Source organism: Dyella sp. 01N448, from assembly GCF_056399225.1.
Genome location: NZ_JBFTQX010000004.1, coordinates 230,687 through 285,670 on the forward strand (window position 1 = coordinate 230,687; position 54,984 = coordinate 285,670).

Below are 54,984 nucleotides of genomic sequence, written 5' to 3' on the forward strand. Positions count from 1 at the left end.
GACAAGTCGTGGCCGGTGGAACGATGGGCTGCCTTGTGTCGCGCCATCGTCGAAGCCATGCCCGATGCGTGTGTGCTGTTGTGTGGTTCGGCGGCCGAGGCGGCTTATCTCGCCACGATTGGCGACGCGGCAGAGCATGCGCAGGTGATTGTCCCGCGCGAAGGACTGCCGCTCGGTCATTTGCGCGCGTTGCTGCATATCGCGCACAGCATGGTGTCGGTGGATACAGGGCCTGCGCATCTGGCAGCCGCGGTGGGTTGTCCGCTGGTCGTCCTGTTCGGCAACCGCTGGCCCTCCATGTGGACGCCGCGCAGCGCAACGGGCAGCGCGGTGCACGCCATTGGCGGATTGCCGGATGTGCCCAGCGTGGATCGCATCGGACTGGATGAAGTCGTGAGCGCGTGGCGGCAGTTGCCGCCACGCCCCGAGACGATGGCTCGTCGTCTGGTCGAAGAGGCGCTTCAGTCGGCCGGCTGGGCCGGCTGCCTCAACATCTGCCGCACGCTGGGAATGGCCGAGCCGCTGCGCGCCGCCAGTTCGTGAGCGATGTCGACATAGCCGATCGCACGCGCCACATCGGCCGGCGTGCGGCCGAAGGCATCCGCCGCCTGGCGATCGGCGCCACGCGCCAGCAGCACGCGTGCCGGCGCGAGCAGCGCATGCATGGCGCAGGAGTGCAGTGCGGTGACGCCACGCTGATCGGCGTGTTCGAGCGTGGCGCCGGCATCGAGCAGCACCGGCACCAGCGCGCCGATGTGCGTGGGATCGCAATCGCTGCCCGGACGCAGATGCGCGCCAAGCAACAGCAGCAAGGGCGTCTTGCCTTCCTTGTCGGCCAGGCTCACGTCGGCGCCGCGCTTGAGCAGTGCGTCGAACAGGCGGCGCGCGCGCAGGCTGTCGTTGTGATCGAAGCCGTACTGTGCCGCCGCATGCAGCGGCGAGTGACCGCGCTCGTCCACGGCATTCACCTCGGCGCCGCCGTCGAGCAGTTGCTCGGCAAGATCGGGATAACCCATCGCGGCGGCAATCATCAGTGCGGTCGCTTCGCCCGGCAGGCGCTGGTCGACGGCCACGCCGTTCTGCAGCAGCAAGGCCACCAGTGCTTCGCGTCGCGCGCTGACGGCAGCGGCAAGCGGCGTCATGCCGTTGGTGGCGGCGAGCGTGGTGTCGGCACCCTTGTCGAGCAGCAGGGCGGCGACGTCGCGCTGGCCGGCGCCGCAGGCATGCAGCAACGCGGTGGCGCCCTGGTGATCGCGGGTGTCGACGGCAAAGCCCAGTTCGAGCAGGCGCTCGACCGCCGTGACCGCGCCGGCCTTGGCGGCGGCAGGCAGATCGTCCGCGCGCAGGGGACGCAGCGGGCGCGTCCAGTCGCCCCAATTCATCCAGCGCTCGATCGCCTCGTGCTCCAGCGCCAGGCCCAGCGGCGTTTCGCCATTGGCATCGATGGCTTCCGGATCGGCGCCATGCGCCACCAGCGAACGCACCAGCGGCAACGCGCGCTCGCCATGTTCCAGCGCGGCGAACAACGGCGTGCGGCCGCTGATATCGCGTGTATTCGGATCGCAGCCGCGTGCCAGCAAGGCTTGTAGCAAGGCCGCGTGGCCGTACGTGGCGGCAAGATGCACCGGCGTGCGTTCGCGTGCATCGGCACCGAAGGGATCGGCGCCGCGCTCGAGCATGGCCAGCGGCAAGGCCGCGCCCTGCGCGCTGTCTTCCAGGCGCAGCAAAGCCTGCGCGAGCAAGCCGGCGCCAGCGGGCGTAGCGCCGGCACTCAGCAGATCGTCGATGGCCTCGGTGGCGGCGGGCAGTTGCGGCAGCAAGGCGTCGAACAGGCGGCGTCCGAGCGGCGGCAGCGACGATTCGATGTTTTCCACGGTTTCAGCGTCGTCGACCAACTGGGGCTGCAAGCGTGCTTCGGGATCGAGCGCATGATCGAGCAGCCAACGGCGCGCGGCGCTCTGGCCGGCGCCGGCCAGATCCAGATAGAGCTGGGCGAGCTGCGACTGCGGCCACTCGCGCACGCGCTGGGTAAAGGTGGACACCACCGCCCAGTGGCCGAAACGCAGCGCGTCCAGCAGGTGCGCCGGCGTGTCCGCGCCTTCGGGCAACGCATCCATGCTCAGGCTGGCGGGCAGCGGCGTTTCCGGATCGAGCAGGGCGACCAGATCCCAGCGGCCCGCGGCAGCGGCGTAATCGAGCGCGCTGCGGCCATTGCTGCCGGCGGTCTTGGCTTCGGCGCCCAGGGCGAGCAGGGCGCGCACCACATCGGCGTGCGCCTGCGGCGACTGGCAGGCCAGGGTGAGCGCATCGCGACCATGACTGTCACGCAGGCGGGCGTCGGGCTGCGCTTCGGCAAGCAGCTTGACGATGCCTACGGCGCCGGCGCGTGCCGCTTCCATCAAGGCGGTGCTGCCGTGGCGATCCGTCAGGTTCACATCGGCGCCGGCGGCACGCAGCGTACGGGCAATCTGTTCGTGGCCTTCGGCCGAGGCAGCCATCAGGGCGCTGCGGTGGCGCGCATCCACGGCGTTGATGGCGGCGCGATGCTTGAGCAGCAGCTTCACGCCTTCGACGTCGTCGTCGGGCACGCCAGCGGCCGTCACCAGGGCGGGTTCGCCATCGGCGGGCGTGGGCTTGGCGCCGTGCTCCAGCAGGAACTTGGCCACCGGCCAGTTGGCGGCGCGGCAGGCCACGGCCAGCGGGCTGAGGCCGGCCTTGTTGAGCGCATTGATGACGGCGCCGGCGTCGAGCAGCATCGCGGCAACGATCGCCTCGCCGCTGAGCACCGCGCCATGCAGCGGCGTGTTGCCTTCCGCGTCGGTGGCCAGTGCGCTGCCGCCGTTGGCCAGCAGCGTCATCACCGCTTCGGCACGGCCATGCCAGCTGTCGCGGGTGGCGGCGAGCAGCGGCGTCAGGCCGCCGCTGGCGCGATTGACGTCGGCGCCCTTGGCGATCAGCGCGCGCAACAGGCGCATATCCGGCAGCAGGGCGGCGAGCATCAGCACCGGGCGCTGGTCGCGATCGCCCGGCGCAGGCGCCGTGTTCGGATCGGCGCCGGCTTCCACCAGGGCCAGGGCGCGCTCGATGTCGCCCTCGCGCGTGGCCATCAGCAAGGCATAAGCCTGCTCAGGCGTACCGGCGGTGCGTTCCTGCTCGGTGAGCGTCGGCGCAGGCTTGGGCGGCGGTGTCGGCGCCGGCGCATCGATCACGCCAGCGGCGGGCTGACGAGGGCGACGGCGTTCGCACAGCATGGCTCGCAGCGTACGGTTGGCGACGATCAGGCAGCCCAGCGGCATCAGAACCACGCCGTAGATCACCAGCGCCGCGGTGCGCAGCTCGGAAGGCAGCACGCCATACAGACCGGTGAGCGCGATGGCGATGAAGGCCAGCGCCAGCAGCGCAATCGCCGAAGGCAGGAAATGGGTAAAGAAGCGCTCTTCGCGTGACAAGTGGCGACCAAACGCCAGGCTGCGTGCCGTGGCGGTGAAGATCCACGAGCCGTCACTCTGGGCGGGATAAGCGTCGTCCCACACATAGACCAGGCCAAACGCCGGCCACAACCGCCACAGCGCCGCCAGCGCCACCACCAGCGCACCGGCCAGCAGCAAGGCCGCGCCGAGGCTGGGCGACTGGTTGAGCTTGAGCATCGGCCACGCCACCAGCAGGAACACCAGCACCACATAGCCGGTGAACATCACTAGGTAAGCCGCGCCACGGCGCAGCACGGTGCGGCCAAAACGCGGTTCCGGGTCGAAGCCGATCGCATGGCATACCGCCGCCATGGTCAGCGCATTGGCGACCAGCAGCGGAATCAGCGCGAGTGGATGGGCCCCGAAGGCGGCTATCGCTGCGGCGACCAGACCTGGAACGAACCAGGCGAGGGCTTGCAGAAACGGAGGCGGGCGACGCGTTTTTGAGTAGGCCATATGCGCGGAGTATAGGAATCGTGACGAGGCCAGAAGGTAATCCGGTGTTAACGGATACGGCGGCGTGCGCTTTAGTGATCGCGATCGTCGTGAGGATCGAGCGGCGCGCTGTTGTAGACAAGATGGTTGGCGGTGGCCAGCGTCTCGTTCGGCGGCAATTGCAGATGCCAACCCTGCGCGTCCAGATGCTTGATCACCTGAGCGGCGTCTTCATACGGCAGCTTGCGCTCGCCGGACAGTTCCACCTCGAGCACAAAGCGCAGGTCGCCAAGCATGAGGGCGAGCGACTCGGGCAGCCTCTCGAAATCGTCGCGGCGGCCCACCCACAGATAGGTATCGGGCTTGCGCTGGCTGGCGTAGACAAAACAGTGCATGGCGGCACCCGTCGGCAATCATGGGAGGGGCGCACCCGCGGGCGCGGTCTGAGAGATTAGCACCGCTTGTCACGCCACCGCGATTTTCCGCGTAGTCCCCTGTGCCAGACGCGTTACACCCCCTATCTTCGCCTATCGACGACGAACAGAGCGGATGAGCGGGTAATTCACGGGGAATTTTGCTGCAAGCGCACTTGTAAAGCTTGCGTTGTGTCGGCACAGTGCCGGCCAGGGGTGTCAAACGCGCGTATGAAAATCAAGCGTGGACGTCAAGCCCCTGCTACCACCCCGATGCCAGATCAACGATAAGCAGGAGCATTGCTGATGCAGATGTCATACCGTCAATTTTCACGTGCGGGTCGTCCGCTCACGCTCGCTGCGCTGAGCCTGGCGATCCTTGGGACGCTTGCTGCACCGCAGCGCGCCCATGCCAGTGCGTTCCAGCTGCATGAAGACAGCGCCGCCGCGATGGGTCGCGCCTATGCCGGTTCCGCCACTGCCGGTGGCGACGTGTCGGTGGTGGCCAACAACCCGGCCGCCATGAGCGACCTGAAGGGCACCTATTTCCAGGCTGACGTCACCGCCATCAATTTCGGCACCACCTTCAGTGGTTCCGCGCACGACGCGCTGGGTCGCCCGATCAGCGGCGGCAACGGCGGCGACGCCGGCACCACCATGCCGGTCCCGGCTTTCTTCTTTGCCACCCAGCTGGGTGACAAGTGGCACGTGGGCGCGGGCTTCACCGTGCCGTTCGGCTTCCAGACCGAGTACGACCACAATTGGATCGGCCGCTACAACGCGCTCAAGTCCAAGTTCGAATCGCTCGACGGCACGCTGTCGCTGTCCTACGACGTGACCGACAACTTCGCCCTGGGCGTGAGCGGCATCGCGCAGAAGACCTCGGCCGAGCTGACCTCCGCCATCAACTACAACGCCGTGGGCCTGGGCCTGGTGAATCAGGCCGTGCAGGCGGGTGCGATTCCGCCGGCCACCGGCGCAGCACTGGCCCAGCAGGTCGGCGCCATCGTGCCGCCGGGTTCGGACGGCGTCGCCCGCATCAAGGGTGACGACTGGGCCTATGGCTGGCAGGTCGGCATGCTGTGGCGGATCACCTCGAACGACAAGTTCGCGCTGGACTACCGCTCCAAGATTTCGCACACCATCGAAGGCACGGCCAACTTCACCGTACCGTCCAACGTGCAGGCATTGCTGAGCAACCCGACCGTCGCCGCGCTGCTGGCCGGTGCGGGTGGCGTGCCGTTCACGCATACCGAAGGCACCGCGCCGTTCACCACGCCCGCCGTGGCGACCGCCAGCTACTGGCACCAGGAAGAGAAGTTCGGCCTGGGCGCCGACGTGGCCTGGACCAAGTGGGACGTGTTCAAGAACTTGAACGTGTACTACGCCAACCCGGCGCAGCCGACCACCACCGAGCCGTTCAACTGGCGCAACAGCTGGTACGTGTCCGTGGGCGGCGAGTACTACGTCAACGACAAGTTCACCGTGCGTGCGGGTCTCGCACTCGACACCACGCCGACCGTCACCGCCACCCGCGATCCGCGCGTGCCCGATGGCACCCGCCAGCTGGCCTCGTTCGGCGTCGGCTACAAGGTCAACGACCACTTCGTGCTGAACGCTTCGTACGCGCACATCTTCGTCAACAGCGCGCGCGTGAACGCCACCAGCGCCACCGGCGACGTGATCACCGGCGAGTCGGACGACTACGGCAACCTGCTGAGCCTGTCGGCGCAGTACAAGTTCTAATCGCGGTTCATCGCGAGCAACGGTTGCAAAAAAACTCCCCGCGAAAGCGGGGAGTTTTTTTATGGCGTCACGGGTGAAAACAAAACGCCACCTTGTGGGAGCGCACCCTGTGCGCGACTGGCCACATCGAAGCGCCAACGTACGGTGTGGCCGTCGCGCACAGGGTGCGCTCCCACAAAGGGGTTTTCGCCCATTGAGGTTTCGCGCGCTTCAGCCCACCCGCATCAACAACTTCAACATCCGCTTGAACTGCGCCCCGTACGGCGGATTGAGCATGCCGGTGCCGTTGAAGCGCGCCTGCCGGAAAATCGGCTTCATATGCGAAAACGTGCGGAAGCCTGCCTCGCCGTGATAGCCGCCGATGCCCGACGGGCCCACGCCGCCGAACGGCAGGCCATGCTGCGCGATGTGGTACAGCGTGTCGTTCACGGTGACGCCGCCGGCCTGCGTGCGCGTCAGCACCTCGTCGATGGTCGCGCTGTTCTGCTCGAACAGATACAACGCGAGCGGTTGCGCATGGCTGGCGACATAGCCGATCGCTTCGTCCAGCGAGTCGTATGGCATGACCGGAAGCAAGGGACCGAAGATCTCGTCCTGCATCACTGCCATGCCGTCGTTGACGTTGGTCAGCATCACCGGCGCCAGCAGGCGCTTGGCAGGGATGTCATGCGCGTCGCTCATCGGCTCCAGTGTCGCGCCCGCGGCCACGGCCTCGTCGCGCAACCTGCCCAGGCGTTCGTACTGGCGATCGGAGACGATCGAGGAGTACTGCTGCTGCAGGCGCAGATTGGGATACAGCTTGCCGACCATGTCGCGCGCGGCGCTCACGAACGCAGCCATCTGCGCACGCGGCACCAGCACATAGTCCGGCGCAATACAGGTCTGCCCCGCATTGACCAGCTTGCCGAACACGATGCGTTCGACGGCATGATCCAGCCGCGCACCGGGACCGACGATGGCAGGCGATTTGCCGCCCAGTTCCAGCGTCACCGGCGTGAGGTTGGCTGCCGCCGCGCGCATCACGTGATGGCCCACGGCAGTGGAGCCCGTGAACAGCAGATGGTCGAACGGTAGTGCCGAGAATGCCTGCGCCACTTCGGCGTCGCCGGTGACCACGGACACTTCGTCCGCGGAGAAATAGCGCGCCACCTGATCGGCAAACAACTGCGAGAAGCGCGGAGTGAATTCGCTCATCTTCAGCATCACGCGGTTGCCCGCGGTGAGTGCATCGATCAGCGGGCCCACGGCCAGGAACAGCGGATAGTTCCACGGCACGATGATGCCGACCACGCCACGCGGCTGCGGCAGCAGCGTGGTGCGCGCGGGCAGGAACACCAGATTGGCCAGCTTGCCGCGTGGCCGCATCCAGCGGCGGCCACGGCGTAGCGAGTGCTTCAGATTGGAGAGGCTGGGATACAGCTCCAGCAACTCGGTCTCTTCCGCCGGGCGATGGCCGAAATCGGCATCGATCGCTTCGGCAAACGCGCCGCGCTGCTCGTCGAGCATCTTCTCCAGGGTGCGCAATCGCGTGGCGCGAACGTCCCAGGGCGGCAACGGATCGCGCGACTGCGCTTCACGCATGCGCAGGAGGATGGAATGCAGTGACGAGCTGGGTTCTTTCATGGTCATCGGCTCACGGTCAGAACTTCGCGCGCAATTCCAAGCCCCACATGCGGGGCGGCGTGATGGAGGCGAACGGCGTGCCGAACACGGAGGTGCTGATATTGTTCACGCCGGTCACGTATCGCTTGTTGAACACATTGTTGCCGTACAGCGCCACGCCCCAACGGTCGCCCGGAGAGTGCCAGTCGATGCGTGCATCCGTGCGCTGCTCGCTGCTGCCGATCTTGAAGTTCGGGCTGATGTTGCAGGAGCCCTGATACTGCGAGTCGTCATTGCAGCGCGTTGCTCCACGATAACCCTGCGACAGATCGAACTCCAGGTCGCCGTTGGCCACGTTGCGCCAAGTGTAGGCCAGTGACAGCGCGCCGGAGAAGTACGGCGCGCCGGTGGGCTGGCCGCTGAGATCCACGCCGTCGGGCGCGGTGGCGCTGCGATACTTCGAATCGATATAAGCGCCCGCGAAATTGATGCGGAAACCTTCGATAGGCTGCCATTGCGCTTCCAGTTCCAGGCCCTTCGCTTCCTGGTTGCTGCTGTTGACCACATAGATCGGCAGGCCGGTCGCGGGGCTGTTCGGATCGAGCGCCAGCGACTGCATATTGTCGTAGCGGTAGTAGTAGACCGAGCCGTTGAGCAGCAGGTTCTGATCCGGGAACAGGCTCTTGATGCCGCCCTCGTAGTTGGTCACTTTTTCCGGCTGGAAAGTCGAGCCGGGCTGCACGCTGTTGTAGCCGCCAGCCTTGTAGCCGCGGGTGACGGAGACATAGCCCATCACGTCCGGCGTGAACTTGTAACTGGCCACCACGCGGGGGCTCCAGTTGTTCCAGGTGTTGCTGGCGTAGACCGGCGTGCCCACGGCGCTGGTGAAGATCACGTTCTGCTGGAACGCGTCCAGGGTGCCGGGCGGGAGGATGCCCAGGCCATACAGGCCGGCGATGGTGGCGTCGAAGGCGGGTGCACTGCGCGGCATGTTGTACCAGCTGAACTCCTTTTCATCGCGCGTGTAGCGCAGACCCGTGGTCACGTCGAACTTGTCGCTCACGTGCCAGATCACGTCGCCAAAGGCGGCGTAGGCCTTGAAGTTGCCGTCGTTGCTGATCGCCTCGTGCCACGGGTCGCCCAGCAGCGAGAACGGCAGCCCGAACGATGCAAGCATATTGCTGATATCGGTGAGCGGCGTGCCCACGCCCAGTACATTGTTGGCCAGCGTGTCGATGCTGTTGGTGTTGACGTTGGTCTCGCTGGTCTGGCGCGCCTGCTCCTGGTAGTAGCTGACGCCACCCACCCAATCCATCAGGTCGTTGTTGCCCGACAGCTTGAACTCCTGATACCAGCTGTTGTTGTGCTCGATGTTCGCCGTGTCCAGATAGGTCACGACATGGTTGGTGCCGTCGTAGTCGCCCAGGTTGAACGTGTCGAAACCGCGCCAGGCGGTGGTGGAAACGAAGTCGCCCCAGCCGAACGAATGATCGATCCGCAAGGTGGCGCCGTCGAAGCGCCGCGATTCGCGCCCACCGATGGCGTCGTTGTAGAGCGGCGCATGCAAGGGGTTGAGATAGTTGGCCGGATCGGCCGGGAACGGCGCGCGTTCATTGGTGTCGTTGGACAGCGGAATCAGGCCGATCGCAGGCTCGGGTGTCTGGTTGAGTTTCTCGTGATCCCACGACAGCAGCACGCGCGTATTGTCGGTGACGTTCCAGCGGAACACCGCGCGCGTGCCCCAATCGTTGTCGCCGCCGTACTGCTTGCCGGTGGCCGCGTCCCGGATCCAGCCGTCGCTCTGGTTGTCGAGCACGCTCAGGCGCAGCGCCATATCCTGGTTGATCGGGATGTTCACCAGCGCATCGGCGTATTTGCGGCCATCGTTGCCGACGCGCACGCGCGCATCGCCCTCGAATTTGTCGGTGGGTTCGTTGGTGACGATGGAGATGGCGCCAGCCGCCGCATTGCGGCCGAACAGCGTGCCCTGCGGGCCCTTCAGCACTTCGACGCGCGCAATATCGTTGAACGCGAGCAGCGCGCCGCCCGAGCGGGCAGCGTAGACGCCGTCGACGTAGACGCCCACCGACGGTTCCGTGCCGATGCCGAAGTTGCTGGTGGAGATGCCGCGCAACTCATACGTCGGCTGCGTCGGCTGGCTGGCGCTGATCACCAGGCCCGGTACGAAGATATCCATCTTGCTCAGATCGGTTGCTGCCAGCGTGTCGATCTGCTTGGCGGTGACGATCTCCATCGAAATCGGTACCGATTGCACTTCTTGCGTGCGGCTCTGCGCGGTCACGGTGACGTTACCCAATAGCTTGGCTTTCTCCGGATCGGCCTTGGTGCCGGCAGCGGGTTGGGCGCTGCTGCTGTCCTGCGGCGCGGGCGATACGTCGTCGCTCGCCCAGCTTTCGGTGGGCAATACACCTAGCACCAGGCTGCTCCCCAGCAGCAGGCGATGCAGGCACACGGACAACGGACGCGGACGCATGTTCATCAGCAGTTTCTCCCCTCGATATGAAAAAACCGCGGCCCGGAGGCCGCGGCACTGCTTGGTTTTAATGAATCGCGACGCAGCCCCCCGACTGCGCCGCAATCCATGCCTTGATCAATGCCACGCCTTCGCGGTGCACTGTGCTACGGCCCAGTTCCGGCATCATCACGCCCGGGTCGGCCGAATCCATCCGGTAGGGCAGGATGGATTCATCGGGCGAGCCGGGCACGACGTCGAACAGATGATCGCCCGTGCCACGTCCCGCCGCGACCGGCGGCTTGCAGATGCCGAGATGGCGGTCTTCGGGCGCGCTCACATCCAGCGTAAGGGCGGTGGTGTTGGCCGCGCCTTTGGGGTTGTGGCAGTGCCCGCAGTTGATATCCAGATAAGCGCGTGCCCGTGCGTCGAGCGATGCGCGCTCGTCCATCCAGTTCGCGTTGCGCGGCGTTTCTGTCGCTGCCGGCGCGCCGCTGAGGTAGCCGACCCTGGCGAGGTGCGCCAACTGGTTCTCGTCGCTGGCCGCGTAGTGATAGTCGCGATTGAGGTGACGTGCCTTCGGGCCGATCGGATGGATCTTGCGCGTCACCCAGTCCTGCGCGTGGCAGCTGGCGCACTGGCTTTCGTCGGGCACCACGTAGTTGAAGTCTTCGCGCGCATCGCTGTCGGCCACCAGGGTCAACGGAATCACGGCGCCGGTGCGCGCGAGCAGCGCGTCGCTCTGGTCGTCTTTCCAAACATAGGGAATGGCCGCCCAACCTGATTCGCGACGCACCAGGATGCGCGTCTCGATCAGATGGACGCGGGCCAGGTCCAGGCCTTCGCCGGAGAAATCGTGCGAGCTGTCGTACGTGCGCGCGACGTCGCCGAGCTTCCCGTCCGCGGCGCGCGGATAGTAGAAGGTCTTGCTGATGATGGTGCCGACCGGGAAATCGAAGGTATCGGTCGGGTCGTACTTGGCCGAGACCCCCTTGGGCATCCAGATCGTGCGCAGCTTGTGCGCGTAATCGGTGAACAGCGGCGTATTGAGGTCGTACGGCACGACGCCCTGGTTGAGCACCAGTGCGCCATCGCGCGCTTCCACCACATGCCAGTCGCTCAACTTGGGCGGGCGACCATCCGCCTGGAACGCCACCGGGTCCATACCCCGGTGGCAGGCAGTCAACAGCACCAATGCCAGCAACAGGCCGACATGCACGAACCACTTCATCATCTGCTGCAACCTCAGGCTTTCGGTTCCGGGTCAAGTACGACCGGCGGCAGCTTGGGCAGCGTGCACTGGTAGGGCTTGGTGTCGGTGCTGGGATTCTTGTAATCGTGCGGACCATCGGCGTTGATCACGCCCACGTCGCCGTTCTGGATGCAGAAGCGGTCGCTGTCGGGCGGCAAGCCGTTCACCAGTTTCGTCTGATCCACATAGCCGTCCCACAGGATGTCCGGGAACTTGCCGCTGAGGCCGAACACCGCGGTCTTCAAGGTCTTGAGCTTCAGTCCATCCGGCGAATCGCCGCCGCCCTTGAAGCGGTTGTCGTAGATGAAGATGCCCTTCGGGTAGGGGTTGTAATCGGCCGCCACACCCTTGGTGTTGTAGTAATTGGTGGAGAAATAGCTGGAGATGATGACGTTCGCCGTCTTGTTGTCGGCAATGTCGTTGTCGAAAATCTCCACCTTGTCGTTGGAGTTCACCACCACGCCCGAGCCGCGCGGCACGCTGGCCACCGCGGCGCCCTTGGCGGCGAAGTTGTCGGTGTTGTTGCCTATCGTCTTGTTCTTGAAGATGCGCGTGCTGTGGCCGGCCTGCGACAGGTTGGGCATGTTGAACACCAGGATGCCGCCGGTGTTGTTGGTGGCGGTGTTCTCATACACGTCGGCGTTCACCGAGTTTTCGATCTCGATGCCGGCCACGTTGAATTCGGCGCGATTGCGGCGAACCACGATGTTGTTGGACTGGCCCACGTAGATGCCGGCGTCGGAGGCGCCGATCACCACCGAGTCTTCCACCAGCACGTTCTGCGTCTTCACCGGATACAGGCCGTAGGCGCCGTTGGTGGTCTTGGGACCGCCAGTCCATTCCACGCGCACGCCGCGGATGGTGATGTTCTTGCCCTGGTTGATCTTGAGCGCGTCACCCTTGGTGTCTTCCAGGGCGAGATTCTCGATGGTGAAGTCGTTGGCGTTGACCAGCAGGCCCTCGGGCCCAACCACCTGGCCCTTGAACGACAGCACGGTCTTGTCCATGCCGGCGCCCTTGATGGTGACGCCGTCGGTGCGCAGGCTCAGGCCACGCTGCAGGTGGTAGTGACCGGCCGGGATATCGATGACGCTGCCAGGCTTGGCATCCAGCAACTGCTGCTGCAACTTGGCCTCGAACGAGACGTCGCCGCTGCTCTGCGCGGTGGGTTCATCATGGTTGCAGGCCGCCAGGGCCAACGGTAGGGCGAGAATCAGGTAGATCTTGCGCATGGTCGCTTTCCTCCCCAGGAGCGCTGGCTGCGTGACAAGCCACTGTCCCGGAAACCGCCGCCCGGCAGGGAGGGGAGAACGGCCGTCGAAGGGGGGCAAATCGGCCAGTGTGACGATCGTTTGAAAATCGTCGCTGTTGGGGGAGCGCTCCGTGCAGCGGGTTGATGGTCAGAACGCCATAGTTTGTATGTGTCTACACAGACTATCCACCCCAGCCGCCCCGAAGCGGAGCGCACGCGGCCTCTCTTGGCCTAAGAAGAAGCTCTTTCACTGATATTCCCTGCAGAGCGCAAGCGTTGATCAGCGTATGAAGCACTATTTTGCCGCCGACGCTTGGATTATTCAGCCGAGTCAGCCGATTGATGGAAGTGGATACGTTTGGTTCTCGCCGACACTCATCGGGTAAGCGTCGAACGCGACGGCTTTAATGTGTTGTCGCTTCACGCGTACCCCTTCCATCCATCGCTTGTGGATCGAACCTGCGTGTTCATTGAGGTGTAGTGAATGCGCCAGCGCAGCCGTTCGTCAATGCCTGATCGGCGCGGCGGATACATGGCTATGTGGACCACAGCCTATGCAGTACTACACGCGGACCGAGCAGCCGGCGCGGTTTCATAAGTATTTGATTACGCAAATCTCCGACGGCCTATGGCCGCAGTCGGTGAGCAAAGTTTGTGCCTCAGCGGGTCAGTTTCTACAAACTTTGATGCTCGTTGCTAAACAAGCTATGGCATTCCGACCATGGTTGTGGTCAGAACGCCATAGTTTGTATGTGCCAACACCAACTATGGCGAACGGAGCATTTACACACTATGGCGAATTTCTGAACGGCTTTTGCCGAGTTGGCGGCGTAGCCTCATAAGGTCCGTTATGGGTCGAAAGCGGACCTTGGCCTCCCAGCAACGCGGCGGTCGACACGACATCCATGCCCTCCACGCTTTGGAGATCACCGAGGTCGGCTTAGGTAGTCATCCGGCATGAACGCTCTTCGCATTCGCTGGGTGGCGAAATCTACAAAGGCACGAAGTTTCGGCAATGACTGACTTCGGCTTGGGTAGTAAAGGGAAAGGCCTGGAACCTCTTCGCAATAAGGTTCGAGCACGGTCTGCAGATCTCCCCTTTCTAGATGTGACATCACTACCGAATGCGGCAATTGGAAGAGCCCTGCGCCTCTCATTGCCGAGTGAATGCAGGCTTCCACATCGTTGATCACGAGAGGCCCCGCCACGCCCACCGTTATGCGCTGGCCATCGACGACGAATTGCCAATGATCGAGGGCTCGCACGGATTGGCGAAGCAGGATGCAACGGAAGTTCTGCAGATCATACGGAGACGCCGGACGGCCATGTTTGCGAAACAGAGCCGGGGAGCCGACGACAACGAAGCGTTCGGGTGGCGTCAGCCATACCGCGACCATATCGATCTGGACGAAGTTTCCGAAACGGATTCCCGCATCGAAACCTTCTGCCACGATATCGATCGGGCGATCCTCGCCCACCAGTTCGAGTTCGACGTTTGGATGAGCGTCGAGAAAGTCGGGCAGCAAGCGATTCACCAGCAGCGGCAAGGTTGGCCTGGGCACATTGATGCGCAGTCGGCCGGTGATCTCGCCACCCAAGTCACTCGCGGCGTCCAGTCCCGCCGTGAGCATATCGACTGCCGGACGCGCGTGGGCCAACAGACGTTCGCCCGCTTCGGTGAGCCTGACGCTTCGCGTCGTACGGGAAAATAGGGGCGCGCCTACCCGCTCCTCCAGGCTGCGTATGCCCTGACTGACCGCGGACGGCGTGATGCCGAGGTGTCGTGCCGCAGCGCGGAAGCCTTGGCACTCCGCCACGGTCAGAAACATGACAAGCCCATCCAGATGCGTGCGAGCAATTGTTAAGTTCATCTACACAGCCCGTTCCGAATGTACCCAGTATTCGAATAATAGCGCAGGGAATACCGTGGGCCATCCAACTCATAAAGGCGAAGGCTCATGTTTCTGGTGATGGGAATTACGGGAAAAGTTGGCGGCGCGGCGGCAGCTCATCTGCTGGCGCAAGGCATGAAGGTGCGGGCACTCGTCCGTGACCGCTCGAAGGCGGCAACCTGGGCTGACCAAGGCGTCGAACTGGTGGACGGCGACTGGAATGACTCGGCGTCCATCGAGCGGGCGCTCAAGGGCGTCGATGGTGCGTTTGTCATGATGCCTCCGATCTGGGCCCCCTCGCCGGATTTCAGGGAAGCCAGGAGCGTCGTCGCAAACTATGTCGAGGCCCTCACGAAAGCGCGACCGCCGCGGGTGGTAGCACTCTCATCGATGGGCGCGAACAGACCCAACGGAATGGGACTGATCACGGCACTGTCGCTTCTGGAGCAGGCTTTTCGCGACCTGACATTGCCGATCGCCTATGTGCGAGCGGGCGGTTTTTTCGAAAACTTTCTCTACTGCTTCCACGTTGCACAGGGCGGCACGCTGCCCGTCTTTTACAACCCGACCAACCGGAAGTCGGCCATGGTTGCGACTGACGACATCGGTGCCGAGATCGCAAGGCTCCTGAGCGGACCGGCTTGGCTGGGCCACCGGGCTATCGAACTCGGCTCCATGGTGAGCGCAGATGAAGTTGCAGCGCAATTGGGTGAAGTGATGAAGCTCGACGTTAAGGCCGTGGCCGTTCCGCGCGCCGGTTGGCCGGGCGCCTTCGAGCAGTTCGGCATTCCGATGGGCCGGTCCGGGCCTGCCGAAGTCATGTATGAAGCCGTCAATGCCGGAGGGATGGACATTGGGGTGCAGGGTACGGAGCACGTTCCGGGTACGACGTCCGCTCGCGATGTCTTCGCATCGGCTCAAAGGGCCATCGCAGCCTAGGTTCGCCGGCCCGTCACCGACACGCCGTCGACAAACTCATCGTCTGAGGTTGGACCCATGCCTAAAATCTCGTGGCGCGAAGTCTTGCCCTTCGTGCTTGCCACCTTCTTCGTCGTCGGTTCCCTGAGCAACATCGTCGCTCCGCGATCGATCTACGAGGAATACCTGAAATGGGGATATCCGCCCTGGTTCCATTTCTTCACCGGAACGATGGAACTCACCGCCGCCATTCTGCTTTTTCGGAAACCGACTCGCCTGTCAGGTGCGTTGCTTGGTGGCACCGTCATGTTTGCCGCACTGGCGACCGTCGTCATCCGCGGCGAATACGCGCACGCCGTGCCGCCACTCGTCGCGGCGGCGTTGTCACTTGTCGTTGGCTGGATAAGTCGCGGGCGGGAGGAGTAACGCATGTCAACGATACCCTGGCGTGAAGGTTGGGCAATGGTGCTCTACGGGCCACGAAGTGCGTTACTCCTTGCTGCCATCATCGGGTTCCCACAGCCCGTGCTTGCTCTCGAATTGAACCCTATCGCCTTGACGCCGGAGCAATGGCAAGCGAACGGAGATGTGTCGTTTCAGCACGATCCGGCCAAGCAGGATGTGCTCGTCGTCAATAAGGGCTATGCAGAGCTGAAGAACACTGACTTTAGCAACGGCACGATTGAATTCGACACAAAATTTGTCGGTGAGCGAATAACCGGCATCACGTTTCGCCAGCATGAAGACCAGGCTGACGCGTTGTATTTTCGACCGAGCGCGGACTGTGCTGTCTCGGACGAATGCATCCAGTACATGCCGACGGCGCATCACGTGTTCGAATGGGACTTGTATGGGCAGTACCAAACGCACGCGCCCATCCATCTCGATGGCTGGAACCATATAAAGCTGGTTCTTTCCGGCGCACGCATGAATGTTTTCGTGAACGGTGCGCACGCGCCGTCTCTGGCCGTCGGGACACTGGTGGGCGGCTTTTCCGACGGCGCGATCCGATTGCACGGACCTGCATCCTATGCGCACCTCAAGATCGCCCCCGACGTCGTCGATGGCCTTCCTTTAGAGGCAGCCACCGACTCGGCGAAGGATGATCTGCGATATGTGGACCATTGGCTTGCTTCGAAGCCATTCCCTATGCCAAGTCGCATGGATGCCGCGCTTCAGGAAAACACCGGCATCGATCCCGTTTATTCATCCATGCCGAAACCATTGGCTTTGTGGACTCCCATCGCGCTCGACCCAGGCGGCCTTCTCAATTTAACGCGATGGTATGGCGATGCGCAGACTGGACCGGTAATCGCAGGTATCTGGTTAAAGACCGAGATCAGCGCTGACCATGACCAGGTAAAGCACGTCGACGTGGGATGGACCCGAGAAATCTGGGTCTTCGTGAATGGCAAGCTGGCGTTCCAAAGCAAGAATCTTTATGGCATCAAGGGCGCAAGCAAGGAGCCCGGCGGACGCCTGTCTCTTACCAATGGATCATTCGATTTGCCGCTGAGAAAGGGCGCCAATCAAATTGCCGTAGCGATCGACGACAATTTCGCAGGCGGCCAGCAACACTGGGGATGGGGTCTGGAGATGCGATTGGCAAACACTGATGGCATTCGTCAGGTGGGCGGTATCGTCGCGAATGCACGCGCGCCGAATGCGTTTTGAAAGCATCAAGGGCTGACATCTTCATGATGCTTGCGCAATTCGCTTCCGTACGGAACAGCAGCGGAAGTTGGTATCTGGGATGTCCCCCTGGGTAAAGCGGAAGCGCAACTCGTGGCAAGGAGTGCTCAACCGCCGAGCCACCTTGTCACTGTTTTGCGACTTGTGGGGCAAACGTTCTTGCGACGATGTATGCGCCAGGCTCAAAGGTAGCGATCACCAAAGCTTCAGTTAAATAGGGGATCGCGACAGGATCTCCGCGCATGGCCTGATACGCTTCCATGCTCTGCCATTGGGCATACATCGTGACTTTGGTGCCATCCAGACTGCGGTGCAAAGCGGCAGAAACGAATCCGCTTGCATGACGCACGGATAGATCAGTTGCTTGAGTCAGAAGATCAATAAGCCTTTGCTGGTTGTCTGGACTCACCGTAAACACATTGATGAAAGTCAGAAAGCCGGTCTCTTCCGAGATGATTGTCATAGCAATGGTCACCGTCAAGCGCGCGTGGTGAGGTTAGCCAAGGATTCTGGATGGATTGATGGGTGCTACGTGCTTCTTCGTAGAGCACGGCACGATCCATCTAACGGGCCGTCCCTCCAATTTCCAGATGTTGCTTCGGCAGTTTTTTCAGAACATCAAGCGAACTGAGTGTTAGCAAGTAGCAGTGCGGCTTCAACGCCGCCCGCTAAGATTTTCTCCGCACTCGCCGTATCTGCCACCGCGCGCGCAAACTCGAGTGTCCCCACCATGAGTGCGAAGATGGCTGTCGCACGGCGATGAGCGGCGGCAGAATCAGGGTTTTCAAGCTGGCCCGCCAACAGCGAAACATAGCGGCTCAACCCCTGCTCATAGGCCTCCCGAGTTGGCTGAGGCTGCCGTGCGATTTCCGGCAGAAGTGCCGCCGAAGGACAGCCAATTTGCGGTGCTTTAAGGTGATCCGGGCTCAAATAGCCACGGATGATGGCCTCAAGATTGAGTCCCGCGCGCAGGTCCTCTTCAAGGCGAAGTTGCTGGCCCCCGAGCGCGTCGACCAATGCGTCGCGAACCAGTTCTTCCTTCGATTCGAAGTGGGTGTAAAACGCTCCATTCGTGAGGCCAGCCTCGCTCATAATTCCGGCGATTCCTGCGGCCGATACCCCATCGCGGCGGAAACATCTCGAGGCTGTCTCGAGTATCTGGCGCCGTGTCGTTGCTTTTTGACCTTTCTCGTAACGCATCGCTCTTTTCGCTCTTGAGATGTGCCTTCGATTTCAGCCCGCAGCTTCTTCTAGTAAAGCCCTGAGATCGCGATCAAGCTGTAGTGCCACCTCGTCGACTTCGTCACTGCCGAACTGCCCAAAAACGAAGGCAGGCCGGTCGTATTCGAAAGCGACTTGGCCACTCGTATCCTCTCGCAGCAGAACGCGGACCGGTGCGTATAGGCCAGCTGACAATTGGTGGCGGGTCATCTTGGAGGCTGTAAGTGGATTTCCAATATCGTACTGAATGGAACGGCGTTGGAGTCCTGCCACAGCTAGCAGCGCGCCGTGATCACGCTGAGAGAAAATAGACAGCGCGGGACATGCTTCCAGTTCCTGAAGTGCTCGCTTGCCTTCACCGTAGCGGAGCAGGACGAAGATCCCATCGTCCATGCGGGGGGCCAAGGATGAGAGCTTCGCTCGAACATTCTCGAAGGGGTTTGCAGAACTGATGGTGACGTGCTCGACTGAAATCGTGCGCACAGAATACGTTGCGTTTGACATGTGGTGATCCTTCCTATTGCTAGCGCGAGATGGAGTCGGCCCCTCCCGCAATGGAAAGGGGCCCGAGGTTCAGAACGTACCCGCCTGGGCACCCAAAATGGCCTCAATGCGACGAGCTAGGCTCAGCAGGGCGCGGTCGCTTCGCAAAGGGGCATCGAGCTCAAGGCCGATGGGAAGCCTGTCACTCGACAAGCCCATCGGCAGGCTGATGCCCGGCAAGCCCACACTGCTTGCGGATACCGTGTTGGCTGCTAGGGCGAGATAAGTGACGTCTTTGCCCGCGATGGTGAAATTTGTCTGCTGGTCGATCAGTGGTGCCGTGCTAGGCGTGGTCGGCTGCAGAATTGCCGCGGCTCCTTGCGCCACGAATACCTCGTCCAGCCGACGCTGGATTTCCGGACGACTGACCGTTAGCGCTGTTTGATAGGCCTCTTGGGAGATCGCGCCCCCGCCACCGGGCAACACCATGTGTCCCCAAACGTCGCGTAGCTCGGGCTTGAGGGCCTGATAGATCTCATCGAACGTCGTCGGGATTTGATGGCGGCGAACAAACTCCGAGACCGCGCCCATCGTTTCGTGGAAGAAGATGCCCCACGTTGCGGAATGGATGAGGGCGCCGTAGTCGTCGCCAAGATCCACCTCAATCAGTTCAGCACCCGCGTGCCGAAGCTGTCGAAGTGACTCATGGAAGCGAGCTTCGACTTCCGGATCGACCAGATCGAGGAATTGCCTCGGTGCATAAGCCAGCCGGACGCCCGTCAGGTCGTGTCCGCCCTTGAATGACTCCCTGTCCCGTTCGCCGGTCACGACCTGATCAACCAGCGCGATATCTTCGACGCTGCGTGCAAACACACCGGTCGTATCGAGAGTATGGGAAATGGGGGCCACACCGGTGCGCGGCCATCGACCCGTCGTCGGCTTGAAGCCCACTACGCCAACAAGGGAAGCCGGCACGCGGATCGAGCCAACGGTGTCACCACCCAAAGAGGCCGGGACAATGCCGGCGCCCACAGAGGCGGCGGAGCCACTCGAAGAGCCTCCGGTCACCCGATCATGCGCGTGTGGATTCTTTACTTGCCCGAAGTCTCCGTTGCTGCCTGTCAAACCGAAGGACATCTCCACGAGGTTGTTCTTGCCGAGTACCAATGCGCCGGCATTCTTAATCGCGCGGACAGCATCTGCATCCTCTTCTGGTACGAAGTGGCGGAGGCCGCCGATCCCCAGGCTCGTTGCCAACCCCTTCGTCAAGTAACTGTCCTTCACGCCGATCGGAACGCCCAAGAGCGGGGCGGCCGAGCCGGCAGCGCGCGCTTTATCGGCGTCTCTTGCTGCGGCTAGGACGCCGGCTTCATCAACGCTGATGAATGAGTTGAGTTCGGTCTGCGTTCGCGCCTGCTGCAATAGGGCAGACGTGTAGGCCTCGGAGGTAACTTCGCCGCGGCTTATGGCAGCGGCGGCCTGGGCGAGCCCGAGCATAGTCAGGTCACTCGCCCCTGCCTGCGCGGGGCGGCTGGAGATATCGGTGGCGGCGGTTGTGTCGTTCATAAAAGCCTCGCATGAGCGGAATGATGTGCCGTTGTCATGGCCGCGCAGGGCGCCACCGCGATACCATTACGATCATCATATAACATGATGATCGTAATTCAATAGGCCAAATTCAGCCCGCAAGCAGAGCGCCCAACACGAGCGCGCCTTTCAGACGGTGCTAGAACCCTCTCCCGCAGTTATCGCGAACTGCGCATTTCTCGCCCAGTTGGTAGCCGTCACGCCTGCTTTTCAGTCGCGGCGAAAGCTCGTGTAGCAGGGGTCGCCGACGCCTCGTCCAAGTTACGATTTATTAATATACTGGTAGGTATAGTTATTCCATGTCGAGAGACATCAGTCCCACTGCTTAGCCTGGCTTCCCCTCCTACCTAAGCAAACTAAAGATGGATGACCCAAAGCCCGCAGGCTCCCCTTGCGGGCTTTTTATTTGCCGATACCAAGGAGGGCGCAGTACAGACTATTGAATCCTGTACGCCCCAAATGCTGCGATTTGATATGTGATAACCGACAGATTTCAAATGACATGTACAAACTAAGCGAACTGTTTGTGCGCATAGTCGGTGCCGGTGGCTCACCAAATCCACAAACCATGAAGCCCTGAAAGGTACGAACTATGAGGTTCTGTCCATTGATGGTCAGGCCGCCGCGGTTTGCATGTGCCTGCACCAACGATGGCGAATGGGGTGTCACCCGAGGAACGAGCTGGTGGCCATCCTGGTTACCATCTATTTTTTGCCTGTTGGCACCTGACAAGGGGCAGTACCGTGGCAACGAAAGACGCCAACGCGAAGAAAAAATGGGAGGCCGCGCGCGCCGAGCAGATGGCCCGGTCGTTTCTGGAGTCGGCGTGTTATCTGGATGACCTGGGCGAACTCAGGCAGTCGATATCGCTTTTGAAACGGGCGGCGTCGATGGGCAACATCGAGGCTCAGGTGAATCTCGGCGTTGCTTTGGCATTCGGCACTGGCATCAAAGCCGACCTGGAAGCATCGCGCCGGTGGCTCAAGCGGGCTGCCAGCCAGGGCAGCCCTCAAGCGGCCTATAACCTTGGCGTCGTTTATCGAAAGCATCGCGATCTGAGATCGGCCAAATATTGGTTTCAGCGCTCTCTTGAGCTCGGGGACGAGGACGCGCAAGAGGCCTTGGATCAAATCAGGATGACCCAAACAGGGGCGCAAGGTCCCCGGAAACGGTGATCGCTCTTCACTGAGGGCGCGCGTCTGTTTTTCTGGATTTGCACGTGGCGCCAACAGGGCTGGCGAGCTTTGTCACACTACGGCGAGGTTCTGCGGGCACCCTGGTAAACCGGCAGGGTGACGACATCGGCGAGGGCGTGAATCGGCTCGTTCGCGGCTGTCGCCGGTGGCGAAATGCCTGCCACGTATTGAAGGTCGAGTGCGCGGATCGCCTCGGTGACATAATCGATGAATACGCGGATCCGCGCCGGCAGATGCTGCCTGCTCAGGTAGCACAGGTAATGGCCGCGATCATCGGGGGCGTAGGACTCAAGGCAGGGGACCAGCCGCCCCTCGCGCAAATGGTCGGCGACTTGATAGCCGGCGAGTTGCGCCATGCCGACGCCGTCGAGCACGCTCTGCAGCACCAGCCCGACGTCGTTGAACGTACAGATCGATGGCGGCGCCAGCTTGCGCCGCTGACCGTCCACGTTGAACTCCCAATCGGCGATACGCCCTGACGCGGTGCGGAAGTTGATGCAGGTGTGGTTGGCCAGATCGTCCACACCCTGCGGCGCACCATGTCGCCGCAGATAGGCAGGCGAGGCGCAGACCAGCATCTGCATGGGAACCAGCCGCTTGGCGACGATCTGGCTGTCCTCGAGTTGGCCATCGCGGATGGCGACGTCGACGCGGTCGGTGGTGAAGTCGGTCGGACGGTCGTCGAGCAGCAGATCCAGCGTTATCTCGGGATAGCGGGCGCGAAAATCCGCCAGCAAGGGCGCCACGATCTGGCGTCCAAAGCCCATCGAGGCGCTGATGCGCAGATGTCCGCGCGGAGGCCCTGAACGCAGTTCGCGCATATCCTCAAGCGCCTGCACGATGCGCTGCACGCCCGGGTGGCAGTTTTCGTAAAACAGCTCGCCCTCGCGGGTCAGCGAGGTGCTGCGCGTGGTGCGAAGAAACAGCCTCGCGTTGAGCTGGGCCTCGAGCTTGCGGACACTGCGGCTGACCGCCGAGCGCCCGATGCCCAGGCGATCGGCCGCACGCGCGAAGCTCCCTTCGGCTGCCACGGCAATAAAGGCAACGACACCGGCATAACTCGCCGTGAAGCTGCACGCCAGCGTATCGGTGACATCGCCCTGCGGCTTGCCATCATGGTTGAGTGTCATAGGCGCGATACCTGCTGGTTTTCAAGCTGATGAGCGGACGGTGGCTCGCAGAGAGCCGCCATCGGCTCTCCCCGTACGGTCTAGTCGTATGGGGCGGCGCTGTTGTGACAGGAGCGGCGGGGCGGGGCCCTTCGCTTCACGGCGCACGCCACCCAAGGGACATAACATTGGTGCGTGACCGGCCATTAGATGTGTACCCCCATGCACCTACTGACGCCGACTCGCGTCACCTAGCATCGGCGAACAAGCGGCCGCGGTATCGCCTGCCGTTCCTGCGCATACCGCACCCGACCACGTTTAGACGGACGACAGTCGAGGTTCCTCATGAAAATCGTTGTGATCGGCGGCAATGGCCTGGTGGGACGAAACGTCGTTCGACGGCTCCGGGCTGGCGGACACGACGTCACGGCGGCTTCGCGCTCGACCGGCGTGGATATCGTCACCGGGGTGGGCGTTGACGAGGTGCTGGTCGGCGCCGACGTGGTGGTCGATGTCAGCAATTCGCCGAAGCTCGAGGGCGATGCTCCGCTGGCGTTTTTCCAGACCGCGGGAGTCAATCTGCTGCGTGCGGAAGCCGCGGCGGGCGTGAAGCACCATGTGTCGCTGTCGGTAGTGGGCACCGATCGCCTCGTCGATAGTCCGTATTTCGTGGGCAAGGCGATTCAGGAGGCGATGATCCAGCGCTCTGGCATCCCCTACACCATCTTGCACGCGACGCAGTTCTACGAGTTTCTTCTGCGCATCGTCGAGCTGAGCGTGTATGAGCAGGAGCTCAGTTTGTCGCCCGCTTATATCCAGCCGGTTGCCTCAGCCGACGTCGCCGTCGCGATGGCCGAACTTGCCGTACAGCCTGCGCGCAACCGCATGATCGAAATGGCGGGTCCCGATCGCGTGCGGCTTTCCGAAATCATCCAGCGCTTTCTCACCGAGATCGAAGCGCCGTATGACGTGGTCACCGATCCGCTTGCGCCGTACTTCGGTGCAACGCTGAAAGAGGACTCGCTGCTTCCACACGACGGCGCCCACCTGTGCACCACGAGTTTCCCTGCCTGGATCCATCAGTCCGAATACTGCGGCGCCGACTGGTAGTGAAAGACGGCACGCGTCGCGACCAATACGTCGCGATTGATGCCAGGCAAGCAACACCGCAGCGCTCTTGGCGTATCTACCGATGCTTGATCCCGTTGCCTAATCTGCAGGCTGACGAAGCACGGGAATACGCGCGATGAGCACCATCACCACGAAAGACGGTACGCAGATCTATTACAAGGATTGGGGCAGCGGCCCCGTCGTCACCTTCTCGCACGGATGGCCATTGAATGCCGATGCATGGGATGGGCAGATGCTCTTCCTGGCGCAGAACGGCTATCGCGTGATCGCACATGATCGCCGGGGCCACGGGCGTTCCAGCCAGTCGTCGCAGGGCAACGACATGAATGGCTATGCGGACGATCTCGCGGAACTGTTCGAAGCTCTCGATCTGCGCGACGTGACCATGGTCGGTCACTCCACCGGCGGCGGCGAAGTGGCGCGCTATATCGGCCGACACGGCACAGGGCGTGTAGCCAAGGCTGTTTTGATCGGCGCAGTTCCACCGGTCATGCTGCAGAGCCCGACGAATCCGGAAGGCCTGCCCTTGAATGTATTCGATGGCCTGCGCAGCGCCCTGCAGCGCGACCGTTCGCAGTTCTTCAAGGATTTCGCGCTGCCGTTCTACGGCGCCAACCGCCCCGGCGCGCAGGTCTCGCACGGTGTGCTGCTGCAGTTCTGGCAGTGGAGCATGCAGTCGGGGTTGAAGAATGCCTACGAGTGCATCAAGGCCTTTTCCGAAACCGACTTCACCGAGGATCTGGCCAGGATCGACGTGCCCACGCTGATCATGCACGGTGAGGACGACCAGATCGTGCCCATCGCGGCCTCGGCGCTGAAATCGGTGCACATGATCGAGGGCGCGCGCGGCATCTACTATCCGGGCGCACCGCATGGCATGACCACCACCCATCAGGATCAGGTCAACGCGGATCTGCTGGCTTTCCTCAAGCTCTGATCGTTGCCGTGGGCCAGGCCGGCGGTAGGTCGTCGACGATCATGCCGCCGGTCAGGCTCGTGCTGAGGAAAACAGCGGGACGCCAAGTTCGGACGCGATGCGCGCCAGCTTGTCCGGATTGCGCTGAACGAGTACGCGGACAATGCGGTCGCCGTCGGTTTCCACGGTTTGTACCGACTCCAGTGCGTCATGGATGTAGCGCAGCACGCTGAGCTCGCCATTGATCGAGGCCAGGTCGATGCGAAGTGCGCTCTTGTAGCGCAGATTGGATGCATAGAAGAGCTGCGCGATGCGCTGACCGCCAAGCAGCGGCCTGGGGAAACTGGTTTCCCTGCCGCCACCGTCGCCGATCAGTTCGGCCTGGTCGGCCAGCATCGCCTTCAGCAGCTTGAACTGTCCCAGTGAGAGTGCCTGCGCGAATCGTTCCACGATGCGACCGTGTGCCTCGGGCGATACGGCGTACTTGGGCTCTCCCTCGCGCAGCTGGGTCTTGGCCCGATGCACGATCTGGCGCGCGGCCGCTTCGTTCTTGTCGATCGTTTCGGCGATGTCGGCGTAGCCCACGTCGAAGATCTCGTGCAACAGAAACGCTGCGCGCGCTTCTGGCGAGAGGCGCTCGAGCATCGACAGCAGCGCCACGGAAACCTCGCCGTGACGTTCGTGGATCTGTTCGGGGGTGGCCGGGCCATCGCTCAGGATCGGCTCGGGCAGCCAAAGGCCGACATAGTGCTCACGCCGGGCCTTCAAGGAGCGCAACCTGTCGATCGCCACGCGCGTGGTGGCAGTCACCAGCCATGCTTCAACGTTGTTGACGGCCGCCTGATCGGTGCCGTGCCAGCGCAGCCACACATCCTGGACGACATCTTCGGCGTCGGCTACGGAGCCGAGCATGCTGTATGCAATCGCCTGCAAGCGGGGACGAAGACGATAGAAAGTGGCGTTGGCGTCGTTCACAGCAATGAGTGCCGAGCTGGCCCTTTTGACGTGGTAAACCCGAGTCACTGCGCGGCGCAAAGGGCGGCATATCGCGCAACGTCATGCCGGCCACGGGGATCGGAGGCCAGTATGCCGTATTTCGCTGGCTCCCAGCATCGGACTTCAGTCATAGCTCAACGCATGCCCGTGGCAAACACGAAGCATTGATGAGGGCGTCGATATCATGTGACGGGTGTCGCTGGCCATCGACGGCCAAGACGGATCTCTGCGCTGGATCAGCAGCAGTCCCCATGCACTGGTTCCGGCAGGGAAACACGGTAAGCCCCTCCAGCTACCTGCGATGCATCGGCCGCGTGAGGCATGATGCACGCGCCGGTGGCGCATACGAAAACGTTCGGGATAAGCCATGTCACAAATCAAACGAATTCTGCTGCAGACGACGATCCCTTACGCCGCCGACGATTGGCATATCGGTCGCTTCAGCCTGTTGCACGCGTATCTGGCCGGTCTGCGCAGCGACGACGGATCGCCGCTGTTCGAGGTCAGTGCGCGCGATCGGGATGCGCTCGGCAAGCCCGATAGCGTGCTGTCGCAACTGGACACTTCGGACATCGATGAGTTGTGGCTGTTCGCGGTCGACACCGGCGACGGGCTGACCACCGAGGACTGTGCGGCGATCGGACGCTTCCGCCAGCGTGGAGGCGGCATGCTGGTGGCACGCGATCATATGGACCTGGGCAGCTCGGTATGCACCCTGGGCGGCGTCGGTGCGGCGCACTTCTTCCATTCCAAGAATCAGGATCCCGATGCGTCGCGGCATCAGATCGACGACACCGTCACCACCAATATTTCCTGGCCCAATTATCACTCCGGCTCGAACGGCGACTTCCAGACCATCGAACCGAGTGAACCCATCCATCCCGTGCTGGCCGATCCGGCATCGCCGACGGGCGCGATCCGCTACTTGCCTTCGCATCCTCACGAAGGCGCGGTGGGCAAGCCTGAGCACGACGACACGGCGCGTGTCATTGCGACGGGGCGCAGCGCCGTCAGCGGACGATCGTTCAATCTGGCTGTGGCGTTTGAGCCATCGCAGTCCGGTGGCCCCGCCATGGCGCAATCGACCTTCCATCATTTTGCCGACTACAACTGGGATCCCTCCAAAGGCTCGCCGAGCTTTGTCAGCGAGCCACCCGGCAGTGGGCTTGCTCATTCGACCGATGCGCAGCAATCGATCAGACAATACATGAAGAACCTGGCCCAGTGGCTGGCTGGACGGATGCCTTAGCAGTTCATCGTTCGCGGTGCCCTTGCTGCTACTGCGTTGCGCGCCAGGTGCAACGGCGCCTTCATGCTGTCGTGTCCAGCCGATGACAACATGAAGGCGCACCACTCATTCGAGCAAGACATCGGCAGCAAGCCGATACTCAGCCTGCCGCTCCCTGCTTGGCGTAGATCGAGCGCGCAAACCACGTCTTGAAGTCCTGTTTGCCCAGCCGTGCGCCGTCGCCCGGCAGCAAGGTGCCCGGCTCCAGCACGGCACCGAAGTAGGGCGCCTTGGGATCGGCGATGACCTTGCGCGTATCGCCGATCGCCGTGAGGAAGCGCTGCACCCACTCCGCCATCGGCGCCTTGTCGGGGCCGCCAATTTCCACGATGCCGTTGGCCGGCGCGGCGAGCACGACGTCGGTGACGGCATCGGCCACGTCATCGGAGGCAATCGGCTGCATCAGCCCGCTGGAAATATGCAGCTCCTGTCCCTTGGTGCCGTCGCCGGCGATGCCGTTGAGGAATTCGAAGAACTGGGTGGAGTGGATGATGGTGTAGGGAACACCAGCAGCGCGTATCCCTTCCTCCTGGGCCACCTTGGCGCGGATATAGCCGCTGGCCGCAAAGGCGGGACGCCCGGTGCCCACTACCGACAAGGCTACGTGATACTTCACGCCTGCCTTTTTCTCGGCGGCGGCAAGGTTGCGTTGGGAGGTCTGGAAGAAATCCATCACCGCCTTGTCTTCGAACGAGGGCGAGTTGGACAGATCCACCACCACGTCCGTGCCCGCCATGGCCGCATCCAGGCCTTCGCCGGTAAGCGCATTGACACCCGTGGACGGCGCCGCGGGTACCGCCTCGTGACCGTGTTTGCGCAAGCGCTCGACGACCTTGCTGCCGATCAGTCCGGTACCACCGAGTACGACGATTTTCATGGGAATCCTCCAGTTTGCGTTGACGCCAATGGCGCCTCTTGGGTTGAGCTCAGGCGTGGCTGTCGGGTGTCGATAAACCGCTCGCGGATTCACCATGTTGAAGCGGCGCATGGATCGGTACGGTCATCAAGCCGCAGGTCGATAGCCATACTCGGGTAGGCGCGAAGCTGCCGTCTTCGTCCCCGGCACAAGGCGTGCGACACAGCCAGCCTCTCTCGATAGACGTTTCAGCGACGTCGCCTGTGACAGCATCGGAAGACTGATGCGCACAAGGCAACACGGCGAGCCTGCCAAGGTATCTAGTGGCAGCGCTGCATCGTACTTAGGCTGGGCTCCGGAGTGGCCCTACGCCGGCCACTTGCGCCATTCAAGAGGAAACCTCCATGCGCATGTTCAACACCTTAGGCCTGCTGTGCCTGCTCGCTTGCCCCGCCGTCATTACCCAACAAGCCTTCGCCCAGAGCTCTCCCGCCGCACCGCAGGCGCAGGTCTCGGACCTGATGACCAAGGCGCTCAAGGACTACCCGGGCAAGGAAGGCAAGATGATCCTTGTCACCTATCCGCCGGGTTCGGTGGATCCCGTCCATCGCCACTTTGCGCATGCCTTCGTCTATGTGCTTGAAGGCTCCATCGTGATGAGCCTGAATGGCGGCAAGGAAGTGACGCTGGGGCCGGGCCAGACCTTTTACGAAGGGCCGGAGGACAAACACACGGTGGGCCGCAACGCCAGCACGACGCAGCCGGCGAAGTTCGTGGTGTTTCTGCTGAAGGACCAGAACAAGCCAATACTCACGCCGGTGCAGTGAGTTCCCGCCGAGCTGAAGGGCTGATCGCGTCGCTCAGTGCGTCTCGCCCAGCCCCAGCCGGCCCGCCTGCGCCACCGCCTCGCCCCGCGAACGCGCGTCGAGCTTGCGCAGCACGGCGGACACATGGTGTTCGACGGTTTTCTCCGAGCGTGCGATGCGTCCGGCGATTTCGGTGTTGGACAGGCCCTGGGTGAGCAGGTCGAGGATCTGCAGTTCGCGCAGGGTGAGTCCGGCAGGGTTCGCCGAGGTGCTGGCACGCGGGCCGCGCGTGACGCCGCGCATGCCGGCGCGGCACAGCCAGTCGCGGCAACGCCGAAGGCTGGCCGTGGCTTTGAGTGACTCGAGTGTGGCCAGGCCTTCGGCGATGCCATGCTCGTCGCCCTCGAGCAAAGCCAGCGCGCGCTCGTAAGGGCAGCCCATGCCCTGCCAGGCCATGGCCGCTTGCTGCCACTGGCCATCGCGCTGCCACGCATAGTTGGCTTCGATCTCGCCCGGGCTCGAGCCGCCCAGCCCCATCCATCGACGCCAGAACAGCAGTTCGCCCAGCGCGCGCGGATCGCCCAACTCTTCGGCCAGTCGGATGGTCTCGCGCACGAAGGGGTCGTCGCCGGTCTCGTCGCCCGCCAGCCACGCGGCTTCAGCACGCGCTGAGGCTACCGGCGCGAGACGCTGCAGTTCGCCGGTGGCCCACGCCAGTTCGGTGACTTCTTCCAGCGCGGCGGCAGCACCGGGATCGCCCCGGCGCAAGCGGATCCGTGCCAGCACGGTGAGTGCGGGGATGCGCGTCACCGGCGTCACGTCGCTGCGCGTCAGCAATTGACTGGCGAGCTGGCCGGCGGCATCCCAGCGGCCCAATTCAAAATCGACGCGGGTCTGCAAGGCCACCACGTATTGCGACCATGAATCGAGATCGCGGTCGGAGAAATACACGGCGGCCTGACTGATATACCACTGGGCATCGGGATAATTGCGCGTGGTGACCGAGCTGCTGGTGAGGTTGGCGTAGGCGCGCGCCACGTGTTCGCCATAGCCGTGTTCGGTGGCGATGGCCAGACTGCGCTTGAGCATCTCCCGGCCATCGGGATGACCGTGCACGGCGCGCGCGGTGCCGACATTGTTCAAGGCATGCGCCAGCACTTCCGTGTTGCCTTGCTGCTCGGCCATCTCGATCGCGCGCTTGCCCCAGGCCACCGCTTCGGCGGTGCGATGCGACAGCATGCGCATCTGCGATCGATTGCTGAACGCCCATGCCAGCTCTTCGTCGGCATGGATGGACTCCAGCAACTGCGCGGCGCGATTGCCGTAGACCTCCGCTTCGGCATTGCGCCCGGCAAACCAATACATGCGCGATAGCCAGCGCAGCAAATGGCCTTCCTGGCGGTCGTCGCCCAGCTTCTGCCAGATCGCCAGCGCGGCCTCGTTGGAGTCGATGGCGCAGTCGATCTGGCTGGTGAGATAACACTGATAGGCGTGCCGCTCGAGCAGGTCGGCCCGCTCCTCGTCGGCCAGCCCGCCTGCATGCGGCAGCGCCTTGCCGTAGAGCCAGGCGGCATCGCAGTGCGCGCCATGCGCGGCGGCGTCGTCCGCGGCCTTGGGTGCGTACTTCATCACCGCCGCGCAGTCGCCTGCGCCGGCGGCGTGATGCACCAGGCGCGCGACGGCGACGCCATCCCCCAGCGTCTCCAGATGATGCAGCAGGCGTGCGTGCAACGCGGTCGCCACCGGCGCGGGCAGCGCCTGCTCCATCGAGATGCGCGCCAGTTCATGGCGCCACGCATAACTGCCGCCTTCGGCCACCAGCAATCCGGACGCGAGCGCGCCAGCCACGACTTCGTCGCTGGGTGCGAGCAGCGCCTCCACCAGCGAGACTTCGATGCGCGCCGGCACGATGGCGGCCAGATCCAGCAACTCGCGCACGGCCGGTGACTGCCGTCCTGCGCGAGCCAGCACGGCGTCGCGCACGGAGGCGGGCAAACCTTCCGCCGACAACGCTTCGGTGACAAAGAATGGATTGCCGGCGGTGGCTGCGAACAAACCTTCGGACGGATGGCCGGTGCGCCGCGCCATGTCCACTACGGCCGCCTCCGTCAGCGGCAACAAGGGCACGCGCACGGCGACTTCGCTCGGCAGGTCGCCGCACAGCATGCGCAGCGGATGCCGTGCGTCGAGTTCATCATCGCGATAGGTGAGCACCAACAGCGCACGCACACGTTCGATGCGCCGCGCCAGGTATTTCACCAGATCCAGCGTGGCGGCATCGGCCCAGTGCAGGTCTTCGAGCACCACCAGGGTGGTGCCATCGAGCTCCTGCAGATCGGTGAGCACCGAGGCAAATAGTTCCGCGCGACGGCCTTCGCGTCCGAGCAGATTGCGCGTCTTGCTGGTGAAGGCGTCGGCGATGTCGTAGAACGGCCCGAGCGGGCGGGGCGAAAACAACGCTTCGCACCCGCCGATCAGGACACGCCCATCGCTGTGAGTCGAAGCCAGGCATCGCGCCAGAGACGTCTTGCCGATGCCTGCTTCGCCATACACCAGTGCGGTGCGGCCTGAGCCTTGTCGCGCGAGCTCGAGAGCATCCCGAAGCCGCCGCAGGGCGTAGTCACGCTCGACCAGTTCCAACCTGCCATCCTCAACGCTGGATCAACGTTCGCACCGACCGGGGGGAGGGTGGGCGAAACCTGCATGGCGTCGTTCCGTCAGAGGAAATAGCGGAACGGTCGCCACGGTGCTCTATAAACCGTACGCGTCGCCGATGCACGACTGGCTCCCGCCATACTCAAATAGAAATAGGGGTTGAGTACGGAGATTTCGGTGATCTGATCTACAGGGAGCTCGTTACGGCGGGCCACCTGGCGAATCGCCTCGGGCGTGGGAGCATCGTAGACGCAAAAGGTCCGGGTCTTGTCCTCGCTGACGTATGAGTGCAGCCAGGTGACGCCTTCCTGGGCATTGGTATTGACGATCTCGACGCACTTGGCGGCGCCGCTGGCGTTGGTGGGCAGGGAAAGGCCGTTCGGGAAATAACGTTCGACGATATAGCGCGGCATGACATTGTCCTCGTAAGAATCGCGGCTTGGGCTCAAGCGGCGATCACAGGCTACGAGTTGGCATGCGCTGCAACATCGGGAGTTTCCCCCAATTTGCGCGGAGCCTCCCCTCATTTTGCGCGACCGGTGTTATCGCGGGTGTTTCATTGAAGCAACGATTTAGGGGGTCGATGGTCGCAATGCGAACTGCGACATGTGAGCTAAACGCAGTTTGCGCGAATGCGCAAAGTACGCCTTTTGGTCGATGCTGTTCCCGTCGAATTCGCTGTCACGACATAGAGAAACGTGGCGATCATGCCGCGTCGTTGCAACGACTTCACCGCCGCTTGGCCACGTCCTCTGCGCTCAGCGTGCCCTGCTGTCCACCGAAATGACTGACCACATAGTTCGACAGCGCAGCCACTTCGGCATCGGAATACGCACGACCAAACGAAGGCATGAACACCTCCTGGCCGCCGACATGCAGCGACGAGCCATTGAGGATGATCTGGGTGAGATTGGTGGCGTGCGGATCGCGCACCGAACGCAGCCCGGTGAGCATTGCGTAGTTGGTCTGGCGACCCTGGCCGCTTTCCAGATGGCAACCGGCGCAGGCGCCGACGAACAGTTGTTCGCCTGGGCTCGCCGTGGCGGCGGTCGCTGTGGGCGCCGCTGCAGCCGCGACTGGCGGCGCACCGCCTTGTTGGGGTTTCACATCGCGCAGATACGCAACCAGCGCGGCAAGATCCGAAGGCGTCAGGTGTTGCAGGCTGTAGCCCACCACTTCACCCATCGGCCCGGATGCGGTGCCGCGTCCTGCCGCATGCCCTTTGGAGAAGTAATCGATCAGCTCCTGGTCGCTCCATGCACCAATGCCATGCTCTTTGTCCGAGGTGATGTTGTAAGCCTGCCAGCCCTGCAGCTCGGCACCGGCCAATGCCTTGCTGCTGTTCATGGCGAAACCGACGTTGCGCGGCGTGTGGCATTCGCCGCAATGGCCTAGCGCCGTGGCGAGATACGCGCCGCGATTCCACGCTTCGGGCTTGCCTTGTTCGGGCTGGAAGCGATCCTTCTTGAGAAAGACGGCATTCCACAAACTCAAGGTCCAGCGCTGGTTGAACGGGAAGGACAGCTCGTTGGGCCGCGCCGGTGCATGCACGACCGGCAGGCTGGCAAGATAGGCCCGGATGGCGACGATGTCGTCTCGGCTCAAGGCCGTGTACGAGGTATAGGGGAAGGCGGGATACAGCGGCCGCCCTTGCTTGTCGACGCCGGCATGCAGTGCACGCACGAATTCGTCGTCGCTCCAGTCGCCGATGCCGGTTTCCTTGTCGGCGGTGATGTTGGACGAGTAGATGGTGCCGAATGGCAACTTGAACGCCACGCCGCCGGCAAACGGCTGGCCACCCGGTGCGGTATGGCAGCCCTCGCAATCGGCCGCGCGCGTGAGGTATTCGCCGCGCGCCATGGTGGCGGGGAGATCCGCCGGCACGCCCGCGCCCTGGGGCTGGGTGGCCTGTTCGTTGCCGCCATGGGTGACCGTGATCAGCGCGTACGCGGTGAACACGATGGCGATCAGCACGACGACGCCGACGATCGTTCCGATGATGCGCCCGATTTTCATGTGACTATCCCCGGCTGCTCAGCGACGCCACCCGGCGTGGATGGTGCAGGGTTCGCTGCCGACAGCACCGACTTGAGTGCGTTCTTGTCCTGCACCAGCGCCGAGCGATCGATCGGCAACGTGCGCAGACGCACGCCGGTTGCCGCAAAAATCGCGTTGGCCAGGCTGGGCATCGCCATCACCGTGCCGGTTTCGCCGATGCCGCCCGGTGTTTCCTTGCTGGGTATCAGGTACACCTCGATCGGCGGTGTCTGATTGAGGCGAAGCACGCGATAGTCGTTGAAGTTGCGCTGCTCTACGGCGCCGTCCTTCAAGGTGATGCCGCTGTACAGCGCTCCGCTCCAGCCGAAAATCACGCCACCCTCGATCTGCGCTTCGACGGTATTGGGGTTGATCACGGTGCCGCAGTCGACCACGGCCACCGCTCGCTTCAAGATCACTTCGCCCTGTGGCGTTACTTCGACGTCGGTGATCACGCACAGATAGCTGCCGAACGGTGCGGCCAAGGCGATGCCGCGGCCATGCCGTGCCGGCACGGTTTCGCGTCCCCAGCCAGATTTTTCGGCGGCCAGTTCCAGCACGGCTTTGGCGCGTGGGTTGTCAGCAAGGATTTCGCGCCGATAAGCCATCGGGTCCTTGCCCGCCGCATGCGCCAGCTCGTCGATGAAGCTTTCAACGACGAACACATTGTGGGTCGGCCCGACGCCGCGCCACCAGCCAATCGGTATCCCATTGGGCATGTCGTGTCGAACCCAGTCCACGCGCATATTGGGGATCTGGTAGGGAATGTCGGCGGCGCATTCGACCAGGTCCGAATCAAGGCCGTTCTTGCCCATCGCCCCGGGAGCGAACGTCGCCAGGATCGACGGGCCGGTGGTGCGATCCGTCCACGCGATCGGGTGCCCTTTATCGTCAAGCGTTGCGGAGATGCGATCGTAGTAGGCCGGCCGATAGCGATCCTGCGTAATGTCTTCTTCGCGCGTCCAGATGATCTTGACCGGATAGTCCACCGCGCGCGCAATCGCCACCGCCTGGCCGACGGAGTCTTCGAACAAGCGCCGGCCGAAGCCGCCGCCCATGTATTGGTTGTGGACCTGGATGCTCTCGGCAGGCAGGCCGGTGACTTTCATCGCCACGTCGACACAGCGTGCCGGTACCTGCGTGCCGACCCAGATGTCGCAGCCATCGGGGCGGACATGCACCGTGGTGTTGATCGGCTCCATCGTCGCGTGTGCCAGCAGCGGCAGCTGATACGTTGCGGAAACCACTTTCCCCTGGACCTTGTCCACCTGGCCTACTTCGCGTCCCAGGATGGGCGTGCCATGTTCGGACGCGTTGGCAAGATCCTTGTACAGCTGCTCCGTGCTGTAGCCGGCACCGGCACCTTTGTTCCACTGGATGGTGAGCGCTTCGAGGCCTTGCTTGGCCGCCCAGAAGTGTTCGCCGATCACCGCGACGGCGTTGTCGATCTTCACCACCTTGAGCACACCAGGTATTGCCAGTGCGCGCTTATCGTCCACCGATGCCAGCGTGCCGCCGAAGGTGGGGCAGGCCTGCACGGTGGCGACCTTCATGCCGGGCACGCGGATATCGATGCCGAACGGCAATGTGCCGTCGACCTTGGCCGGCGTGTCCACTCGGCGCAACGATTTGCCGATGAGTTGAAAGTCCTTGGGATCCTTCAGGGTCGGCTTGGTGGGCGGCGTCACGCTCGCGGCGGCATCAGCGAGCTCGCCGTAGCGCAGCGTGCGTCCGCTCGCCGTGTGCGTGACCACGCCGCGCGCCGCCGTGCACTGCGACGGATCCACTTTCCAGCGCTGCGCCGCGGCTGTCACGAGCATGGCCCGCGCGGCAGCGCCGGCATCGCGCAAGGTGGTCCAGCAGAAACGGATGGTGGTTGAGCCGCCGGTTGCCTGGTCACCGAGCAAGGGATTGGAATACAGCTTGCGATTGGGCGGTGCATGCTCGACGGTGATCTGATCGAGGCCGACATCGAGTTCTTCGGCCAGCAACGTGGCCTGCCCGGTATACGCACCTTGGCCCATCTCGATGCAAGGCATCACCAGTTGCACGCTGCCGTCGGTGTTCACGCGGACAAACGCGTTCGGCGCGAACTGCGGATGATCCGGCTCGAGGCGCGCGCCTTGTGTATATCCCCAAACCCGGCTGGCACCGCCCAGCCACATGAAGGCCACCACCAGTCCGCCCCGCTTGATCAGCTCGCGGCGTTCCGGGTTCGGCAACTCCAACTCGTTATCTACGCGTAGCATCATGGTGAACTCTCGGCAGTCAGCAGTGAACGGAGTGGCCGAACTCAGACGATCGTTTGCGGCAGCGTCAATTGGCCGGTGGCCGCCTGTTTGATGGCAGCGCGGATGCGCACATAGGTGCCGCATCGGCAGATATTGCCGGACATGGCCGCATCGATATCCGCGTCGGTGGGCGTGGGCTTTTCAGCCAGCAACGCCGCGGCCGACATGATCTGCCCGGTCTGGCAATAGCCGCACTGCGCCACCTCGATACCCAGCCATGCCTGTTGCACGCGCTTGCCCAGGTCGGTGGCGTTGAGTCCTTCGATGGTGGTGATCTTCTTGCCGACGGCACCGGTCACCGGCAGCACGCAGGAGCGCACGGCCTGGCCATCCAGATGCACGGTGCAGGCGCCGCATTGCGCCATGCCGCAACCGAACTTGGTGCCATTGAGTCCCAGCACATCACGCAACACCCACAGCAGCGGCATGTCCTCAGGTACGTCGACCTGGGTGTCCTGGCCGTTGATGGAAAGGACGATCATCGGGCTCTCCTTGACGAGACGAGTTCACCGTATTGGGCAACACGCTGGACCACAGGCGGTGACAAGGTCGCGCGGCGCTTGGACGCGACGATGTTCCTCCCGCCGAACGAAAGATCAAGTGAAGGGAGATCCTGCGATCAAGCGTCTATGCACTGGCAGACTACACCGGCTTTGACGCAGCATCGACGTGCCGCGTTGCTGACTTCACGCCATGAATGTCGCCCAGGAATTCGATTCGCTCTACCGCGCCGCCAAGGCGTTGAAGCTCGATCGGGGCACGGGCGAGGCTGCCCTGGTCACCATCACCCGCACGCGCGGTTCCACCTTCCGCCGCGCCGGCGCAAGCATGCTGGTGCATCGCGACGGCAGCATGGTCTGCGAACTCTCGGGCGGCTGCCCGCAGCGTGATATCGTGCTGCGCGCGCAACATGCCATGGATTACGCCGAGGCCGCGCTGGTGGCCTACGGTCGCGACAGCAATTACGACGTGATGATTGAAACCGGCTGCGGCGGCGAGCTCGAAGTGCTGATCGAACCGTGGCACGAAGCGGGCGACCTGCAGTTCCTCGATGCCATCGCCGAGCTGCATGCCAGGCGCATGCCCGGCGTCATGGCCTCGCTGTTCGCGGTGGATGGCGGCGCGATTGCACGTCGTCCCCTGCGTCTGGTTCGCGGCAGCGGCAGCCTGTGGACCAACATCGGGCAGGCTGCACTCATGCAGCAGGTTCTTGCGAACCTGACCACGCAGGCCGTCGCTTCGGGCAGTGCCGTCACGCGCCAGGTGGACAACGAAGGGCAGCGCTACGACGCACTGCTGGAAACGCTGCGGCCGCCGCATGCGTTATTAATCGTGGGTGATAGCGCCGGTGCGGAGCTACTGGCTCAGCTCGGCCATCAACTGGGCTGGCGCACGACCATGGTGAGTACGCGCGAAGTCGCCGATCGCGCGCCCGATGGCGTGCAGCGCGTCTACAAAACTCCCGCAGCCCTGCTCACGGACCTGGTACTGGACCCGCAGACCTCGGTGGTGGTCATGACCCATCGGCTGGAGCTTGACCTAGCGTATGTCGCGCCTCTGCTGGCAACGCCGGTGCGCTATATCGGCGTGATCGGCTCGCGCCAGCGTGCGGGTCAGGTACGAGCGGCCTTCCCGCAGGCCGACGACAGGCTGCATGTTCCAGCGGGCCTCGATGTCGGCTCAGAGACGCCGCAGGAAATCGCACTGGCCATCGCCGCGGAGATACTGGCTCTGCGCAACGGTCGCAGCGGTGGCTCGCTGGTGCATACGCAGACGTCCATACACCCGTGACCGCGACGACGGTTCCAACGGCAGCGGTGATCCTCGCGGCGGGGGAAGCCCGTCGCTATGGCAGCCCCAAACAGCTGCTCTCCATCGACGGCGTACCGATGGTCAGGCGCATCGCCGGCAACGTGCTGGCGGCCGGATTGAGTCCGGTCATGGTGGTCGTCGGTTCGCGAGCGGAGCGGGTGGTCGACTGCCTCAATCAAATGGCCGTCCATACGGTGGAAAACGCCCAGTGGGCCAGCGGCATGGGCAGCTCCATCGCGTCCGGCGTCAAGGCGCTGATGATGCAAGCGGCGCCGCTTCAATCGGTCATGGTGATGCTGGCTGATCAACCCGCCATCCGCGTTGTGGATCTGGAGCGCATGCTTGCAAGGCATGCGCAGTCGCCAGATCGCATCCTCGCCTGCCAGCACGAGGGTCGATTCAGTCCGCCATGCATTTTCCCCTGGAGCCATGCGGGCGAGCTTGCAGCGCTGGATGGTGCGAAGGGTGCACACGTGCTGCTGGAAAGGCACGCAGCCCTGGTCGATGGCTTCCACTTGCCCGCGGCGTTCTTCGACATCGATACGCCCGAAGACTACGCCGCGTGGGAAGCGCAGCGCGGCATGAACCCGATGGATGCATCCAGCTGACGCAGCCGGAATCTCAGGCAGCGTGCTGGCGCGCGCTGCGTGGCGGCATGCCGGTCCAGCGCTTGAACGCGCGACGGAACTCGCGCGGATCGCTGAAGCCGATTTCCAAACCGATTTCGGCCACGCTGAGCGAACCGCCGTGCAGCAATTCCAGCGCGCGTTCGGCGCGCACGCGGTCGTGGATTTCACGGAATACCCGACCGCCTTCGGCCAGCCGGCGGCGCAGCGAGCGTTCGCTCATATTGAGCATGCGCGCCACATCCGGCAGACGCGGTTGATGGCGCAAGTGACTGCGCAGCAGGCGTTCCACCGATGCGACCACTTCTTGCTGCGGCCCTTCGATATCGTGCTGCTGCGTGCACAAGGCCAGCGCCTGTTGCGCCGTCAGCGGGTTGTGCGAGGGCAGCGGATGTTCCAGCCATTGCGCCGCGATCACCACGCGATTGTGGCGTGCGCCAAACAGCAGCTCGCACTGGAAGAAATCCGCATAGTCCTGCACGTGCGCCGGACGCGGATAGGTCAGCTCCAGTCGCAGCGGACGAAACCCGGGACCGGCCAGCTCGCGCGCGATCGCCAGCGAGCTGGCAAACAATTCCTCGCACAGGAAAGGCAGCAGCGGCGCGTCATTGAAGCGCGGCCACACCGCCAGCGCCACTTCGCGCGGACCCACCACTTCGAAACTCACGTCGACCAGGCTGCCGCTCACCCGATGATGGGCGATGCCCACTTTCATGGCGTCGCCGAAGGTGGCCGAGGTCATCATGGCCAGTCCGAGCAGGCCAAAGCTGCCCAGCGTCTCACCGCGTCCCACCGCCAAGCCCAGGCCCGGCTCGCCGGTGGCCTGCAGCGCGCGACGGATCACCGAATGCGCCTGCCGGTAGGAAACGCGCAGGGTAGGGTCGTTCAATTGCTCGCGGGTCAGCCCCGAGCCGGCGAACCAGCCGTCGCAGCGTTGTCCACGCGACAGGGCCAGCTGGGTCAGGTGCACCAGGATGTTCGGTGGCGTTTCGGCCACCGTGTAGCGCGCGTCGGCGCCCAGTGGCGCCGCAGCGGCATCGTCGGTGACCTGGCTGACGACAGCGGACGTCATGAAACGTGGCTCCCACCCCTGAGAGCGCCGGATGATCCGGCGTGATCGCTTGATCTATATCATGGCCTCGCCGCCAACGCCTTATGCAATGCACAAGGCCGGCGTCGCCGCTGCCCGGGGAGAACGCCGATGAACACGCTTTTGCTTGCCTGCCGCCGCGCCGCCTGGCTGGCCCTGCTGCCGCTGGCGGCCTGCGCCCCGGTGCAAACCCCGGTGGCCAAGGTGTCGCCTGCCGGCGCCCGTTCGGTGGCCACCTCGCTGCAGACGGCCGAGCTGCTGCCGGCTGCGCCCAAGGCCGGCACGCCCCGCTACGAGGCCGACCGCCAGATCTTCCTGGCCACCCGCAAACTGCAGGACTCACCGCGCTGGCTGCTGGCACAGCAGGACGTGGACTACGCCACTCCCAAGCTGATGGGCGATTTCAGCTGCGCCATGGGCGTGCCGCTGGACGCGGCGCGGCTGCCCAAGCTCACGGCGCTGGTGGATGCGACCAGCAATGCTGCCGATGCCTCGACCGCGCCGGCCAAGAAAGCCAATCAGCGCCAGCGGCCGTTCCTGATCGACCAGGGCGCGACCTGCCAGTCCACCGTGCAGATTTCGCACAGCTTCGACTATCCCTCCGGCCATGCCACGCGCGGTTGGGCGGTGGGCCTGGTGCTGGCCGAGCTGGCGCCCGATCGCGCGACCGAGCTGCTGCTGCGATCCCGCTCCTACGGCGACAGCCGCGTGGTCTGCGGCGTGCACAATCTCAGTGCGATCGAGGCGGGCGCGATGAATGGCGCTGCCGTCGTTGCCGTCCTGCACGCATCCCCAGCGTTCCAGTCCAGCCTTGCCGACGCCAGGCAGGAATTGGACGCCTACCGCCAGGCCAACCCCAGCACGACCAGCCCCCAGTGTTCCGCGCAAAAGGCCTTGATCGAGCCCACACCGTACTGAGCACGCGAGGCGGCGTAAGCTGCCCACCTGGATCGCTGCGACATGCCACGGAGACGAGTGCATGGATCAGGAGGCTGGCTCCACGTTCGACGTGTTGATCATCGGTGCCGGTCTGTCCGGCATCGGCATGGCCTGCCATCTCGCCATGGATCATCCGCAGCTGCGCGTGGCGCTGATCGAACGGCGCGCCGCGATGGGCGGCACCTGGGATTTGTTCCGCTATCCCGGCGTGCGCTCGGACTCGGACATGTTCACCTTCGGCTACGCCTTTCGCCCCTGGCATGCGCTGGATGTGATGGCCGACGGCGATGCCATCCGCAACTACGTCATCGACACCGCGCGCGAATACGGCGTGCACGACAAGATTCACTACGGCTTGAAAGTGCTCGCCTCCTCATGGTCAAGCGCACAGCGCCTGTGGCGCGTGCAGGTGCTCGACGAGTCGCGCGGCGAAACGCGCGACTTCACCAGCCGTTTCCTCATCGTCTGCACCGGCTACTACAACTACGATCGCGGCTACCTGCCGGCTTTTCCCGGCGTGGATAGATTCCAGGGCCAGTGCGTGCATCCGCAGCAGTGGCCGTCCGGGCTGGATTATCGCGACAAGCGCGTGGTGGTGATCGGCAGTGGCGCAACGGCGGTCACGCTGGTGCCGGCGATGGCGGGAGACGCCGCACACGTGACGATGCTGCAGCGCTCGCCCAGCTACATCCTGTCGTTGCCGCGCTACGACAAGATCTCCGCGGTGCTGCAAAGCTTTCTGCCGAAGTCGCTGGTGTTTCGCATGGCGCGACAGCGGAATATTTTTCTCACGCGGCTTATCTACAAGGCCGCGCGACGCTGGCCGGAAAAAGTGCGCGCATTCCTGGTCTCCGGTGTGCGGCGCCAGCTGGGCGAGGGTGCCGACATGCGGCACTTCACGCCCGTCTATGAGCCGTGGGACCAGCGCTTGTGCGTGGTGCCGGACGGCGACCTGTTTGCCGCGATCAGGAGCGGCAAGGCCTCCGTCGTCACCGATGGCATCGCCACGTTCACGGAGCGCGGCATCCAGTTGGCATCGGGTGAGCATATGGATGCCGATATCGTCATCACGGCCACCGGGCTCAACATGCAGACGCTCGGCGGCATGAAGCTCGACGTGGACGGACAGCCGCGCGTGATGGGCGATCTGGTCACCTACAAAGGCGTGCTGCTGCAGGACACGCCCAACTTCGCCTGCATCTTTGGCTATACCAATGCGCCGTGGACGCTCAAGGCAGATCTTGCGGCGAAATACGTGTGCCGCCTGCTTGCCTATATGCGCGAATGTGGCGCGGAAGTGGTGACGCCGCGTGCGCCGGACGATGAGCGACAGGGCGAATCGATCATGGCTACGCTTACCTCCGGCTATGTGCAGCGTGGTGCGCCGGTGTTGCCCAAGCAGGGGCGTGAGCTGCCCTGGCGGGTGTCGAACAACTACGAGCGCGATTGCGAGATGCTGCTCAAGCAGCCGGTGGCGGATGGGGCGTTGGAGATGGTGACGGTGCGATAGCTTCTTGTGGGAGCGCACCCTGTGCGCGACAACCTCACGGAGCGATACCGACACGGCGCCGCAGTCGCGCACAGGGAAAACCGATTGAACAACTATGAGCGCGATTGCGAGATGTTGATCAGGCAGTCGGTGGCGGATGAGGCGTTGGAGCTGGTGACGGCGCCATAGCTTGTTGTGGGAGCGCACCCTGTGCGCGACAACCTAACGGAGCGATACCGGCACGGCGCCGCCGTCGCGCACAGGGTGCGCTCCCACAGGGGAGAACCTAGCGCATTAAGGACGCTGCACCGCCTTCTTCCACTGCATCACCCACCCTGTGAGATCCGCAAACTGCTTGTCCTGCCCCTCGCGCATCGACATGCCTACCGCCGCACCCGCCACGCGACCCGACGGATCGATCAACATCAGGGTCGGATAAATGCTCACGCCCAGCGTATCGATCAACGCCTGCCCGTCGTGCAGCACCGGCCAGCTCAAACCACGATCGGCCACGAACTGGCGCGCCGTGGCAGCGTCTTCATAGGTGATGGCGACAAAATTCATGTCAGCGTTCGCGTGCGCATAAGCATTGAGCACCGGCACTTCGGCAATGCACGGCGCACATTCGGCGAAGAAGAAACTCACCAGCGTGTAGCGACCGCGCAAATCGCTGAGCCGCTGCGTATTGCCTTTGAGCGACGGCAACTCGAACGGCGGGAAGGCACTGCCGCGCCCAAACGAAAAGCGACCCGCGCCCGTGCTCGTGCCCGGCGGCCGCAAGCGCAGCATCGCGGCATTGGCCTTGCTGTCCATCGTGCTGCTGTAACTGCGGCCCTAGCCGAGCTGCTGCGCGAACGCGGCATAGCTCAGCGGCTTGCCGGCAGCGTCGAGGTAATGGACGTCGGGTGAGGGACCCAGCTGCAAGGTGGCGACGAAGCCTTGCTCACTGCTCCGCGACTCCGCTGCGTGCAGCGGGAAGAACATAAGCGCAAGGGCGAACAGACCAAACAATCGCGAAGCATGCCGCATGCGGGCTCCCTTCGAACAAGTGGGCCGGCGCAGTTGCGCCGGCCCGTAGTGCGCTTACTCGCCGATGGTGAGCAGCGAGGCGTTGCCGCCAGCGGCGGTGGTGTTGATGGTGAGCGTGCGCTCGCCGGCAAAACGCAGCAGGTAGTGCGGGCCGCCGGCCTTCGGGCCGGTGCCCGACAGGCCTTCGCCGCCGAACGGCTGCACGCCGACCACCGCGCCGATCTGGTTGCGGTTGACGTAGCAGTTGCCCACGCGCGCACGGCTCTGGATGAACTCCACCGTGTCGTCGATGCGGCTGTGGATGCCCAGCGTGAGGCCGTAACCGGTGGCGTTGATCTGGTCCACCACGTTCGGCAGCTCGTCGGCCTTCCAGCGGATCACGTGCAGCACCGGACCGAAGATCTCGCGGGTCAGCGTGGCCAGGCCCGGGATTTCATAAGCACGCGGCGCGAAGAACGTACCGTTGCCGGTGGTGGCCGGATCGAGTGTGACCTCGCCGATCTTCTTCGCTTCCTTGTCCATGCGCGCGGCGTGGTCGACCAGGATCTTCTTCGCATCCTCGTCGATCACCGGGCCCACGTCGGTCGACAGCTGGCCCGGATCGCCCACCTTCAGCTCGGCCATCGCGCCGGCAAGCATGGCGTTGACCTTGTCGGCGATGTCTTCCTGCACGAACAGCACGCGCGCGGCGGAGCAGCGCTGGCCGGCGGACTGGAACGCCGAGGAGATCACGTCCTTGACGATCTGTTCCGGCAACGCGGAAGAGTCGGCGATCATCGCGTTCTGGCCGCCGGTTTCGGCGATCAGCGCGGCAATCGGCGCATTGCGTGCAGCAAGGGCGCGGTTGATTGCCCACGCGGTTTCCGTCGAGCCAGTGAACGCCACGCCAGACACGCGCGGATCGCGCGTCAACGCGGCACCAACCGTGGCGCCATCGCCCGGCAGATACTGCAGCACGTCGGCCGGAACGCCAGCGTCATGCAGCAGCTTCACGGCGACGTAGCCGATCAGGCTGGTCTGCTCGGCGGGCTTGGCGATCACGCTGTTGCCGGCGGCGAGTGCGGCGCTCACCTGGCCAAGGAAAATCGCCAGCGGGAAGTTCCACGGGCTGATGCAGACGAACACGCCGCGGCCATTCAAGAACAGCTGGTTGCTCTCGCCGGTGGGACCGGGCAACTGTTCCGGATGGCCAAACAGGCGGCGCGCCATGGTCGCGTAGTAACGCAGGAAGTCGGCCGCCTCGCGGATTTCGGCAATGGCGTCGGGCAGGCTCTTGCCCGCTTCGCGCACGCACAGTGCGATGAATTCGCCGCGACGCGCTTCGAGCTGCTCGGCGGCGTGCTCGAGAATCGCCGCGCGGCTGGCAGCCGGCAGACGATCCCACGCGTGATGCGCGCTCACCGCATTGGCCAGCGCCTTGTCGACCGTCGCGCTATCGGCGGTGACATAGCTGCCCACCACCTGGCGACGATCGGCCGGGTTGGTCACCTGCACGGTGGCGCCGGTGCTCTTGGCGCCCGGCACCAGCGGCTCGGCGTTCCACGGACCGCTCTTGCTCTGGATCGCCTCGGCGAGGGCCTTCAGTTCGTTGTCGTTGGAGAAGTTGACGCCCATGGAATTCTTCCGCAGTTCACCGTAGAGATTCACCGGCAGGGGGATGCGCGGGTGAGGGATGGAGGCAAAGGAGCGCACGGTCTCGCAGGGATCGGCGACCAGTTCGCGCACCGGCAGCGTTTCGTCGACCACGCGGTTGACGAAGCTGGTGTTGGCGCCGTTTTCGAGCAGGCGGCGCACCAGGTAGGGCAGCAAGTCTTCATGCGTGCCCACCGGCGCGTACACGCGGCACGGCACGTTGAGATTCTGCTTGCCGATCACTTCGGCATAGAGGTCCGTGCCCATGCCGTGCAGGCGCTGGTATTCGTACGGACGGTTCTGCGCCAGGTGATGCACCGCGGCGATGGTGTGCGCGTTGTGCGTGGCGAACTGCGGGTAGATCAGCGCCACGCCGGCGTCGAACAGCTTGCGTGCGCACGCCAGGTACGACACGTCGGTGTTCGGCTTGCGCGTATACACCGGATAACCGGCAAGACCGTTTTCCTGCGCGCGCTTCACTTCCGCGTCCCAGTACGCGCCCTTGACCAGGCGCACATACCAGCGACGGCCACTGGCGCGTGCCGTTTCGATCAGCCAGTCGATCACGAACGGGGTGCGCTTGGCATAGGCCTGCACGACGATGCCGAGGCCGTTCCAGCCTTCCAGCGACGGATGTGCGAACACGTCGCCGAGAATATCCAGCGACAGTTCCAGACGATCGGCTTCTTCCGCATCGACGGACAGCGCGATGCCGTTCTTCATCGCCAGCTGCGACAGTTCCAGCAGCTTGGCGGTGAGGTCGCGGCGGGCGATATCGCGCTTGGCCACTTCGTAGCGCGGATGCAGCGCGGAGAGCTTCACCGAGATCGACGGCGCATCCGTGTGGTTGGCGAACGGACCGCGCGAACCGATCGCGGCGATGGCGTTGCGGTAGTCCTGCTGATAACGCTCGGCGGTTTCGCTGGTGAGCGCCGATTCGCCCAGCATGTCGTAGGAATAGCGATAGACCGCATATTCCTTCTGCGCGCAACGATCCAGCGCCTCGCCGATGGTGCGGCCCATCACGAACTGGTGGCCCATGATGCGCATGGCCTGGCGCACGGCGAGGCGGATCGCCGGTTCACCCGCGCGACCCACCAGGCGACGCAGCGCGCCGGTGAAATCGTGGCGCGTCTCTTCCGACAGCGTGACCAGCTTGCCGGTAAGCATCAGGCCCCAGGTCGACACGTTGACGAACAACGACTCGCTCTGGCCCAGGTGCTTCTTCCAGTTCGCATCGCCCAGCTTGTCGCGGATCAGCTTGTCGGCGGTGGTCTTGTCGGGAATGCGCAGCAGCGCCTCGGCCACGCACATCAGCAGCACGCCTTCTTCCGACGACAAGTCGTACTGGCGCATGAAGGATTCGACGGCGCTCTGGTCCTTGGCGCGTACGCGCACCCGGGTGACCAGTTCGGCGGCCAGGTCGATCACCTTTTCGCGCTCGACCGGCGGCAGGGTGGCCTGGGCCAGCAGGTCGTTGACCGCTTCGGTCTCGTCGCGCAGCCAGTTGGCGGTGATGCGCGCGCGTGCCGGCTCGACAGCGGTCGGCAATTCGGGGCTGAGAATAGGTTGTGTCACAGGGTTTTAGCCGAAACGTGATGGGGCGGGGAATCGCGGGATTGTACGCGTGGGGGCATACGCACGCGACCGTACGTGGTGCTGCGGTGCGGTAGGCGGGCGCCGACACCTTATATATGGGCGGGATTGGCGGTTGGGTAGTAGGCGGGGGCGAGGAGTGAGGGCGTGAAGACCAGCCACCCGGACCTGACGTACGGTCGTGCGACCCATGGGATCTCACGCGAGGCGTGTGGCAAACCGTCGCACCCGGTGCGCGGCGTCAGGTCGCCAGCGTGGGCGCCGTCGTCGCGCCGTCTCTATCCCCATGACAATCCACGCAAACGCGCTGAGATCAAGCTGACACAATGATCAGTGCGCACATCCTTGCGCATTCATCCCTGCTTCAAATCAAGCACATGCGTCATTCTTGCTCCCCGACGCGGTCGCGGCCTATCATGCTTGGGTTCCAGGCACGCCGGGTTCTCATGATCGTGCTTCGACCAGCAGCAGCCGGCTTGCCGTGCGCAACGATGTGGCTCAAGCCCAATCGTGCACTGAGCCGTCGCGACCTGCGTCGATTGATCGGAGTTCTGGCGGCGCTGGCGCTGACGACGGCCGTGTTGGGAGCATGGCAGGGGAATGTCTTCGCTCCTTTGTTTGCACTGGTCGAGTCCTCCGCGGTGGCTTTCGCCCTTGGCGTAGCCTGGCGGGCCGGCGACCGCAGCGAACGCATCACCCTCGACGAGTCGTCGCTGGAGGTGCAATCCCTGCCAGGTCGTCGCAGTGCGCGCTTTCCCACGTATTGGGTGCGCGTGAAACTGCGGTCCGGTCAGGGGAGGGCGCGTCTGCTGCTGACGTCGCACGGACGCGAGCTGGAAATCGGTAGCTTTCTCGGGGAAGAGGAGCGTGCCGAGCTGTCAAGGAAACTCATGGTGTTGCTGGCGGAGCTCAACCAACAGCAGCGCAGGTAGGTTCAACAAAGGTGCAAACATGACATCTGGCGGCATCAAGCCTGGCAGCATCAAGCGAGCAGTAGCGGCAAGCGCGCTCTTCGCTCTCACCATGTTCGGCGGCGTGGCCCTGGCCAATCCGCAGCCAGGGCAGTTGAACATGACCCGCGGCGCGTCGACCTGGTCGCCCGAGGCTTACTTCCTTAACAACGTTGCCCTCGGCGTTTGCGTCGTGATCGGCATCCTTGTGTTCGGCGCGATGTTCATCGCGATGTTCCGCTTCCGCAAATCGCGCGGCGCGGTCGCCGAAAAGTGGTCGCACAACACGACGCTCGAGATCGTGTGGACCACCATCCCCGTGATCATTCTCATCGTGCTGGCCTATCTCGCCACGGGCGGCCTGCGCACCTTCGCCGACACCACCGGTTCGGAGATGACCGTCAAGGTCACCGGTTACCAGTGGAAGTGGCGTTACGACTATGTCGAATACAAGGGCAAGGCGATCGACAAGGTCGGCTTCATGTCCAAGCTCGATCGCGAGAGCGACGAGACGCGCCAGCTGCATTCGGGCCTGGACCCGAACGCGGTGAAGGTCGACGGTTACAACACCTACCTGATCAATGTGGACAAGCCGCTGGTGGTGCCGGTGGGCACCAAGATCCGCTTCGTGATCACCGCCGGCGACGTGATCCACTCCTGGTGGGTGCCGGCGCTGGGCTGGAAGATGGACGCCATCCCGGGCATCGTCAACGCCGCCTGGACCAACATCATCGAGCCGGGTGTGTATCGCGGCCAGTGCGCCGAGCTGTGCGGCCAGGATCACGGCTTCATGCCGATCGTGGTGCAGGCCTTGCCGAAGGCCGAATTCGAAAAATGGCTGGCCGATCAGCAGGCCGAGGCGAACAAGCCGCAGCAGCCGGCGCAGCCTGCCGCTCCGGCGGCAGCTTCCACCGCTGCCGCGCCCGCCACGGCGCAGGCAACCGACGCACCTGCTTCCCAGGGCCACCAGGGCTAATCGCCCATCACAGCATTCGTATTTAGGTAGAGGTGCAAGGCATGGCCCACGCAGCTACACACGATCACCACGACGACCATCACGGCGCGCCGAAGAATTTCTTCGTGCGCTGGTGCATGTCCACCAACCACAAGGACATCGGCACGCTGTACCTGGTGTTCTCGTTGCTGATGTTCTTCATCGGCGGCAGCTTCGCGATGGTGATCCGCGCGGAATTGTTCAAGCCCGGCCTGCAGCTGGTGCAGCCGTACTTCTTCAACGAAATGACCACCATGCATGCGCTGGTCATGATCTTCGGCGCGGTGATGCCGGCCTTCGTGGGCCTGGGCAACTGGATGATCCCGCTGATGATCGGTGCGCCGGATATGGCGTTGCCGCGCATGAACAACCTGTCGTTCTGGATCTTGCCGTTCGCCTTCTCGCTGCTGCTGTCCACGCTGTTCCTGCCCGGCGGTGGCCCGGCCGGCGGCTGGACCATGTACCCGCCGCTGTCGCTGCAGGGTGACTCGGTCGCCTACCTGGTGTTCGCCGTGCACTTGATGGGTATCAGCTCCATCATGGGCGCGATCAACATCATCGCGACCATCCTCAACATGCGCGCGCCGGGCATGGATCTGCTGAAGATGCCGGTGTTCGTGTGGAGCTGGCTCATCACCGCCTTCCTGCTGATCGCCGTGATGCCGGTGCTCGCCGGTGCGGTGACCATGCTGCTCACCGACAAGTACTTCGGCACCAGCTTCTTCAATGCGGCTGGTGGCGGCGACCCGGTGCTGTTCCAGCACATCTTCTGGTTCTTCGGCCACCCCGAGGTCTACATCATGATCTTGCCGGCCTTTGGCCTGGTCTCCGAGATCATCCCGACCTTCGCGCGCAAGCCGATCTTTGGCTACAAGGCGATGGTGTTCGCCATTGCCTCCATCGCGTTCCTGTCGTTCATCGTGTGGGCGCACCACATGTTCGCAGTGGGTCTGCCGCTGGGCGGCGAAATCTTCTTCATGTACGCCACCATGCTGATCGCGGTGCCGACCGGCGTGAAGGTGTTCAACTGGGTCAGCACCATGTGGGGCGGCTCGATGACCTTCGAAACGCCGATGCTGTTTGCCATCGCGTTCGTCATCCTGTTCACCATCGGCGGCTTCTCCGGCTTGATGCTCGCGCTCGCGCCGGCTGACTTCCAGTATCACGACACCTACTTCGTGGTGGCCCACTTCCACTACGTGCTGGTGACCGGTGCCATCTTCGCGATCATCGCGGGCGCCTACTACTGGCTGCCGAAGTGGACCGGCCACATGTATTCGGAAACGTGGGGCAAGATCCACTTCTGGAACAGCGTGATCTGGGTGAACGTGTTGTTCTTCCCGCAGCACTTCCTGGGCCTGGCCGGCATGCCGCGCCGCATCCCCGATTACAACGTTGCGTTTGCCAACTTCAACATGATCAGCTCGATCGGCGGCTTCCTGTTCGGCGCCTCGCAGTTGATCTTCCTCGGCGTGATCGTGCACGCGGTGTGGTTCTCCAAGAAGAAGGCACCCGATCGCGTGTGGGAAGGCGCCAAGGGCCTGGAGTGGACGCTGCCGTCGCCGGCGCCGTATCACACGTTCGATGTGCCGCCGGTCATCCATGATGACGAACTGGCACACGGTCACGTCGAAGATTGATCCAAGCATTGCCGCTCCGGTGTCGCGCCGGAGCGGAAGGAAGCGAAGCGATGAACCAGCCGTCCATGACAACGATCGAGCAAGCCCGCAAGAAAGGTGTGCGACTCACCGTCACGGTGGTTGGCACCATCGCCTTTGCGATCTTCGTGCTCTCGTTGTTGCAGGGGCTGAAGTACTCCTGACGCAACCGCCGTATTCCTCCGCGGTGCCGAGCGGCATCACGGGTTGCAGCCCGGGCGACCATTGCGCGGGCGGAAGTAGACAGAGCATTCCATAGGGATCTCAGCATGGCCCAGCAAGAAGGCGTTTATTTCGTTCCATCCAAGAGCCAGTGGCCGATCGTGGCTGCGGTGGTCATGTTCGTCACCGTGCTCGGTGCCGCGCATTGGCTGAACGCTCCCCCGGGTGAAGCGGGCTTTGGCAAGACGATGCTCACCATCGGCTTCATCGGCATCCTGCTGATGTTCTTCGGATGGTTCCGCTCGGTGATCCGCGAATCGCTGGCGGGCAGCTACAACAACCAGGTGGACCGCTCGTTCCGCATGGGCATGATGTGGTTCATCTTCTCCGAGGTGATGTTCTTCGGCGCCTTCTTCGGTGCGCTGTTCTACGCCCGCATGTTCGCGGTGCCGTGGCTCGGCGGCGAAGGCCATGGCGTGCTGACCCACCAGTTCCTGTGGAGCGACTACGCCGCTTCGTGGGGCGCCGGTGGCGGCGGTGGTCCGGAGCGCATCGGCGGCAATTTCGAGACGGTGCTGCCCTGGGGCCTGCCGCTGCTCAACACGCTGATCCTGCTGTCCTCGAGCGTCACGGTGACCATTGCTCACCATGCGCTGAAGGCCGGCCAGCGCGCCAAGATCCTGTGGTTCCTCGGCTTCACCGTGCTGCTGGGCTCCACCTTCCTGTGGTTCCAGGCGCACGAGTACATCGAAGCCTATAAGGAGCTCAACCTCACGCTGCAGAGCGGCGTCTACGGTTCGACCTTCTTCATGCTCACCGGCTTCCACGGCATGCACGTGACGCTGGGCACCATCATGCTGGCCATCATCTGGCTGCGCGTGGCCAAGGGTCACTTCACCAAGGAACACCACTTCGCGTTCGAAGCGGTGGCCTGGTATTGGCACTTTGTGGACGTGGTGTGGCTGGGCCTGTTCATGTTCGTCTACATCCTCTGAGACGCTGGCGCGTCGCAGCGGCCAAAAAGCCCGCCGAAAGGCGGGCTTTTTGTTGGGGGGATCACACCCTCTACGCCCCTTTGTAGGAGCGCACTTGTGCGCGACCGCAGAGCCCCGTCGTCTCCGCTCCGTAGGGTGGTCGCGCACAAGTGCGCTCCTACAAGGGGATCGCAACGCCTCGCCGCCTCCGCTCCGCCGGGTGGTCGCGCACAAGTGCGCTCCTACAAGGGGATCGCAACGCCCCGCCGCCTCCGCTCCGTGGGGTGGTCGCGCACAAGTGCGCTCCTACAAGGGGACCGCTGCCCCCCAAACCAAAGGCCCGCCAATGGCGGGCCTTCGATGGAACCAGATGTCGCAGCGGAGCGCTGCCGACCGCGGGAAGCTACAATTACTGGCCCACGCCGTGCGGGTGGAGCCAGCCCATCCAGATGCCGAACACGACCATCAGGATGAGCAGCACCGACAACCCGATGCGACGCGTCAGCGCCCACACCGTGCGCTTGCTGCCTTCCTTGTCGGTCATCATGAAGTACAGGGCCTGACCAAGATTGAACAACACCACCAGCAGCAGAATCACCAGCGCATATTTGTAGATGGTTTCCACGTGATTGGTCCGAACGTTTTTGACATCCGCAGTATAGCGGTCGTGCACGGCGCCACCGCGTGAAGTGGCTGCGCCGTCCATCCTGGTTCGCACTGCTGCTCACAGCGGTGAGTGCCTTGCTGTTCATACGTTTGGGCGTGTGGCAGCTGCATCGCGCGGACGAGAAAGAGCAGATTCTGCGACGGTATGCCACAGCGGAAACCGCGGCTCCGCGCGACTTTGCCGCAGTGGCCTCAAATCCCCCCATCGATGCGTTTGCCCGCGTCAACGTGCAGGGCAGCTACCTCGCCGATCGCATCTATCTGCTCGACAATCCCAAGCATGACCAGCGCGGCGGTGTGGAAGTCTATGCGCCTTTCCGTCCGCGCAACGGCGATCGTCTGTTGCTGGTCGATCTGGGATTTCTTCCGGGCAACGGCACGCATCAGGCGCCGCAATTACCACCGTTGCCCGCCGGCCCGCTGGAGCTGCACGGCCTGTATGTGCCCGCGCCCGGCGTTGGTTTTGAAATGGGCGGCAATGCCCTCGCCCTGCAGAAGAGCTGGCCAAAGACCACGGTTTATCTCGAGCTTCCCCAGGTGGCGGCCGATCTTGGCGCTACGCTGTATCCGCAGGTGCTCGCGCTCGACGCGGAGCCTGCATCCATCTACGTGCGCGAACACACCATCGATTTCTCCTCGATGCCGCCCGCGCGCCACCGTGCCTATGCATTCCAGTGGTTCACCTTCGCCGTGGCGGTGGTGGTGATCCTGCTGGTGCTGCATCGTCGTCGTCCTTCCCGACCGGACCAGTCATGAATACACCCGATCCCGCCGCACTGCGCGCAAGCCGACGAAAACTGCTGTTGATCATGCTGGTGTTTGCCGCGCCGATCGTGGCGGCCATGCTGCTCACCTTCGCGGGCTGGCAGCCCTCGGGCAAGGCCAATGGCCTTGCCGTGATGCCGCAGCGCAATTTCGCCACCGAGCAGGTGCCGGTGTCGCTCACCAATGGCGACACCTGGGCGTGGCGCGCGAAGGAACCGCAGCTCACCCTGGTCGCCCTGGCCGGTCCAGGATGCGCCGAGAAATGCATGGACGTACTGACCAAGATGGCCGCGGCGCGCCTCACGCTCAACCAGAATGCACCGCGCCTGCGCCTGCTCTACGTCGGCAAGCCGCCGGCAGATGCTGCTGCCACGGGGATGACGAACTACTGGAAGCTCGGTCAGGATTCGATGGGCGCGCTGGCTCCCTTCGCACCGACCACGCCGGACAGCGTCAATGCACTGTTGGTGGAATCGGACGGCACCGCGTTGTCGTTCTATCCCGCAGGCTTTGATCCCACCGGCTTGCGCAAGGATCTGCAGAAGGTGATCCGCTGATGACGTCCCGTTCGATCAGGGTGCTGCGCGGGCTGGCCTTGCTCGCTGCCGTGTTCGCCTTTGGCGTGGTGATGTTCGGCGCGTTCGTGCGTCTGTCCAATGCCGGGCTGTCTTGCCCGGACTGGCCGACTTGCTACGGCCGCGCGGCATGGCCGGAACAGCAGCACGAGATCGCGCAGGCGAATCAGGCTTTCCCTGATCGTCCCTACGAAACGCACAAGGCGTGGCGCGAGCAGGTGCATCGCTTTCTTGCCGGTACGCTGGGGACGCTGGTGTTTGCGCTGGCCTTGATCGCCAGCTGGCGTCGCCCATGGGCGCGCTATGCGGTGATTGTCGGCGCGCTATGCGCGGCGATCGGCGTTGGCATGTATATCAAGGGCGAGCATCACTGGTCCTTGCTGGTATCGCTGTTCGCGATCGGGCTGCCCTTGATCGCGGCGATCGGGCTTGATCGTCCGGGCGCGTGGCGCATCAGCGTGCTCGCGCTTTCCGTGGTGGTGTTCCAGGCCATGCTCGGCATGTGGACGGTGACGCTGCTGTTGAAGCCCATCGTGGTGATGGGCCATCTGATGGGCGGCATCACCACCTTCGCCTTGCTGGCCTATGCGGCACTGCGTTTCGCTGGCGTGGGTGCCAACGACGACCGTCACGCGGCGCTGCGCAAGACCGTGATCGTCGGCATTGTCCTGCTGCTCGCGCAGATCGCGCTGGGCGGCTGGACCTCGTCCAACTATGCCGCGCTCGCCTGTGGCACGGATTTCCCCAAATGCCTCGGGCAGTGGATGCCGCCCACCGATTTCCAGCAGGGTTTTGTGCTGTGGCGCGGCATCGGCGTGAACTATGAAGGCGGTGTGCTCGACATGGCGGCGCGCAGCGCCATCCAGATTGCGCATCGCATCGGCGCACTGGTGGTATTTTGCTACCTCGCCTGGCTCTCGCACCGGGTGTCGCGTCGCGGCCTGCGTTCGCTGGGCGTGGCGATCGCGGTGGTGTTGCTGACCCAGGTACTGCTGGGCATCAGCAACGTGCGCTTCGGGCTGCCGCTGCCGGTGGCGACGCTGCACAATGGCGTGGCGGCGCTGCTCCTGTTTACCTTGCTGGCCACGCTGGCGCGCACGCAAAAGCGTCGCGAGGACGCGATGTTTGTTTCCCACGGATACCGATGACGATGAGCAGCCGTTTCCATGAGTACCTGGAACTGACCAAGCCGCGCGTAGTCGCGCTGCTGGTGTTCTGCGCCGTGATCGGCATGTTCCTCGCCGTGCCCGGCATTCCGCCGTGGCGTGCGCTGGTGTTCGGCACGCTGGGCATCTGGATGGCCTCGGGTTCCGCTGCAGCCTTCAATCACCTGATCGATCAGCGCATCGACAAAGTGATGGCGCGCACCGCCCATCGCCCTCTGGCCACCGGTCAGCTGAAGCCCAAGCAGGTGCTGACCTTTGCGCTCGCGCTAGGTGCAGTGTCGATGTTGATCCTGGTGTTCCTGGTCAATCCGCTGACCGCGCTGCTCACCTTCGGCGGTTTGATCGGCTACGCGGTGATCTATACGGCCTACCTCAAGCGCGCCACGCCGCAGAACATCGTGATCGGTGGCCTGGCCGGTGCGATTCCGCCGGTGCTGGGTTGGACGGCCGTCACGGGTGCGCTGCATCCGTTTGCGCTGCAGCTGTGCCTGATCATCTTCGTGTGGACGCCGCCGCATTTCTGGGCGCTGGCGATCTTCCGCCGCGACGATTACTCCCGCGCGCAGGTACCGATGCTGCCAGTCACGCATGGCGTGGTGTTCACGCGTTGGCACGTGCTGTTCTACACGATCCTGCTGGTGCTGGTGACGCTGTTGCCGGCGCTCACGGGTTATAGCGGGATGGTTTATCTGGGCGGTGCGGTGGTGTTGGGCTTGGGCTTTCTTTATTACGCGATCCGTTTGCTCAATCCGCCGGATGAGTTTTTCGCGATGAAGGTGTTCAACTATTCCATCGTGTATCTGATGGCGTTGTTTGCGTTTTTGTTGGTGGATCATTGGGTGATGGAGCCGCTGGTGCAGCACCAGGGTGTGGTGTTTGAGCGTTCGCTCTAAGTAGGTTTCGTTCGATCGGCATTCCGGCGCAGGCCGCCCCTTTGGTCGTCATCCCGGCGTAGGCCGGGATCCAGGAGCGATATCGCCTGGTTTTCACGTCGAGGCCAGGGTGCCGCCTACGCGGCGGGCGTTTCGAACGGCTGCCGCCGCTCGAGTCACTTTTCTTTTGCTGGCCCAAAAGATCCCTCGGGACTAGCTTCGCGTCGAAAGTAACCCAAAGAAAATGGCCTGATAACGCCCGCAGCATCGTG

General features: G+C 63.6%; 47 protein-coding genes (1 of these 47 running past the window's edge). 23 read left to right on the top strand and 24 right to left on the bottom strand.

Annotated features, from left to right (window positions below):
• A protein-coding gene (locus AC1DKY_RS09380; RefSeq protein WP_441602872.1) for a glycosyltransferase family 9 protein crosses the window boundary here: on the top strand, positions 1-543 show its final stretch. It extends 627 nt beyond the left edge of the window; the window shows 543 of its 1,170 coding nt (coding positions 628-1,170); the start codon falls outside the window, past its left edge; it ends in the stop codon at positions 541-543.
• On the opposite strand, the gene AC1DKY_RS09385 is transcribed toward AC1DKY_RS09380, so the two are convergent.
• Together AC1DKY_RS09385 and AC1DKY_RS09390 are read right to left on the bottom strand one after the other, a co-directional pair.
• Positions 462-3,926 carry an ankyrin repeat domain-containing protein gene (locus tag AC1DKY_RS09385; RefSeq protein ID WP_441602873.1) on the bottom strand — a complete coding sequence of 1,155 codons (3,465 nt, stop codon included), beginning with the start codon at positions 3,924-3,926 and terminating at the stop codon, positions 462-464. The genes AC1DKY_RS09380 and AC1DKY_RS09385 overlap by 82 nt on opposite strands.
• A 71-nt stretch (positions 3,927-3,997) precedes the next feature.
• On the bottom strand, positions 3,998-4,300 hold the full coding sequence (locus AC1DKY_RS09390) for a YcgL domain-containing protein (RefSeq protein ID WP_441602874.1): 303 nt from the start codon (positions 4,298-4,300) through the stop codon (positions 3,998-4,000).
• A gap of 324 nt (positions 4,301-4,624) precedes the next feature.
• Between AC1DKY_RS09390 and AC1DKY_RS09395 the strand changes: the two genes are divergently transcribed.
• Positions 4,625-6,064: an OmpP1/FadL family transporter gene (locus AC1DKY_RS09395; RefSeq protein ID WP_441602875.1), complete on the top strand. Its 1,440-nt coding sequence runs from the start codon at positions 4,625-4,627 to the stop codon at positions 6,062-6,064.
• A 210-nt stretch (positions 6,065-6,274) separates the two neighbouring features.
• On the opposite strand, the gene AC1DKY_RS09400 is transcribed toward AC1DKY_RS09395, so the two are convergent.
• The 5 genes from AC1DKY_RS09400 to AC1DKY_RS09420 all read right to left on the bottom strand — a co-directional run bounded on the left by AC1DKY_RS09400 (position 6,275) and on the right by AC1DKY_RS09420 (position 14,472).
• Positions 6,275-7,687: a coniferyl aldehyde dehydrogenase gene (locus AC1DKY_RS09400; protein WP_441602876.1), complete on the bottom strand. Its 1,413-nt coding sequence runs from the start codon at positions 7,685-7,687 to the stop codon at positions 6,275-6,277.
• Positions 7,688-7,703: 16 nt separating this feature from the next.
• Positions 7,704-10,166, bottom strand: coding sequence for a TonB-dependent receptor (locus AC1DKY_RS09405; RefSeq protein WP_441602877.1), 2,463 nt, complete (start codon positions 10,164-10,166; stop codon positions 7,704-7,706).
• Positions 10,167-10,227: 61 nt separating this feature from the next.
• Positions 10,228-11,373: an SO2930 family diheme c-type cytochrome gene (locus tag AC1DKY_RS09410; RefSeq protein ID WP_441602878.1), complete on the bottom strand. Its 1,146-nt coding sequence runs from the start codon at positions 11,371-11,373 to the stop codon at positions 10,228-10,230.
• An 11-nt stretch (positions 11,374-11,384) separates the two neighbouring features.
• Positions 11,385-12,623 carry a parallel beta-helix domain-containing protein gene (locus tag AC1DKY_RS09415; protein WP_441602879.1) on the bottom strand — a complete coding sequence of 413 codons (1,239 nt, stop codon included), beginning with the start codon at positions 12,621-12,623 and terminating at the stop codon, positions 11,385-11,387.
• A 946-nt stretch (positions 12,624-13,569) separates the two neighbouring features.
• Complete coding sequence (locus AC1DKY_RS09420) at positions 13,570-14,472, bottom strand: LysR substrate-binding domain-containing protein (RefSeq protein WP_441602880.1); 903 nt, start codon at positions 14,470-14,472, stop codon at positions 13,570-13,572.
• A gap of 129 nt (positions 14,473-14,601) precedes the next feature.
• Here AC1DKY_RS09420 and AC1DKY_RS09425 point away from each other — a divergent pair, with 129 nt between their 5' ends.
• From AC1DKY_RS09425 to AC1DKY_RS09435, 3 genes are read left to right on the top strand one after another with little or no spacing between them, the layout of a single operon-like run.
• Entirely contained in the window at positions 14,602-15,474 is an 873-nt protein-coding gene (locus tag AC1DKY_RS09425; RefSeq protein WP_441602881.1) for an NmrA family NAD(P)-binding protein, read from the top strand.
• A 57-nt stretch (positions 15,475-15,531) separates the two neighbouring features.
• Positions 15,532-15,879, top strand: a complete 348-nt coding sequence (locus tag AC1DKY_RS09430) for a DoxX family protein (protein ID WP_441602882.1) — start codon at positions 15,532-15,534, stop codon at positions 15,877-15,879.
• Positions 15,880-15,882: 3 nt separating this feature from the next.
• A complete protein-coding gene (locus AC1DKY_RS09435) occupies positions 15,883-17,127 on the top strand; it encodes a hypothetical protein (protein ID WP_441602883.1) in 1,245 nt (414 codons plus the stop codon).
• Positions 17,128-17,272: 145 nt separating this feature from the next.
• Here the strand turns inward: AC1DKY_RS09435 and AC1DKY_RS09440 are convergent, their stop codons facing one another.
• The 4 genes from AC1DKY_RS09440 to AC1DKY_RS09455 form a co-directional block, all read right to left on the bottom strand.
• On the bottom strand, positions 17,273-17,608 hold the full coding sequence (locus AC1DKY_RS09440) for an antibiotic biosynthesis monooxygenase family protein (RefSeq protein WP_441602884.1): 336 nt from the start codon (positions 17,606-17,608) through the stop codon (positions 17,273-17,275).
• Between the two features lie 155 nt (positions 17,609-17,763).
• Positions 17,764-18,345 carry a TetR/AcrR family transcriptional regulator gene (locus AC1DKY_RS09445; protein WP_477179901.1) on the bottom strand — a complete coding sequence of 194 codons (582 nt, stop codon included), beginning with the start codon at positions 18,343-18,345 and terminating at the stop codon, positions 17,764-17,766.
• Between the two features lie 33 nt (positions 18,346-18,378).
• Positions 18,379-18,870 (bottom strand): DUF302 domain-containing protein, encoded by a 492-nt coding sequence (locus tag AC1DKY_RS09450; protein WP_441602886.1) that lies wholly within the window; start codon positions 18,868-18,870, stop codon positions 18,379-18,381.
• A gap of 69 nt (positions 18,871-18,939) precedes the next feature.
• The gene (locus AC1DKY_RS09455; protein WP_441602887.1) at positions 18,940-20,415 is read right to left on the bottom strand and encodes an amidase family protein; all 1,476 of its coding nucleotides are present in this window, start codon (positions 20,413-20,415) and stop codon (positions 18,940-18,942) included.
• A 764-nt stretch (positions 20,416-21,179) separates the two neighbouring features.
• On the opposite strand from AC1DKY_RS09455, the gene AC1DKY_RS09460 reads away from it, so the two are divergent.
• Positions 21,180-21,611, top strand: a complete 432-nt coding sequence (locus AC1DKY_RS09460) for a tetratricopeptide repeat protein (protein ID WP_477179902.1) — start codon at positions 21,180-21,182, stop codon at positions 21,609-21,611.
• 77 nt (positions 21,612-21,688) lie between these two features.
• Here the strand turns inward: AC1DKY_RS09460 and AC1DKY_RS09465 are convergent, their stop codons facing one another.
• Positions 21,689-22,762, bottom strand: coding sequence for a LysR family transcriptional regulator (locus AC1DKY_RS09465; protein WP_441602889.1), 1,074 nt, complete (start codon positions 22,760-22,762; stop codon positions 21,689-21,691).
• Between the two features lie 324 nt (positions 22,763-23,086).
• Between AC1DKY_RS09465 and AC1DKY_RS09470 the strand changes: the two genes are divergently transcribed.
• Complete coding sequence (locus AC1DKY_RS09470) at positions 23,087-23,851, top strand: SDR family oxidoreductase (protein ID WP_441602890.1); 765 nt, start codon at positions 23,087-23,089, stop codon at positions 23,849-23,851.
• A 136-nt stretch (positions 23,852-23,987) separates the two neighbouring features.
• The gene (locus tag AC1DKY_RS09475) at positions 23,988-24,809 is read left to right on the top strand and encodes an alpha/beta fold hydrolase (RefSeq protein WP_441602891.1); all 822 of its coding nucleotides are present in this window, start codon (positions 23,988-23,990) and stop codon (positions 24,807-24,809) included.
• A gap of 51 nt (positions 24,810-24,860) precedes the next feature.
• Here the strand turns inward: AC1DKY_RS09475 and AC1DKY_RS09480 are convergent, their stop codons facing one another.
• Positions 24,861-25,811: an RNA polymerase sigma-70 factor gene (locus AC1DKY_RS09480; RefSeq protein ID WP_441602892.1), complete on the bottom strand. Its 951-nt coding sequence runs from the start codon at positions 25,809-25,811 to the stop codon at positions 24,861-24,863.
• A gap of 340 nt (positions 25,812-26,151) precedes the next feature.
• Here AC1DKY_RS09480 and AC1DKY_RS09485 point away from each other — a divergent pair, with 340 nt between their 5' ends.
• Complete coding sequence (locus tag AC1DKY_RS09485; protein WP_441602893.1) at positions 26,152-27,033, top strand: hypothetical protein; 882 nt, start codon at positions 26,152-26,154, stop codon at positions 27,031-27,033.
• A gap of 139 nt (positions 27,034-27,172) precedes the next feature.
• On the opposite strand, the gene AC1DKY_RS09490 is transcribed toward AC1DKY_RS09485, so the two are convergent.
• On the bottom strand, positions 27,173-27,949 hold the full coding sequence (locus tag AC1DKY_RS09490) for an SDR family oxidoreductase (protein WP_441602894.1): 777 nt from the start codon (positions 27,947-27,949) through the stop codon (positions 27,173-27,175).
• Between the two features lie 383 nt (positions 27,950-28,332).
• Between AC1DKY_RS09490 and AC1DKY_RS09495 the strand changes: the two genes are divergently transcribed.
• Positions 28,333-28,755, top strand: a complete 423-nt coding sequence (locus tag AC1DKY_RS09495) for a cupin domain-containing protein (RefSeq protein ID WP_441602895.1) — start codon at positions 28,333-28,335, stop codon at positions 28,753-28,755.
• 33 nt (positions 28,756-28,788) lie between these two features.
• On the opposite strand, the gene AC1DKY_RS09500 is transcribed toward AC1DKY_RS09495, so the two are convergent.
• The 5 genes from AC1DKY_RS09500 to AC1DKY_RS09520 all read right to left on the bottom strand — a co-directional run bounded on the left by AC1DKY_RS09500 (position 28,789) and on the right by AC1DKY_RS09520 (position 36,199).
• Positions 28,789-31,374: an ATP-binding protein gene (locus AC1DKY_RS09500; RefSeq protein WP_441602896.1), complete on the bottom strand. Its 2,586-nt coding sequence runs from the start codon at positions 31,372-31,374 to the stop codon at positions 28,789-28,791.
• A 77-nt stretch (positions 31,375-31,451) separates the two neighbouring features.
• Entirely contained in the window at positions 31,452-31,802 is a 351-nt protein-coding gene (locus tag AC1DKY_RS09505; protein WP_441602897.1) for a DUF4242 domain-containing protein, read from the bottom strand.
• A 316-nt stretch (positions 31,803-32,118) separates the two neighbouring features.
• Entirely contained in the window at positions 32,119-33,405 is a 1,287-nt protein-coding gene (locus tag AC1DKY_RS09510) for a c-type cytochrome (RefSeq protein ID WP_441602898.1), read from the bottom strand.
• Complete coding sequence (locus AC1DKY_RS09515) at positions 33,402-35,678, bottom strand: xanthine dehydrogenase family protein molybdopterin-binding subunit (RefSeq protein ID WP_441602899.1); 2,277 nt, start codon at positions 35,676-35,678, stop codon at positions 33,402-33,404. The genes AC1DKY_RS09510 and AC1DKY_RS09515 overlap by 4 nt, the downstream gene beginning before the upstream one ends.
• A 41-nt stretch (positions 35,679-35,719) precedes the next feature.
• Positions 35,720-36,199 (bottom strand): (2Fe-2S)-binding protein, encoded by a 480-nt coding sequence (locus AC1DKY_RS09520; RefSeq protein WP_441602900.1) that lies wholly within the window; start codon positions 36,197-36,199, stop codon positions 35,720-35,722.
• Positions 36,200-36,410: 211 nt separating this feature from the next.
• Between AC1DKY_RS09520 and AC1DKY_RS09525 the strand changes: the two genes are divergently transcribed.
• Both AC1DKY_RS09525 and AC1DKY_RS09530 read left to right on the top strand, forming a co-directional pair.
• Positions 36,411-37,508, top strand: coding sequence for an XdhC family protein (locus AC1DKY_RS09525; RefSeq protein ID WP_441602901.1), 1,098 nt, complete (start codon positions 36,411-36,413; stop codon positions 37,506-37,508).
• Entirely contained in the window at positions 37,505-38,137 is a 633-nt protein-coding gene (locus tag AC1DKY_RS09530; protein ID WP_441602902.1) for a nucleotidyltransferase family protein, read from the top strand. Before AC1DKY_RS09525 ends, AC1DKY_RS09530 begins: the two co-directional genes overlap by 4 nt.
• A gap of 13 nt (positions 38,138-38,150) precedes the next feature.
• Here the strand turns inward: AC1DKY_RS09530 and AC1DKY_RS09535 are convergent, their stop codons facing one another.
• Positions 38,151-39,227: an AraC family transcriptional regulator gene (locus AC1DKY_RS09535; protein WP_441602903.1), complete on the bottom strand. Its 1,077-nt coding sequence runs from the start codon at positions 39,225-39,227 to the stop codon at positions 38,151-38,153.
• A 129-nt stretch (positions 39,228-39,356) separates the two neighbouring features.
• Here AC1DKY_RS09535 and AC1DKY_RS09540 point away from each other — a divergent pair, with 129 nt between their 5' ends.
• Together AC1DKY_RS09540 and AC1DKY_RS09545 are read left to right on the top strand one after the other, a co-directional pair.
• Complete coding sequence (locus AC1DKY_RS09540) at positions 39,357-40,163, top strand: acid phosphatase (protein ID WP_441602904.1); 807 nt, start codon at positions 39,357-39,359, stop codon at positions 40,161-40,163.
• 61 nt (positions 40,164-40,224) lie between these two features.
• The gene (locus AC1DKY_RS09545; protein ID WP_441602905.1) at positions 40,225-41,694 is read left to right on the top strand and encodes a flavin-containing monooxygenase; all 1,470 of its coding nucleotides are present in this window, start codon (positions 40,225-40,227) and stop codon (positions 41,692-41,694) included.
• Between the two features lie 273 nt (positions 41,695-41,967).
• Here the strand turns inward: AC1DKY_RS09545 and AC1DKY_RS09550 are convergent, their stop codons facing one another.
• Genes AC1DKY_RS09550 through putA form a run of 3 tightly spaced genes read right to left on the bottom strand, consistent with a single transcriptional unit; the run spans position 41,968 to position 45,912 of the window.
• Positions 41,968-42,486 (bottom strand): TlpA family protein disulfide reductase, encoded by a 519-nt coding sequence (locus AC1DKY_RS09550; protein ID WP_477179903.1) that lies wholly within the window; start codon positions 42,484-42,486, stop codon positions 41,968-41,970.
• Between the two features lie 21 nt (positions 42,487-42,507).
• Positions 42,508-42,702: a hypothetical protein gene (locus AC1DKY_RS09555; protein WP_477179904.1), complete on the bottom strand. Its 195-nt coding sequence runs from the start codon at positions 42,700-42,702 to the stop codon at positions 42,508-42,510.
• 54 nt (positions 42,703-42,756) lie between these two features.
• Entirely contained in the window at positions 42,757-45,912 is a 3,156-nt protein-coding gene (putA, locus tag AC1DKY_RS09560) for a bifunctional proline dehydrogenase/L-glutamate gamma-semialdehyde dehydrogenase PutA (protein WP_441602907.1), read from the bottom strand.
• Between the two features lie 509 nt (positions 45,913-46,421).
• Here putA and AC1DKY_RS09565 point away from each other — a divergent pair.
• The 5 genes from AC1DKY_RS09565 (at position 46,422) to AC1DKY_RS09585 (ending at position 50,689) form a co-directional block, all read left to right on the top strand.
• Positions 46,422-46,862 (top strand): DUF2244 domain-containing protein, encoded by a 441-nt coding sequence (locus AC1DKY_RS09565; RefSeq protein ID WP_441602908.1) that lies wholly within the window; start codon positions 46,422-46,424, stop codon positions 46,860-46,862.
• 19 nt (positions 46,863-46,881) lie between these two features.
• Positions 46,882-47,856, top strand: coding sequence for a cytochrome c oxidase subunit II (coxB, locus tag AC1DKY_RS09570; RefSeq protein ID WP_441602909.1), 975 nt, complete (start codon positions 46,882-46,884; stop codon positions 47,854-47,856).
• Between the two features lie 41 nt (positions 47,857-47,897).
• A complete protein-coding gene (gene ctaD, locus AC1DKY_RS09575) occupies positions 47,898-49,514 on the top strand; it encodes a cytochrome c oxidase subunit I (RefSeq protein WP_441602910.1) in 1,617 nt (538 codons plus the stop codon).
• A 50-nt stretch (positions 49,515-49,564) separates the two neighbouring features.
• Positions 49,565-49,696 carry a hypothetical protein gene (locus AC1DKY_RS09580; RefSeq protein WP_275586833.1) on the top strand — a complete coding sequence of 44 codons (132 nt, stop codon included), beginning with the start codon at positions 49,565-49,567 and terminating at the stop codon, positions 49,694-49,696.
• 105 nt (positions 49,697-49,801) lie between these two features.
• The gene (locus tag AC1DKY_RS09585; RefSeq protein WP_441602911.1) at positions 49,802-50,689 is read left to right on the top strand and encodes a cytochrome c oxidase subunit 3; all 888 of its coding nucleotides are present in this window, start codon (positions 49,802-49,804) and stop codon (positions 50,687-50,689) included.
• A gap of 388 nt (positions 50,690-51,077) precedes the next feature.
• On the opposite strand, the gene AC1DKY_RS09590 is transcribed toward AC1DKY_RS09585, so the two are convergent.
• Complete coding sequence (locus AC1DKY_RS09590; RefSeq protein ID WP_046971617.1) at positions 51,078-51,293, bottom strand: twin transmembrane helix small protein; 216 nt, start codon at positions 51,291-51,293, stop codon at positions 51,078-51,080.
• A 59-nt stretch (positions 51,294-51,352) separates the two neighbouring features.
• On the opposite strand from AC1DKY_RS09590, the gene AC1DKY_RS09595 reads away from it, so the two are divergent.
• From AC1DKY_RS09595 to cyoE, 4 genes are read left to right on the top strand one after another with little or no spacing between them, the layout of a single operon-like run.
• Positions 51,353-52,090 carry an SURF1 family protein gene (locus tag AC1DKY_RS09595; RefSeq protein WP_441602912.1) on the top strand — a complete coding sequence of 246 codons (738 nt, stop codon included), beginning with the start codon at positions 51,353-51,355 and terminating at the stop codon, positions 52,088-52,090.
• The gene (locus AC1DKY_RS09600; RefSeq protein ID WP_441602913.1) at positions 52,087-52,656 is read left to right on the top strand and encodes a hypothetical protein; all 570 of its coding nucleotides are present in this window, start codon (positions 52,087-52,089) and stop codon (positions 52,654-52,656) included. The genes AC1DKY_RS09595 and AC1DKY_RS09600 overlap by 4 nt, the downstream gene beginning before the upstream one ends.
• Complete coding sequence (locus tag AC1DKY_RS09605; RefSeq protein ID WP_441602914.1) at positions 52,656-53,822, top strand: COX15/CtaA family protein; 1,167 nt, start codon at positions 52,656-52,658, stop codon at positions 53,820-53,822. Before AC1DKY_RS09600 ends, AC1DKY_RS09605 begins: the two co-directional genes overlap by 1 nt.
• Positions 53,819-54,733 (top strand): heme o synthase, encoded by a 915-nt coding sequence (gene cyoE / locus AC1DKY_RS09610; protein WP_441602915.1) that lies wholly within the window; start codon positions 53,819-53,821, stop codon positions 54,731-54,733. Before AC1DKY_RS09605 ends, cyoE begins: the two co-directional genes overlap by 4 nt.
• The last annotated feature ends 251 nt before the right edge of the window (positions 54,734-54,984 follow it).

Coding starts and splice junctions, on each gene's coding strand:
- AC1DKY_RS09385 (WP_441602873.1), bottom strand. CDS start 3,926: ATGGCCTACTCAAAAACGCGTCGCCCGCCTCCGTTTCTGCAAGCCCTC.
- AC1DKY_RS09390 (WP_441602874.1), bottom strand. CDS start 4,300: ATGCACTGTTTTGTCTACGCCAGCCAGCGCAAGCCCGATACCTATCTG.
- AC1DKY_RS09395 (WP_441602875.1), top strand. CDS start 4,625: ATGCAGATGTCATACCGTCAATTTTCACGTGCGGGTCGTCCGCTCACG.
- AC1DKY_RS09400 (WP_441602876.1), bottom strand. CDS start 7,687: ATGAAAGAACCCAGCTCGTCACTGCATTCCATCCTCCTGCGCATGCGT.
- AC1DKY_RS09405 (WP_441602877.1), bottom strand. CDS start 10,166: ATGAACATGCGTCCGCGTCCGTTGTCCGTGTGCCTGCATCGCCTGCTG.
- AC1DKY_RS09410 (WP_441602878.1), bottom strand. CDS start 11,373: ATGATGAAGTGGTTCGTGCATGTCGGCCTGTTGCTGGCATTGGTGCTG.
- AC1DKY_RS09415 (WP_441602879.1), bottom strand. CDS start 12,623: ATGCGCAAGATCTACCTGATTCTCGCCCTACCGTTGGCCCTGGCGGCC.
- AC1DKY_RS09420 (WP_441602880.1), bottom strand. CDS start 14,472: ATGTTTCTGACCGTGGCGGAGTGCCAAGGCTTCCGCGCTGCGGCACGA.
- AC1DKY_RS09425 (WP_441602881.1), top strand. CDS start 14,602: ATGTTTCTGGTGATGGGAATTACGGGAAAAGTTGGCGGCGCGGCGGCA.
- AC1DKY_RS09430 (WP_441602882.1), top strand. CDS start 15,532: ATGCCTAAAATCTCGTGGCGCGAAGTCTTGCCCTTCGTGCTTGCCACC.
- AC1DKY_RS09435 (WP_441602883.1), top strand. CDS start 15,883: ATGTCAACGATACCCTGGCGTGAAGGTTGGGCAATGGTGCTCTACGGG.
- AC1DKY_RS09440 (WP_441602884.1), bottom strand. CDS start 17,608: ATGACAATCATCTCGGAAGAGACCGGCTTTCTGACTTTCATCAATGTG.
- AC1DKY_RS09445 (WP_477179901.1), bottom strand. CDS start 18,345: ATGCGTTACGAGAAAGGTCAAAAAGCAACGACACGGCGCCAGATACTC.
- AC1DKY_RS09450 (WP_441602886.1), bottom strand. CDS start 18,870: ATGTCAAACGCAACGTATTCTGTGCGCACGATTTCAGTCGAGCACGTC.
- AC1DKY_RS09455 (WP_441602887.1), bottom strand. CDS start 20,415: ATGAACGACACAACCGCCGCCACCGATATCTCCAGCCGCCCCGCGCAG.
- AC1DKY_RS09465 (WP_441602889.1), bottom strand. CDS start 22,762: ATGACACTCAACCATGATGGCAAGCCGCAGGGCGATGTCACCGATACG.
- AC1DKY_RS09470 (WP_441602890.1), top strand. CDS start 23,087: ATGAAAATCGTTGTGATCGGCGGCAATGGCCTGGTGGGACGAAACGTC.
- AC1DKY_RS09475 (WP_441602891.1), top strand. CDS start 23,988: ATGAGCACCATCACCACGAAAGACGGTACGCAGATCTATTACAAGGAT.
- AC1DKY_RS09485 (WP_441602893.1), top strand. CDS start 26,152: ATGTCACAAATCAAACGAATTCTGCTGCAGACGACGATCCCTTACGCC.
- AC1DKY_RS09490 (WP_441602894.1), bottom strand. CDS start 27,949: ATGAAAATCGTCGTACTCGGTGGTACCGGACTGATCGGCAGCAAGGTC.
- AC1DKY_RS09495 (WP_441602895.1), top strand. CDS start 28,333: ATGCGCATGTTCAACACCTTAGGCCTGCTGTGCCTGCTCGCTTGCCCC.
- AC1DKY_RS09505 (WP_441602897.1), bottom strand. CDS start 31,802: ATGCCGCGCTATATCGTCGAACGTTATTTCCCGAACGGCCTTTCCCTG.
- AC1DKY_RS09510 (WP_441602898.1), bottom strand. CDS start 33,405: ATGAAAATCGGGCGCATCATCGGAACGATCGTCGGCGTCGTCGTGCTG.
- AC1DKY_RS09515 (WP_441602899.1), bottom strand. CDS start 35,678: ATGATGCTACGCGTAGATAACGAGTTGGAGTTGCCGAACCCGGAACGC.
- AC1DKY_RS09520 (WP_441602900.1), bottom strand. CDS start 36,199: ATGATCGTCCTTTCCATCAACGGCCAGGACACCCAGGTCGACGTACCT.
- AC1DKY_RS09525 (WP_441602901.1), top strand. CDS start 36,411: ATGAATGTCGCCCAGGAATTCGATTCGCTCTACCGCGCCGCCAAGGCG.
- AC1DKY_RS09535 (WP_441602903.1), bottom strand. CDS start 39,227: ATGACGTCCGCTGTCGTCAGCCAGGTCACCGACGATGCCGCTGCGGCG.
- AC1DKY_RS09540 (WP_441602904.1), top strand. CDS start 39,357: ATGAACACGCTTTTGCTTGCCTGCCGCCGCGCCGCCTGGCTGGCCCTG.
- AC1DKY_RS09545 (WP_441602905.1), top strand. CDS start 40,225: ATGGATCAGGAGGCTGGCTCCACGTTCGACGTGTTGATCATCGGTGCC.
- AC1DKY_RS09550 (WP_477179903.1), bottom strand. CDS start 42,486: ATGGACAGCAAGGCCAATGCCGCGATGCTGCGCTTGCGGCCGCCGGGC.
- AC1DKY_RS09555 (WP_477179904.1), bottom strand. CDS start 42,702: ATGCGGCATGCTTCGCGATTGTTTGGTCTGTTCGCCCTTGCGCTTATG.
- AC1DKY_RS09565 (WP_441602908.1), top strand. CDS start 46,422: ATGTGGCTCAAGCCCAATCGTGCACTGAGCCGTCGCGACCTGCGTCGA.
- coxB (WP_441602909.1), top strand. CDS start 46,882: ATGACATCTGGCGGCATCAAGCCTGGCAGCATCAAGCGAGCAGTAGCG.
- ctaD (WP_441602910.1), top strand. CDS start 47,898: ATGGCCCACGCAGCTACACACGATCACCACGACGACCATCACGGCGCG.
- AC1DKY_RS09580 (WP_275586833.1), top strand. CDS start 49,565: ATGAACCAGCCGTCCATGACAACGATCGAGCAAGCCCGCAAGAAAGGT.
- AC1DKY_RS09585 (WP_441602911.1), top strand. CDS start 49,802: ATGGCCCAGCAAGAAGGCGTTTATTTCGTTCCATCCAAGAGCCAGTGG.
- AC1DKY_RS09600 (WP_441602913.1), top strand. CDS start 52,087: ATGAATACACCCGATCCCGCCGCACTGCGCGCAAGCCGACGAAAACTG.
- AC1DKY_RS09605 (WP_441602914.1), top strand. CDS start 52,656: ATGACGTCCCGTTCGATCAGGGTGCTGCGCGGGCTGGCCTTGCTCGCT.
- cyoE (WP_441602915.1), top strand. CDS start 53,819: ATGACGATGAGCAGCCGTTTCCATGAGTACCTGGAACTGACCAAGCCG.